This window comes from Clostridium neonatale, assembly GCF_900465025.1.
Classification (GTDB): domain Bacteria; phylum Bacillota; class Clostridia; order Clostridiales; family Clostridiaceae; genus Clostridium; species Clostridium neonatale.
Map to the genome: position 1 here is coordinate 1,499,457 of NZ_UICR01000002.1, position 51,166 is coordinate 1,550,622.

General features: G+C 27.9%; 43 protein-coding genes and 1 other annotated feature (1 of these 44 running past the window's edge). Of the genes, 6 read left to right on the plus strand and 37 right to left on the minus strand.

Going from position 1 to position 51,166, the window contains the following annotated elements; all coding sequences use genetic code 11:
• The 7 genes from CNEONATNEC86_RS18320 to CNEONATNEC86_RS18350 all read right to left on the minus strand — a co-directional run.
• Positions 1–440, minus strand: partial view of an MBL fold metallo-hydrolase gene (locus CNEONATNEC86_RS18320; RefSeq protein ID WP_159116880.1) — the 5' portion only. 181 nt of this gene lie to the left of the window's left edge; only the first 440 of its 621 coding nucleotides appear in the window; it begins with the start codon at positions 438–440; the stop codon falls past the left edge of the window.
• 157 nt (positions 441–597) lie between these two features.
• Positions 598–1,512, minus strand: coding sequence for an AEC family transporter (locus tag CNEONATNEC86_RS18325; protein WP_058296592.1), 915 nt, complete (start codon positions 1,510–1,512; stop codon positions 598–600).
• Between the two features lie 112 nt (positions 1,513–1,624).
• A complete protein-coding gene (locus tag CNEONATNEC86_RS18330) occupies positions 1,625–2,089 on the minus strand; it encodes a methylated-DNA--[protein]-cysteine S-methyltransferase (protein WP_058296593.1) in 465 nt (154 codons plus the stop codon).
• A gap of 283 nt (positions 2,090–2,372) precedes the next feature.
• Positions 2,373–3,419: a DUF4179 domain-containing protein gene (locus CNEONATNEC86_RS18335; protein WP_159136554.1), complete on the minus strand. Its 1,047-nt coding sequence runs from the start codon at positions 3,417–3,419 to the stop codon at positions 2,373–2,375.
• A gap of 3 nt (positions 3,420–3,422) precedes the next feature.
• Positions 3,423–3,977 carry a sigma-70 family RNA polymerase sigma factor gene (locus tag CNEONATNEC86_RS18340; RefSeq protein WP_058296595.1) on the minus strand — a complete coding sequence of 185 codons (555 nt, stop codon included), beginning with the start codon at positions 3,975–3,977 and terminating at the stop codon, positions 3,423–3,425.
• 226 nt (positions 3,978–4,203) lie between these two features.
• Positions 4,204–4,962: a LytR/AlgR family response regulator transcription factor gene (locus CNEONATNEC86_RS18345; RefSeq protein WP_159136555.1), complete on the minus strand. Its 759-nt coding sequence runs from the start codon at positions 4,960–4,962 to the stop codon at positions 4,204–4,206.
• 42 nt (positions 4,963–5,004) lie between these two features.
• Positions 5,005–6,204, minus strand: a complete 1,200-nt coding sequence (locus CNEONATNEC86_RS18350; protein ID WP_058296965.1) for a LytS/YhcK type 5TM receptor domain-containing protein — start codon at positions 6,202–6,204, stop codon at positions 5,005–5,007.
• A gap of 229 nt (positions 6,205–6,433) precedes the next feature.
• On the opposite strand from CNEONATNEC86_RS18350, the gene CNEONATNEC86_RS18355 reads away from it, so the two are divergent.
• On the plus strand, positions 6,434–8,230 hold the full coding sequence (locus tag CNEONATNEC86_RS18355; protein ID WP_097919251.1) for a carbon starvation CstA family protein: 1,797 nt from the start codon (positions 6,434–6,436) through the stop codon (positions 8,228–8,230).
• A 64-nt stretch (positions 8,231–8,294) separates the two neighbouring features.
• Here CNEONATNEC86_RS18355 and CNEONATNEC86_RS18360 read toward each other — a convergent pair whose 3' ends face one another.
• The 7 genes from CNEONATNEC86_RS18360 to CNEONATNEC86_RS18390 all read right to left on the minus strand — a co-directional run bounded on the left by CNEONATNEC86_RS18360 (position 8,295) and on the right by CNEONATNEC86_RS18390 (position 19,074).
• On the minus strand, positions 8,295–9,875 hold the full coding sequence (locus CNEONATNEC86_RS18360; RefSeq protein ID WP_230132371.1) for an ABC transporter permease/substrate-binding protein: 1,581 nt from the start codon (positions 9,873–9,875) through the stop codon (positions 8,295–8,297).
• Complete coding sequence (locus tag CNEONATNEC86_RS18365; RefSeq protein WP_159116945.1) at positions 9,868–11,013, minus strand: ABC transporter ATP-binding protein; 1,146 nt, start codon at positions 11,011–11,013, stop codon at positions 9,868–9,870. Before CNEONATNEC86_RS18365 ends, CNEONATNEC86_RS18360 begins: the two co-directional genes overlap by 8 nt.
• 172 nt (positions 11,014–11,185) lie before the next feature.
• Entirely contained in the window at positions 11,186–13,240 is a 2,055-nt protein-coding gene (locus tag CNEONATNEC86_RS18370) for a YcdB/YcdC domain-containing protein (RefSeq protein WP_159136556.1), read from the minus strand.
• A gap of 208 nt (positions 13,241–13,448) precedes the next feature.
• Entirely contained in the window at positions 13,449–14,786 is a 1,338-nt protein-coding gene (locus CNEONATNEC86_RS18375) for an MATE family efflux transporter (protein ID WP_159136557.1), read from the minus strand.
• A gap of 164 nt (positions 14,787–14,950) precedes the next feature.
• On the minus strand, positions 14,951–16,729 hold the full coding sequence (locus CNEONATNEC86_RS18380; RefSeq protein ID WP_159116889.1) for a methyl-accepting chemotaxis protein: 1,779 nt from the start codon (positions 16,727–16,729) through the stop codon (positions 14,951–14,953).
• A gap of 339 nt (positions 16,730–17,068) precedes the next feature.
• Positions 17,069–17,806 (minus strand): chitin disaccharide deacetylase, encoded by a 738-nt coding sequence (gene chbG / locus CNEONATNEC86_RS18385; protein ID WP_159136558.1) that lies wholly within the window; start codon positions 17,804–17,806, stop codon positions 17,069–17,071.
• A gap of 173 nt (positions 17,807–17,979) precedes the next feature.
• Positions 17,980–19,074 carry a glycerol dehydrogenase gene (locus CNEONATNEC86_RS18390; protein ID WP_159116890.1) on the minus strand — a complete coding sequence of 365 codons (1,095 nt, stop codon included), beginning with the start codon at positions 19,072–19,074 and terminating at the stop codon, positions 17,980–17,982.
• 617 nt (positions 19,075–19,691) lie between these two features.
• Between CNEONATNEC86_RS18390 and CNEONATNEC86_RS18395 the strand changes: the two genes are divergently transcribed.
• Both CNEONATNEC86_RS18395 and leuS read left to right on the plus strand, forming a co-directional pair.
• The gene (locus CNEONATNEC86_RS18395) at positions 19,692–20,351 is read left to right on the plus strand and encodes a hypothetical protein (RefSeq protein ID WP_159136559.1); all 660 of its coding nucleotides are present in this window, start codon (positions 19,692–19,694) and stop codon (positions 20,349–20,351) included.
• A 122-nt stretch (positions 20,352–20,473) separates the two neighbouring features.
• Positions 20,474–20,687 (plus strand) — a binding site (T-box leader).
• Positions 20,688–20,946: 259 nt separating this feature from the next.
• Entirely contained in the window at positions 20,947–23,397 is a 2,451-nt protein-coding gene (gene leuS, locus CNEONATNEC86_RS18400; RefSeq protein ID WP_159136560.1) for a leucine--tRNA ligase, read from the plus strand.
• A 20-nt stretch (positions 23,398–23,417) separates the two neighbouring features.
• On the opposite strand, the gene dcd is transcribed toward leuS, so the two are convergent.
• Together dcd and CNEONATNEC86_RS18410 are read right to left on the minus strand one after the other, a co-directional pair.
• Entirely contained in the window at positions 23,418–23,939 is a 522-nt protein-coding gene (gene dcd, locus CNEONATNEC86_RS18405; protein WP_058296606.1) for a dCTP deaminase, read from the minus strand.
• 56 nt (positions 23,940–23,995) lie between these two features.
• Entirely contained in the window at positions 23,996–24,742 is a 747-nt protein-coding gene (locus tag CNEONATNEC86_RS18410; RefSeq protein WP_058296607.1) for a polyamine aminopropyltransferase, read from the minus strand.
• 126 nt (positions 24,743–24,868) lie between these two features.
• Between CNEONATNEC86_RS18410 and CNEONATNEC86_RS18415 the strand changes: the two genes are divergently transcribed.
• Positions 24,869–25,198, plus strand: a complete 330-nt coding sequence (locus CNEONATNEC86_RS18415) for a HesB-like protein (RefSeq protein ID WP_058296608.1) — start codon at positions 24,869–24,871, stop codon at positions 25,196–25,198.
• Between the two features lie 114 nt (positions 25,199–25,312).
• Here CNEONATNEC86_RS18415 and CNEONATNEC86_RS18420 read toward each other — a convergent pair whose 3' ends face one another.
• The 10 genes from CNEONATNEC86_RS18420 to yjbM all read right to left on the minus strand — a co-directional run bounded on the left by CNEONATNEC86_RS18420 (position 25,313) and on the right by yjbM (position 36,080).
• Complete coding sequence (locus CNEONATNEC86_RS18420) at positions 25,313–25,987, minus strand: hypothetical protein (protein ID WP_058296609.1); 675 nt, start codon at positions 25,985–25,987, stop codon at positions 25,313–25,315.
• 131 nt (positions 25,988–26,118) lie between these two features.
• Positions 26,119–27,450 carry a vWA domain-containing protein gene (locus CNEONATNEC86_RS18425; protein ID WP_159136561.1) on the minus strand — a complete coding sequence of 444 codons (1,332 nt, stop codon included), beginning with the start codon at positions 27,448–27,450 and terminating at the stop codon, positions 26,119–26,121.
• 10 nt (positions 27,451–27,460) lie between these two features.
• A complete protein-coding gene (locus CNEONATNEC86_RS18430) occupies positions 27,461–28,546 on the minus strand; it encodes an AAA family ATPase (RefSeq protein ID WP_159136562.1) in 1,086 nt (361 codons plus the stop codon).
• A 17-nt stretch (positions 28,547–28,563) separates the two neighbouring features.
• Positions 28,564–29,343: a DUF4116 domain-containing protein gene (locus CNEONATNEC86_RS18435; RefSeq protein ID WP_159136563.1), complete on the minus strand. Its 780-nt coding sequence runs from the start codon at positions 29,341–29,343 to the stop codon at positions 28,564–28,566.
• Positions 29,344–29,514: 171 nt separating this feature from the next.
• A complete protein-coding gene (locus CNEONATNEC86_RS18440; protein ID WP_159136564.1) occupies positions 29,515–31,239 on the minus strand; it encodes an amylo-alpha-1,6-glucosidase in 1,725 nt (574 codons plus the stop codon).
• A complete protein-coding gene (locus CNEONATNEC86_RS18445) occupies positions 31,239–32,531 on the minus strand; it encodes a PTS sugar transporter subunit IIC (protein WP_159116895.1) in 1,293 nt (430 codons plus the stop codon). Before CNEONATNEC86_RS18445 ends, CNEONATNEC86_RS18440 begins: the two co-directional genes overlap by 1 nt.
• A 24-nt stretch (positions 32,532–32,555) precedes the next feature.
• Positions 32,556–32,867, minus strand: a complete 312-nt coding sequence (locus tag CNEONATNEC86_RS18450) for a PTS sugar transporter subunit IIB (protein WP_125147598.1) — start codon at positions 32,865–32,867, stop codon at positions 32,556–32,558.
• A 1-nt stretch (position 32,868) separates the two neighbouring features.
• Entirely contained in the window at positions 32,869–33,201 is a 333-nt protein-coding gene (locus tag CNEONATNEC86_RS18455; RefSeq protein ID WP_125147599.1) for a PTS sugar transporter subunit IIA, read from the minus strand.
• Entirely contained in the window at positions 33,201–35,114 is a 1,914-nt protein-coding gene (locus CNEONATNEC86_RS18460; protein WP_159136565.1) for a BglG family transcription antiterminator, read from the minus strand. The genes CNEONATNEC86_RS18455 and CNEONATNEC86_RS18460 overlap by 1 nt, the downstream gene beginning before the upstream one ends.
• A 174-nt stretch (positions 35,115–35,288) precedes the next feature.
• Entirely contained in the window at positions 35,289–36,080 is a 792-nt protein-coding gene (gene yjbM, locus CNEONATNEC86_RS18465) for a GTP diphosphokinase (RefSeq protein WP_058296613.1), read from the minus strand.
• A gap of 196 nt (positions 36,081–36,276) precedes the next feature.
• Here yjbM and CNEONATNEC86_RS18470 point away from each other — a divergent pair, with 196 nt between their 5' ends.
• Positions 36,277–36,954 carry a DUF2225 domain-containing protein gene (locus CNEONATNEC86_RS18470; protein WP_058296614.1) on the plus strand — a complete coding sequence of 226 codons (678 nt, stop codon included), beginning with the start codon at positions 36,277–36,279 and terminating at the stop codon, positions 36,952–36,954.
• A gap of 24 nt (positions 36,955–36,978) precedes the next feature.
• Entirely contained in the window at positions 36,979–37,911 is a 933-nt protein-coding gene (locus tag CNEONATNEC86_RS18475) for a methyl-accepting chemotaxis protein (protein ID WP_058296615.1), read from the plus strand.
• A gap of 865 nt (positions 37,912–38,776) precedes the next feature.
• On the opposite strand, the gene CNEONATNEC86_RS18480 is transcribed toward CNEONATNEC86_RS18475, so the two are convergent.
• From CNEONATNEC86_RS18480 to galU, 11 genes are all read right to left on the minus strand, one after another.
• Complete coding sequence (locus CNEONATNEC86_RS18480; protein WP_058296616.1) at positions 38,777–39,466, minus strand: metallophosphoesterase; 690 nt, start codon at positions 39,464–39,466, stop codon at positions 38,777–38,779.
• A 48-nt stretch (positions 39,467–39,514) separates the two neighbouring features.
• Positions 39,515–39,772 carry an EscU/YscU/HrcU family type III secretion system export apparatus switch protein gene (locus CNEONATNEC86_RS18485; RefSeq protein WP_058296967.1) on the minus strand — a complete coding sequence of 86 codons (258 nt, stop codon included), beginning with the start codon at positions 39,770–39,772 and terminating at the stop codon, positions 39,515–39,517.
• Positions 39,773–39,880: 108 nt separating this feature from the next.
• Positions 39,881–41,743, minus strand: a complete 1,863-nt coding sequence (locus tag CNEONATNEC86_RS18490; protein ID WP_125147601.1) for a flagellar hook-length control protein FliK — start codon at positions 41,741–41,743, stop codon at positions 39,881–39,883.
• Between the two features lie 176 nt (positions 41,744–41,919).
• Complete coding sequence (locus CNEONATNEC86_RS18495) at positions 41,920–43,656, minus strand: N-acetylmuramoyl-L-alanine amidase family protein (protein ID WP_159136566.1); 1,737 nt, start codon at positions 43,654–43,656, stop codon at positions 41,920–41,922.
• A 208-nt stretch (positions 43,657–43,864) separates the two neighbouring features.
• Positions 43,865–45,085, minus strand: a complete 1,221-nt coding sequence (tyrS, locus tag CNEONATNEC86_RS18500; protein ID WP_058296619.1) for a tyrosine--tRNA ligase — start codon at positions 45,083–45,085, stop codon at positions 43,865–43,867.
• 209 nt (positions 45,086–45,294) lie between these two features.
• Positions 45,295–46,434: an AlbA family DNA-binding domain-containing protein gene (locus tag CNEONATNEC86_RS18505; protein WP_058296620.1), complete on the minus strand. Its 1,140-nt coding sequence runs from the start codon at positions 46,432–46,434 to the stop codon at positions 45,295–45,297.
• Positions 46,435–46,574: 140 nt separating this feature from the next.
• Positions 46,575–47,672: a sensor domain-containing diguanylate cyclase gene (locus CNEONATNEC86_RS18510; protein ID WP_058296621.1), complete on the minus strand. Its 1,098-nt coding sequence runs from the start codon at positions 47,670–47,672 to the stop codon at positions 46,575–46,577.
• Between the two features lie 196 nt (positions 47,673–47,868).
• Positions 47,869–48,420 carry an ECF transporter S component gene (locus tag CNEONATNEC86_RS18515; RefSeq protein WP_159136567.1) on the minus strand — a complete coding sequence of 184 codons (552 nt, stop codon included), beginning with the start codon at positions 48,418–48,420 and terminating at the stop codon, positions 47,869–47,871.
• Between the two features lie 145 nt (positions 48,421–48,565).
• Positions 48,566–48,709 carry a lysophospholipase gene (locus tag CNEONATNEC86_RS18520; protein ID WP_148097338.1) on the minus strand — a complete coding sequence of 48 codons (144 nt, stop codon included), beginning with the start codon at positions 48,707–48,709 and terminating at the stop codon, positions 48,566–48,568.
• A gap of 2 nt (positions 48,710–48,711) precedes the next feature.
• A complete protein-coding gene (locus CNEONATNEC86_RS18525) occupies positions 48,712–49,785 on the minus strand; it encodes a glycosyltransferase family 4 protein (RefSeq protein ID WP_125147604.1) in 1,074 nt (357 codons plus the stop codon).
• Between the two features lie 325 nt (positions 49,786–50,110).
• Positions 50,111–50,980, minus strand: a complete 870-nt coding sequence (gene galU / locus CNEONATNEC86_RS18530) for a UTP--glucose-1-phosphate uridylyltransferase GalU (protein ID WP_058296624.1) — start codon at positions 50,978–50,980, stop codon at positions 50,111–50,113.
• Between the last annotated feature and the right edge of the window lie 186 nt (positions 50,981–51,166).

Genomic DNA, 51,166 nt, shown 5'->3' on the forward strand with positions numbered 1-51,166 from the left:
ACTCTTCCCTTAAATAAAGTATCACCTGTATATAAATCATGGCCAAATTTATAGCATACTCCCCCTATAGTGTGACCTGGAGTATATATTACTTGTATATTTTTGTCTCCAATAGGAAAAATTTTTGATTCATTAATTTTTACAATATTAATATCTTTTAAATCATATGTTTTTTCTTTAAAAACATTTTTATAATTTTCTTCTAAAACACCATACTCTTTCTCATGTATATATACAGGCACTTTAAAAGCATCTATTGCTCCTATATGATCCCTGTGTCCATGTGTTAAAAGAATCCCCATTACTTCCCAATTGTTATCCTTAACATATTTAATAACTTTTTCTTTTTCATATCCTGGATCAATAATATAGCATTTCCCTTGATTTTCAATAAAATAGCAGTTTACATCCATTTCCCCTGATAACAATAATTTTTTCATATTTTTTATAATTCACCTCCCACCGAATAAAATTTTTTGTATTCACATTATAACATTTTTCTTTAAATCTAAATATTCATTTAAAATTTAATTTTCTTCTTGTCTTAAATTCTTCTTTACAACTCTTATTTTTAATCTTTATTAATATTTTAAATTCCTAAACATTCATTATTAGTAACATTGATGTCATCACTATAATACTAAAAATTATTGAAGATGAATTTATTGCACTAGCTAGTCCGACATCTCCATTACATTTTTCAGTAAAAGCGATTGATACTGCAGAAACAGGTGCAAATACAATTATGGCTAATACCTGACGCACTTCTAATGAAAACGGCAAGAATATAAAAAATATAAATGCCATTATAATTGATATTCCATACCTTATAGAAAGGGTTTGTACAATTTTCCCTATCTGACTTCTTTTTAGATTTAATTCTAATCCGACTCCAACCATAAGCATGGCTAAAAATCCATTTCCAGCTCCAACTGTATCAGTAAACATTATAATTGGTTTTGGAATTTGGAAATTAAAATATGACACTATTAACATAATTATATATGTATTTAATGGTATTGACGAAAATACCTTCTTAATAAAACTGCTTAAAGTTGTCTTTCCATCAGTTTTGGCAACAGCACTGGCTATACTATATGTTCCACCTGTACAGAGAAGTGAATTTCCTGCATCAAATAAGCAAGTAGCTACAACCCCAATTGGTCCCAAAAAGTTTTGAACATATGGCATGGCAAAACATCCTATATTATATCCAGAAAAGTTTATCATATTAAATGCTTTTTCATCATCACTCTTTTTCAATGCAACAAGATATCCTGCACCTACAGTAACAAGATTACATATAATCCCAATAAAAATCAAAAATAGCAGTGACATATCAATTTTTAGATTATTAAAATTACTTATAACTGCACAAGGCAATGTTATATTTAATACAATCTTTGATATAATTCTGAAATCACTTGCTTTAAAAAATCCCTTTCTTTTTAATAAATATCCCATAACAATAATTGCTATAAAGACAGTAGCTTTTGTTAATACTTCAATCACTTTATAACACGTCCTTTATTTTATATTTGCCCTATAATATAAAATATCAATCTATACATCGTGAAAAATTAAATGATCCATTTCTAGTTTTCCATAATCAAAAAACTTAATTTTAGCCATTATATTTTTCCATTTCTAATAATTTTTCTTTTATATCTAATCCACCAGCATAGCCAACTAGTTTTCCATTTGCTCCAATAACCCTGTGACATGGTACAAATATAGCTATTGGATTTCTATTATTAGCCATTCCAACTGCCCTAGATGCCTTCTCATTTCCAACCTTTATTGCTATGTCTTTATAGCTACAAGTTTCACCATATGGTATTTCTCTTAATGCACTCCAAACCTTAAGCTGAAATTCTGTGCCCTGTGGTGATAAAGGCAGCTCAAATTGTTCTCTTTCTTTATTAAAATATTCGTTCAACTGATTATAAGCCTCTTTGATTAATTTTGTTTCTACTATATTTGAATCTTCTAAATGAACTTCTCCAAAATTCAAGTTTGTTATATGAGTCCCATTATCAGAAATTGTTATTTTTCCAATCAGTGTTTCATAATAAAATGTATTTTTCAAATCTATCACCTCTCTATATAAGAATCTGCTATTTTAATAATATCAAAAATATAACACAATTTATATTATTTTAATGTGTATTTACACTTTTTATTTAAAAAATAATATAATTGAAACGTTAATTTTTATTGATTTAAATAATCTCCAATACTTAAATATTATAATCAATAGGCTTTTAAAGATTATAAATTTTTAAGCCTTCCCCTTAAATACAACAAATACAGGAATGCATATATATCAAAATATGTATTCCTGTATTCTTATATTTCTAAATTCTTTGACATTAATCCATTAAAGAAATTTTAAATTCTTCCCCAACCTTTTTAAAATCATGGCTCAACTGCCCACTCTCTTCTGGAAACTTTACTGCATATGGTGTTAAAGTTAATTCTTTAGCATTTTCATCTAAGTTTCTATCAATATTGTTATATCTAAGTATCATAGAATCCTTTGAACCTCTTGTTAAACAAAATTCCACATTATTTCCTAAATCATCAGTTCCTTTTAACATAACATCATAGCTTTCATTTTTGTTAGAGTTTTCAACTTTACACATAATATTGTGTCCTAATGCATTTGATGTATATTTTTCTAATATTATTTTTTCTCCATTTTCTAGCGTAAATGAATTATTTAATTTTATTTCTTTTGTATCTATTTTTAGTGCATCTCCATTAGCCTTAAATTCAAATACCCATTTTCCTCTTTGAGGATTTTCATAATTTACTGTAACTTTTGAATATACTATTTTAATATCAAGCTCTCCCGTCAAATCAACATCTTTCAATGCAGTCAAATCATATTCAATTACTGATTGTGATGAATAATCATCCAGATTTCCACTTGATCCAATTGCACCTTCAAATTTTACCTTCTTATTATTAATGTAAACTGTTTTATCAGCATCATATGATTCATATTCTTTTAAGGCTTTTTGTGAACTTATAGTATCTGATATTATTAATTGCTTTTGTGATTCATCTAGTATAACTTCATTAAGCTGAATTGTTATTCCATTGTCAGTTATACACTTATTTACAACTGTATTATAACTGTCAAGATTTTTCTCTACTCCAATTGAACTTGCAATACTTTCACTTACCTTTGCTAAAACTTGTGCTCCTGCATCAGTTCCAAATAACCCTACACTTACTACACATGCTACTGCTACAGCAGCTGCTATACTTCCTTTATTTAATCTTTTCTTATTTATAGACTTTCTGACCTTGTTTTTTAATCTTTTCTTTTCTAACTCATCAAAATCTTCTTTCTTATAATCTTCTATATTTATATCAGCTTCATTAAGCATCTTATATATATCTCTTTCCATATCCTAATATCCTCTGCTTTCTTTTACTTTGAAAATATCCCTTATTTTCTTTTTAGCTCTAGACACTCTGTTATAAATAGCATCTCTTTTCATTCCTGTTTCTTCACTGATTTTATTTACTTCTACTTCTTCAACATATAATTTATAAAATAAATCTCTATCCTTTCTATTTAAGCAATTCAACATTTCTTCTACTTCTAAGCTTAATTCATTTTTTAAGATTTCATATGTTGAATCTGATACAGATATATTTAAATCATCTATATTTTCATACTCTAACCCTTTCAAATATTTTCTTTTATAATCTATAGATTTAAATTTAGCTATTCCAGCTACCCAGTTTTTAAAATCACTTTTGTTTTCATCAAATGTATCAATGTTATTCCATATCCCCATGAGTACATCATTAATACATTCATCTTGAACACTTTGTAAATTATAAAGATGTTTTTTTACAATAGATTTAATAATCCATCCGTAATTATCTATAACATAATCTAATGCTTTTTCATTTTTTCTTCGTAGCTGAATAATAAAATTTTCCTCATTAATCTTCATTTTTAACCTCTTTCTAAGCAAGCTTGCATAATTAATTATCCCTTACAACTTATACTTCGTAACCATTTATATGATATCTATCAAAATTCTAAAATAAAATTTCTGTTTACGTCTTCATATACTTAAATTTCAAAATTATAACCCAAATATTAGTTTAAACTAAATAAAGGATATAATAAAAATTCACACCTTTGAATCTTATTATATCCTAATAAATTTAACTATTTTAAATCCCCAAAATTTGCTTGATTTCTTTTACATGTAATCTGCTCACAGGCACTTCAGTATTTTCTTTATCATCAATTATTAATTTATAAGTCCCATTAAACCACGAATATACTTCTTTTATTCTATTAAGATTAACTATATAGCTTCTATGACATCTAAAAAATTGTGTTTTCTCTAATAATTCATATAATGTCTTTGAAGTATAATATGTATCTTTATCTGTTTTTACATAATTTTTTTCATCCTCTGAATAACAAAAATAAATTTTATCTATATCTATCAAAATTATTCTCCCGTTATTTTCACATGGAATCTTATTTACAATACTCTTTATATTTTTTATATCTATCTTATTAATATCATTATTATTAATCCTATCGCAAAGAGTAGATGCTGCACAGTTTAAAGAATCTTTTATTCTATTTTCATCATATGGTTTTAAAATATAATCATAAACCTTAAGCTCAAATGCTTTGATTGCATACTTATCGTATGCTGTTGAAAAAATTAAAATAGTATCTGGTAACATCTTTTTTATTTCTTCAGCTAATTCTAATCCATCTTTTCCTGGTATATTAATATCAATAAATACAATTTCAGGCTCTTCATCTTCTATTATTTTTAATGCGTTTACTCCATCATATGCCTGTGCTACTACATTAAATCTCTCATCTTTAGATACTATGTATTTAAGTTCATCATTTGATATGGTTTCATCTTCTACTATTACTATTTTGAATTTATCAATTACTTTCATACTGCTTCCCCCATGCATATAAAAATAAATATATGGTTATAATTAAATGTTTTTAGGAATATAAAAGCTCACACTGCTTCCTTTATTTGAACTAATTATATTAATATCATACTTTTCTCCATACAGTAACTTTAATCTGTTTCTTACATTTTTTAATCCTAATCCTGTCGATACTGAATTATTTGCATTTTCGAATCCAATTCCATCATCACATATTTCAACATATACATCATTTTCTTTATTACTAACTATAACTTTCACTGTTCCCCCCTCTATCTTTTTTAATATTCCATGCTTTATTGCGTTTTCTACAATTGGTTGAATTATAAGTATAGGAAATTTTATATCTAATAAAGTATTATCTATAAAAAATTCGACCTTCAATCTATTTGAAAATCTAGCCTCCTCTATTGACACATATGCTTTGACCAATGACAATTCTTTTTGAAGAGTTGAGAAATCTCCTTCTATTTCTAATGTTCCTCTAAAATAATCAGATAGGTTAAGTATAAGATTTCTCGCCTTCTCACCATCAGTTCTACAATATGCACCTATAACATTAAGTGAGTTAAATAAAAAGTGCGGTTCTATCTGTGCTTTCAAAGCTTTCAATTCAGCAATTTTGTTTTCCTCTTTCAATTTAACAAGCTTTACTTGTCCATCAACTAATTTTTTTGATCTGTCAACTACCATTACTATTAAAAACACTCCAACTGAATTGATAATAATCATTGATGCCGCTATTTTCTCTTCAAGGAGTATTGCTGTTTCTAAATCACCTGAAAAAATCAAAATAATAATCATTTGTGTTATTTCAGAAACAACTGCTGATAATCCTGCTATAATAGGGCTTAACCCCTTATCTTTAAATATTCTTCTAAAGCCTGCCCCAATAGCTCCTTCAACCACTGTTGAGATAGAACATGCAAGTGCTGTAAATCCACCTAATGTATATCTATGTAGTCCACTTATTATTCCAACTGTTACCCCAACAACAGGGCCACCTAAATATCCAGCTACAATGGTACCTATTGGCCTGCTATTAGCTAGAGAGTTATCTGTTATATATATACCAAAGTACGTTCCTGTAATAGATAAAATCGTAAATAAAACAATCATTATTATTTTATCCTTTTTATCATACTCATCCTTAACAAGATGTTTAATAATATCAGTTTGGAATATTATATATGTAAATATTGTTATAAGTGACATTCTTTCTAACATATCCAGCATTAACATACTATCACCATCCATAACTTTCCTAATATTCTTCTATTTGATTATACTCCTTTAAAAAGCTTTCTTAAATTATAAATTTCTCTTATAAAAGTCAGTGTTAGTCACCTGATTTTTTTGTATGTTTACCCTAAAAATATTGTATTTCACCTGTAAAATATGTTTTTTTATTGCTTGTACTGATAAATTATAGATACAGTAAACATTTACATACTAAAAAGGGGATGTTAATATGAATTCGATTGTTTTAGTAATAGTAGGAGCTTTAGTACTTATACTTGGATACAGACTCTATGGCTGTTTCATTGCTGCAAAAGTACTTGCATTAGATGAAACAAGAAAAGTTCCTTCAGAAGTATTTGAAGATGGTAAGGACTATGTTCCTACTAACAAATGGGTCCTACTTGGTCACCACTTTGCAGCTATAGCTGGTGCAGGCCCTCTTATAGGTCCTGTATTGGCAGCTCAATTCGGCTATCTTCCTGGTACATTATGGATCTTAATTGGTTCAGTTGCAGCAGGTGCAGTTCATGACATGATAATGCTATTCGCATCAGTTAGATTTAATGGTGAATCTATAGCTGAAATTGCAAAACACACTCTTGGTAAAAAAATTGGTTTTATAACTTCTATTTCTGTTATTTTTATTCTTATTATTACTATGGCAGGACTTGGCTTACCAGTTGTTAACTCACTTTATAATAGTCCTTGGGGTACATTTACAGTAGGTGCAACTATTCCAATTGCAATATTTGTAGGTATTTATTTAAGATATATTAGACCTGGTAAAATAGGTGAAGCAACTATTATAGGTATGGTATTAATATTACTAGCAGTCATATTCGGGCCACAAGTTCAAGGCACAGCACTTGGAAATTTCTTAACTCTTAATACAAAGCAATTATCAGTAATTTTAGTTATATATGGCTTCTGTGCTGCTGCATTACCAGTATGGTTATTACTATTACCTCGTGATTATCTAAGTACTTATATGAAACTTGGTGTAATTGGTATTTTAGTTGTAGGTATATTAATAGTAAGACCTCAATTACAAATGCCAGCTTTAACACAATATATACACGGTGGTGGTCCTGTAGTTTCAGGTAAGGTATTTCCATTCTTATTTATTACAATTGCCTGTGGAGCATTATCTGGCTTCCACTCACTTATAAGCACAGGTACTACTCCTAAATTGATAAAAAATGAAAAAGATATTCTTCCAATAGGTTATGGTTCCATGCTTCTTGAAGCTTTTATCTCATTAATGGCTTTAATAGCAGCAACTGCATTACCAACTTCTGATTACTTTGCAATTAACTCTTTACCAGAAGTATTTAATAAATTGAATCTAATTCCAAAAGACTTACCAATGCTTCAGACACTTGTTGGCGAACAATTAACTGGAAGGCCTGGTGGATCTGTATCATTAGCTGTTGGTATGACATACGTATTTCACAATATTCCTGGATTATCTTCAATAATGTCTTACTGGTATCATTTCTGTATAATGTTTGAAGCTTTGTTTATCCTTACAACAATAGATTCAGGTACAAGAATAGGAAGATATTTATTACAAGATCTTTTTGGAAAAATGTATAAACCTTTAGCAAATAAAGACTCAAAGTTTAATCTTATATTCTTTAGTGCTTTAATGTCAGTTACTTGGGGTGCATTGTTATACAGTGGAAATATCTCAACAATATGGCCATTATTTGGGGTAGCCAACCAAACACTTGCTGCTATTGCTTTTGCTATTGGTACATCCGTTCTTATAGAGATTGGTAAAAAGAAATATACACCTATAACAATACTTCCTATGATCTTTATAGCTATAACAACAATGACTGCCTCAATTGAAAATATCTTTGGTAATTATATTCCAAATGGAAAAACAACACTAACTATATTATCATTCATAATAATGATAATGCTTGTAGTCATCGTTGTTGAATGTGTAAAATCTTGGAGGAAGAATTGGAATAAAAATTTTGATTCTGAACTTTTAAATACTAGTAATTCCATAATTTAATCCATAAATTATTTTAAAAGGCATAGTATAATTTTCATTCAAATTATACTATGCCTTTTTCTTATTATTTGAGTAATCCTTTTTCTAAAAGAAAGTCATGCGCTACATCTTTAGCATCCATACCATCAATATCCACTTTACCATTTAAAGTAGCCATTGTTTCTTCATCAAGAAGTCCATCCATCTTAGCTAAAACTGATTCTAATTCTGGATGCTTATCTAATACTTCTTGGCTTACGAAATTTACTGCATAATATGGTGGGAAAAATTTAACATCATCTTCTAATGGTACAAGACCTAGCTTTGGTAAAAGTGCATCTGTTGAGAATGCATCTACAACATCTACTTCACCAGAATCTATTGCTTCGTAACGAATTGCTGCATCCAATCCACTTACACTTTTAAACTTACTATTAAAAGTCTTTTCAAGTAATGGAAGACAGTCTTCTCTTTGTACAAATTCAACTGTACATCCAAGTTTAAGCTGATCTGAAACTTTCATAAGGTCAGATAATGTTTTTAAATTATATTTTTCGGCAAGCTCCGGCTTTACACTCATTACATAAGTATTGTTAAATCCTAATGGTTCAGATACATGTATGTTATGTCTTTCCATCATTAAATCTTTAACCTTATTATAAACTGTATCTGGATCATTTTCTATTGGTTCATGAAGCATATCTGAAAGTGCTGTACCAGTATACTCAACAAACATATCAATACTGTCATTATTTAATGCATCAAAACAGAAACTTCCACCATTTAAATTAAATTTTTGATCGACTTTAAGGTCTGTATTGCTTTCAATTAAATCTGTATACATATATCCAAGAATAATAACTTCAGTAAAATTACTTGTGCCAATAACTATTTTATCATCATTTGAGCTAGCAAAAGTTGCACTTAAACTAGAGAATCCAGGAACTAATATAAGCACTGCACATAAAGCAAATACAACTGCTCTTTCTCTTAATTTAGCTTTTTTAGAAACGTTCTTTATTTTTTCAGCTGGTTGTAATCCTTCTGAAGTAATAGCATGTTCTAATCTTGCAAGTATGAAATCAATAGCTAAAGCAAGAATTGATGCAGGTATAGCACCTAATAAAACAAGTCCAGGATTTCTTGAATTTAATCCTAAGTTTATAAACCATCCAAGACCACCAGCCCCTGCAAAAGCTGCAATAGTCATTGTTCCAACTGCTGCTACTGCTGATATACGAATACCTGCCATAATAAATGGCATAGCAATTGGCATTTCTATCTTAAATAATCTCTGCCATTTAGTTAATCCAAGCCCCTTTGCAACTTCAACAGTTTTTGAATCTATGCTTACTATACCTGTATATGTATTCTTTATTATAGGCAATAGTGCATATACAATAACCATTAAAATGGCTGGTTTACTTCCAATTCCTACAAAAGGAACAGCAAATGCTAAAAGTGCTATACAAGGAATAGACTGCATTACATTAGCGATTCCTATAACAATTTGTGATGCTAGTTTGTTTCTTGTAATTAATATAGCAACTGGCACTCCTATAAGAAGTGATATAAAAACTGCTATTGTTGTCATATTCAAATGTTGAATGAATAATTGTAAAAGCTCACTTTTCTTATCCATAAAAAGATTTATAAAATTAAGCAATTATACCACTCTCCTCTACTCTAGAACCATATGGTGCAAATTGTCTGCTTAGTGATGCCAATAGAGCACCTTTTGTTAAATAACCTTGTACATAATTTGAATGGTCAATTACAGGAATAATTCCAGACATATTATAATCAAATGTTGTTATTATCTTTCTTAAATTTGTATCTGTAAATGCATATGGGTATTCTTTCGAAATATATTCTTCAATTGCTCCTGTGTAGTTTTCTTTATCAATTATATCCTCAAGATATAAAACTCCAAGTAATTTACTTTCTTCTGTTACAAGAATACTTTCAATATTATGGTTACCCATAATCTGAATAGCTTGTACCACAGTTCTTTCTTTTGAAATTTCATATGGTTTTTTAAGCATTATATCTTCAGCTTTAACAAACTCTGGATTACTCCATAATTTATTTTTTCCTACAAAGTCTTCAACATAACTGTTAGCTGGATGTTTTAAAATATTTTCAGGTGTATCACATTGAATTACAGTTCCCTCTTGAATTATGCATATTCTATTAGCAAGCTTTATAGCTTCATCCATATCGTGTGTAACAAATATTATTGTTTTATTGAAACGTTTCTGTAACTTAAACACTTCATCTTGAAGTTCATTTCTTGTTACAGGATCTAAAGCTGAGAAAGGTTCATCCATTAATATAATATCTGGATCTGCTGCAAATGCACGTGCAACTCCAACTCTTTGCCTTTGTCCACCACTCAATTGAGATGGATACAAGTTGCCATAAACCTCTGGCTCTAGATCTACCATTTGTAACATTTCATCAACTCTTTTGGATATTTTACCCTCAGATTCATTAATTATATTTAATGTAAGCGCAATATTATCTGCAATTGTAAGATGCGGGAATAAACCACCTTCTTGAACAACATATCCAATTTTCTTTGGCAAATCAGAAGGATTTAAATTAGCAACAGATTCCCCATTAATTATAATATCTCCACTATCTATATTATGTAATTTGTTTATACTTTTTAATAATGTAGTTTTCCCACATCCACTTGAACCAATAACAACAAAAAATTCTCCAGTTTGTATTTCAAGACTTATATTTTCTAGTACTTTTTTATTTTTAAAGGATTTTGATACATTCTTTAACTCTATCATCTCTTTCATTCCCTTCTAGAAAACTTATATTTTAATTTTAACTTATCCTTTTAAATTAGGTTCATTTTTTGAACACCTTTATATTATCAGTGTTCATTGTTCATTACAATATGTTCAGATAAAATTTTTTAAAAAAGAAAGATCAATATATGTTATTGATCTTTCTCCATTATTACTTTTCAATTTTTAACAAATTATAAATAACTTGTGCTGTTTGCCCATTAGTCATATTACCTTTTTCATTAAAGTTTCCATTGCTATCACCTTTTATAATATCTAATCCATAACATATTGCTGCATATCCCTTGTAATCATTACTTACATTATCTTTGAAAGGATTTACAAATATCTGTGAGTTTTTAGCTATTGGCTCATAATTTAAGTATCTTACAACGTATTTTGCAACTTCACCATTAGTCAAAATATGATCAGGTGATTTTTCTTCAGATTTAATTATTTTATTTCCTATAAGCATCTCATACAATTCATCTTCATCATAATAACTCATATCTGGTGTATATAAATATTTAAAGAAGTTTGCTTGAGTAATATAACTGTCTGGATTGAATTTATCACCTTCAAGATAATATCCATTATTCGACAGTTCTTTTATTACATTTTCATAAGCATGTCCTGTTATATCTGTATATGTTGGCAGATTATTTTCTTTATACTTCTTTCCATCATAACCTATACGTACTCCTGTCGTTGGATCTAAAAGATATTGTTCTTGTAAATTGCTAAAATTATAGATTAATGATACTTTATCTTTATCAATTTTTTCATATTGAAGGTCAAATCCAATATCATCACTTATCTTATCAAACACTATATCTTTTGATATTACATTATTAAGACTTGGAAAAGTTATATTTGTAAACCATTGATTTTCATAATTTATTATTTTTCCTGTAGTTTTATCTATTGATATAGATAGATAATTATTTGTATATTCATATCCATTCACCATACGAACATATTTAAATGTATAATAATTACCTTCAGCATTTTCTTCTTCTGGAATATATTTTACTTTTTTATACTTTTCAGCAGCTACCTTCTTCAAAAAACTATCACATTTATTTTTAGCCTCTGAATAAGAGATGTTATTTTTTACTTCTTCATTGTTATCATAAAAATAAAAGGAAAGTAATTCTCCTGTCTTAGCATCCACGCTTCCATTTCCATTTTCAAAAGAAATATTCCAGATATATTTATTATCAACGTAATCACTCTTTTCCAATGATGCGTTGTTTACTTTATCATTGGTTTTTAATGAATCAAAATTGTCTTTAATAACTTTCTCAGCGTTTTCTTTAGATATTAATTGTGCTGTCTTTTGAATTTCATTGATTTCCTCTTTAGTTAAAGTACTTTCCTTACCATCTGAAACTGCAGCATCTTCTGTCATTAATTTAGATGAATTATTTAAGCCTCTATTTAAAATATTATCTGAATAAATATTTACTACTTCTGATGTCTTGGCATCAATCCCTTGAAGTTTATCTTGTTTTATTGAGTAAGCTGGAAAAACATTCAACTTTTTATTTTTATAATCATATCTAGAATAATACTTTAAATCTATTCCTATTTTCTCTAAATAAGCTTTCTTAGCTGCTTCTTTATTTATTATTGAATCTTTAGATGAAAATATATAATCTTTAACATCGTTGTTATTTCTTATAAGCGATGTTACTTCCCCATTATATTTATTTATACTTAAATCAATAGTATTAAATGAAACTGGAATATTATTTACAAATTGACCAAATTTAAACTCATAATCACTACTTTGAGACAAATTTGATCTATCATCAATAATTTTTATTGAACCTTCTTTAAACTTTACTGACTTTTGCATGAATTTTTCCGCAATAGCTTTTGCGTCTTCTTTTGATATCTTAGCTAGTCCACTTGAATCATTATTAGAATCAAATTTATGATATTCAAGTATATTCCCATTATCATCAACTTGTATCGATATACTTTCTCCATCTTTGTTAGACCAATCTAAAGTATAAGCTCCACTAGACTCATTTTCTTCTGTATTTTCATTATAATAATAAGAAAAATCTGAATATTCCTCTGGAATAGTTATAATGTTTTTTGCACTAACAATTGCTTTTTCGAGATTACTTCCATCATTTTCTGATGCAAATGCGACTACAGAAGTAGATATTGTTATACACATTGCTAATATAAGACTTAATAATTGTTTTCTTTTCAATATAAAAACCGCCTTTCAAAAATTGATAGATATGATCTAATAAAAAAATAACCATGGTAATATTTATTATTTAAGAATATATTACCATGATATTGTATAAAAGGCACATCTTATATATTTCTTTAAGATTAATTTAATATTAGATCAATAGAAATAAAATAATTTGTTGCTATTGACATCAATCTAATTTCTATTCATGTTCTAAATATTATAATAATTTTTCATATTTTCTAAAAAGTATTAATGATACTATTGATGCAGCTATCTCAGAAATAGGGAATGAAACCCACACCCCATTTACACCTAAAACTCTTGATAATATTAGCGCTAATGGAATAATAATTATAAATTGACGTACTAAAGATATTATAAGAGATAATTTCCCATCACCTAATGCTTCAAAAGTTCCAGATAATATAACACTACCTGAGGAAATAATAAATCCTATACTAATAATTCTTAGAGCTGTACTCCCCATACTCATCATATTATCATGTGCATTGAACATCATTAAAACTTTTTCTGGGAAAAATACTGATATACATGTACCAATTATCATAATTATTGATGTTAGCATAATACTTATTTTTATAGTATTTAGTACTCTATCCCTTTGTTTCGCACCATAATTATAGCTTATAATTGGGCGCATTCCTTGTATTAGTCCATTTGTAGGCATATATACGAAAGTTTGAAGCTTATAATATATCCCAAGTACTGCAACTGATACATCTGATATGCTTGCAAGAATCCCATTTAAAACGCTAATTAATATTGATGGCATTGAAAGCATGATGGATGAAGGTAATCCTACAGCATAAAGCTTTCTCACAGTACTTTTATCAAATCTAAAATTTTTAAAGTTCATTTTTATATCATAATTCTTCTTTCTAAATATAAAGATATATATTATAAATACAGTTATTTGCCCAGTTATGGTAGAAATAGCTGATCCTAAAACTCCAAGTGATGGAAAACCAAATTTTCCGAAAATCATTATCGGACAAAGAATTATATTTATAATGCATCCTAGTGCCTGCATCATCATTGGAATTATCATATTGCCTACTGCTTGAAACATTTTTTCCATAGAAAGCTGAAATAATAATCCAAATGAAAAACATATTACAACTGTTGCATATTGGTGGCCATATCTTAGTATTTCTTCATCATTAGTAAATATTCTTAAAAATGGATCTACCAAAAATAACCCTGCTACAACAAAAATCAATACATGAATCAATGTAAGTACCATTCCATGTGTTGCTGCTTTATTTACATCTTCATTGTTCATAGCCCCAAGGCTTCTAGCCATGCATGAATTTATTCCAACTCCAAAACCAATAGCTACAGCTGAAACTATATTCTGAAGTGGAAACACAAGTGAGACAGCTGTTAGTGCATTTTCACTTATTTGGGATACAAATATACTATCAACAATATTATACATAGACTGAATTAGCATAGATATCATAGTTGGTACAGACATAGAAATTAGTAGTGGAAATATAGGCTTTACTTTCATTGGATTTTCAATTTTATTCATTATAAGTCTCCTCTCCAAACTGCTATTATATTTCTGAACAAACAAAAAAAGCTATAAATTCTTCTGTTTATATCAGAAACAGAAAAATTTATAGCCTTAGGCAGTCATTATTATTTTTTTATAGTATATCAAAACTATTTAAATTAATCAACTTTTTAGAAAATCTAAATTATGAACTTATCCATCTCATTTTTTATTATATTTGAGTATTCTATTGATTCTCTTACATTAGATAATACTAATTCTGACTTATCATGAATATCTGTTGATTTTTGTGCAATATCTGTTGTGCCTTGTGCACCTTCACTTGCTGTTTTAGCGACTTCATCAATTGCAGACAAAACATTATCTAGCGATGCAGTTAACTCTTCTGCAGTAGCGCTAAAATCAGTAATTAGACTCTCTACAAAAGTTGCATCATTTTCATATTCATTTGCTATTATTATAAATTTGTCATAATCTTTAGTTACATCTTCTTTAACAAAATTTAATAGCATATTAGAATTATCTGATAGTGAAGTTACAGCATCTGTAACTTCTTTAGTTACTATTTGAATATTTTCAACTGCCTCCTTAGATTGCTCTGCTAATTTTCTAATTTCTTCTGCTACAACCGAAAATCCCTTTCCTGCCTCTCCTGCTCTAGCGGCTTCTATAGCTGCATTTAATGCTAATAAATTTGTTTGCTCTGTTATACTTAAAATCACATCTGCTAATACTTTAATCTTATCCACTACTTTTGCACTCTTAAGAGCTTCTTCTAATTTATACTGTATTTCATTACCTAATTTATCAGCTCTTGATTTAGATTCAGTTGCTTTTTTCTTTGTAGTCTTTGCACGTTTTGTTATCTCAATAGCCTGTGTTGCTCCTTCTTCTGATTTCTTTGCTATAGAAGCTGATGCTGCATTTATTTCATGTGTTGATGCAGACATCTCTTCTGATGATGCTGCACATTCTTCCATTCCTGCCGCTAGTTCTTCTGTTACTGCTGAGACACTTTCTATATCTTCATTTAATACACTAATATTTTCACCTATCTTTTCTGCCATTGCATTATTTCCATTTGCAGCATTTTTAGCTTCATATATCAAATTTCTAATTGCACTATGCATATTTTCAAGGGATTTAGCTATTATTCCAAAATCATCTTTTCTATTTAAAAGCTTCTCTGGTATTTCTTCTTTAAAATTTCCAGTAGCCATGATTTCCAAGCTTTTAATTATAGATTTAAATCCATTTAAAATCTCTTTACTTATTATGATGGTAAGCACAATTGATGCTAAAATAGCTACAACTACTATAATGAAAAATTTACCAATATTATCTGTTACTATGTCATTTAGTTCTTTTTTATTTTCATTCACACTTTTGTCTATATCATCTGTATAATTTCCTGTTCCTATAACCCATTTAAATGGTTCAAATGCTTGGCTATAAGATCTTTTAGGTGATGCTTTTGTTTCACCTTCCTTTGGAAAATAATAATCTGTATACCCTCCTCCATTCTTTCCATTTTTTATTATATCTGCAACCATCTTATATCCGTTAGCATCTTCAGTGTTAATTCTATTGGTTCCTTCTGTATCACTCCCTAAAAGAACAACGTTATCTCCCTCATATGTATCAATCCAAAAGTATCCATTTTCACCATATCTCATTTCTCTAACTAAATCAGCCGCTAAAAGTTTTGCTTCATCTTCTGTGTATTCCCCATTTTGATAGTCCTTATAAATTTCATTTATAACGCTAATAGCAGCACCGACTTGATTTTTAATTTCATCATCATAATCACTTCTCATAGCTTTTTCTAATGAATTCAAAGAGTCAGTACTTAATTTTCTTTCTTGATATATACCTACAATGGATGTTATAAGTATACCTACTACTAATAATGATGCCATTCCTATAATCTTTGTTTTGATTTTAAAATTTTGTAGCATATAATCTCCCCCTTAAAAAGCAATTTTGATAACGTTTTCTCGATTTTATTATATACTTTTTTATTATATATTTCAAATTTATTAAATTTTGGTAAAATAACAATATAGGACCAATGCTTCATATTTACTTAATTCTACTTATTTTAATAATATTTTACAATATATTCTTTTAAAAAATATATTGGTTATATAATACCCCCAATTCCATACAAGATATTATTCTAAAATAAAAGATTGAGATTTACTGAATTTCTATATTCTTAGCAAACCTCAATCTTATATTAATTTTAATATTCTATTTTAACAAATTTCCTTCTATTATTAAGCTAAATGATGTATTTATATATTAGCATAATTTATTAATTTTATTTTATTATCTTTTATATATTCTTTTATTTCTCCACTTGTTAATGTTGATAACTCTTTAGTTCTTTCTAGCAAATAAGAGCTTGAATTTAATATTTTTTCATCTAAATATGCTGGATGACACATTATCTCTAAAAATTCTGTATCTTTGTTCTTAATTAATAAATTTATAAAATTTTTAGATTCTATATTTTCTTTACCATAAAACTCTTCTGTAAATATCATTCCTTTATTTAATTTTTTTAATTTCTCTATACTCTTATCATTTACTTTTCTTATTGGCAAGTTATATTTTTTTGAAAACTCCATAACTACTTCAAATACCATAGGTTCCTTGTGTACATGATGATGGCTATCAATATGGGTTGGTTTTATTCCAAATGAAAGAAATTTTTCAAATTGAGCATTAAACTCTTTTCTTATATCCTCAATTTTAGCTGTCTTCATTATTAAACTATTACTTTTGAAATTCCCATTCTCATCTACTAAGGATTGTACATCTTTTGATAATGGCTTTCCTGCAGTTAATACAAAATGTATGCCTACTCCAAGATCATTATAATTCTTGGATAAGTTTGCAGCATATTCTGCATCTTCCATGTTACACATAAGAGTAGTTGATTTAACAATACCATTTTTGTGTGCTTCTAATATTCCAAGTGTTACAGCTTTTGATATTCCGAAATCATCTGCATTTACTATTAATTTCATTATACTATCCTCCATATGTCATACATCTAAAATAGACTTTTCATTAATAAATTAAAGCAACATCTTACTATATTGTAAAACAACTGTAACGTTACACATTAATTTGCATAACGTTACTATACTTGTTCATAATGATATAATTATTATTTTCTTTAATAATTATTTAATATAGACTATTCTACATAATCCTTTCCAATAGAATTAGCTGTTAAAATTGCTGCATATACATCCTTTGCAGATACATGAAATGGCATATTATGAATTGACTCTCCTTCTGCAGTAGCAGCTTTAGCAACTTCCATAATTTCTTCTTCTTTTATTTCTGTAATTCCAAGTTGTTTTAATGTTACTGGAAGTCCCACTCTACAACAGAAATCTATAACCTCTGCAATTTCTTCTTCAGGTGCATCTTCTAGTACAAGTTGTACTAATGTACCAAATGCAACTTTTTCTCCATGATACATATGGTGACACTGTGGAAGAACTGTAAATCCATTATGAATTGCATGTGCTCCTGCAAGTCCACCACTTTCAAATCCAATTCCACTTAATAATGTATTAGCTTCTATTACTTTTTCTACTGCCTTTGTGCATACATTATTTTCTACAGCTTTAATAGCCAGCTCACCTTCTGTTATTAAAGTATCATAGCAAAGTTCTGCTAGTGCCATAGCTGCAAGAGTTGGTGTTCCAAATGCACAAGTTTGAGAACCTGATGCATTGCAAGCTCTTGCTTCAAAATATGTTGCAAGTGCATCTCCCATACCAGATGCCAAAAGTCTTGTTGGTGCTTGTGCAATAATATCAGTATCTACTAATACTAGATTTGGATTTTGCTTTAAGAATAAATATTTTTCAAACACACCATCCTCTGTATAAATAACTGATAAAGCACTACAAGGAGCATCAGTTGATGCTATTGTCGGAACTATAACAACCGGCATATTCTTACAATAACCTACACTTTTTGTAGTGTCTAGAATCTTTCCACCTCCAACACCAATTATAACGTCTATATTATTATTGTTGCATACCTCCATTATACGGTTAATCTCTGTAGTACAACATTCACCGTTAAACTTTTCATATATTATACTGCATTCGTTTTCAGAAAAGCTTTTATCAATTGTATCTTTTACTCTCTTGAATCCTCCTTCTGTTAAAAGACATAATGCGTTCTTTCCTAATTCTGAAACATACTTTGATAAATTTGCAAGCTCTCCACTTGCTTGTACATATTTATTTGGTGCAATAATTATTTTAGCCATACCTATTCCTCCTTAATAAATATTTTATCTCTCAACTTTATTGTAACTAATACAAATTTAATATCAAGTTAAAATTTGAATTTTCTGAATATTTTATTTAAATGCATTCTTTAACGGTATTTTGGCTGAATTTCTACAATATGATCCTTATATTTCTCAATTCATTTGAAACATAAATATACTTTTGTTTTGAAATTCACATTGCAGTATATCTTGCTCTTCTTATTATATAAAATAACTTTAATGAATAATCCACAATATTTTTATTAAAATCCCAATTGCAGCATAGCTGCTCTTTGGCATATAATGCTTGGTGAGGCACGAGCCTAGCCGTATAGCCCATCTTCATCTACTGATGAAGATGTTTCCTTAAGCAGAGAGCCCAAATCTTGCATTTGGTACGAATCAATTACACCTACAAATGCATATGAGCAGGCGTTCCATTTAAAATAATCTATTATAAATACATATAAAATTAAGCATAAGATCCGAATTGCAGCATAGCTGCTCTTTTTATAGGTGTATATCTTTTCCCTCCACAATTTGTTATAATTAGTAGCGAATTAATTTATTTTTGATAAAATTGGCAATAATTAAAATAAAAACGAGGTGTTCTTATGAAAACTAATTATAAAAATACAGAAAACAAGTTTGAGGTTAAAGATAACATTACATTAATGACAGTATTAAAAAAGAATGGTTCTGAGATTACAGCTAAAATAGATACTACAGATTTAGATAAAGTTAAAAATGCTGGCGTTTGGTTTGCAGAATGGAATAAAGATTCTAACAGCTATACAATTCAAAATATCAGTACAACTGCTATGAACAAAAAATCTAAGCCATTAAAACAAAGCTTACAAAACTTTGTTATGGATGCAAATTCCAATACCCCAATAATACATATCAATAAAGATACATTAGATAACAGAAAATCTAATTTAACTTTGTTTGATAGAAAAGAAAAGAATGAAATTGAAAAATTAGATAATAATACAATAGCTATTCTTTTAAAAGATAGGAATGGTAATGTAACTTCAAAAGCTTTAATTTCTGCTGAAGATTTAAATAATGTTGTAACAAACGAATATACTTGGGTTAATCACAAAGTAAAAGGCGAACCTTGTGTTATCGCAAATACTCCAAATGGAAGAATTCATTTAGACACAGTAATTATGGGTACTTCAGAAGGTGAAAAAATACATCATATAAATTTAAATCCATTAGATAATAGACGAGAAAATTTAGAAATTAAAAGTGATCCTATTGAGTTTTAAAATACATCTAAATTAAAATTTTAGATATATTTTTATAAAATCAATATTCCTTTACGATTTTAATGGTTTTTAAAGATATATTGATTTTTTACAAATTTTAATATATAATAGTTCTAAAATTGTATATGGCGTTGATTAGAAGTAGTAATAATTATTATATCTTAAGAGAACTATTGGATGGTGTAAAATAGTGTTATATGATTATGAACTTGTCTATGAGCTTACTTGTTAGAAGCAGGTACGGGTAATCCCGTTATAATGTCGAGTGAAAAGATTTAGTTTATCTATTTCTTTTAATAAGAGTGGTACCACGGAAATTACGCTTTCGTCTCTTAAATTTAAGAGATGAAAGCTTTTTTATTATATTTAAGAATAAATTCATTACAATTGACAATTAACAATGACGGATTAAATAGCTAAAACTATTTATGGATTCTATATATTGCATATAACTTTCCTTAGGAAAGTTAATCACTTATAGTAATTTTCATAAAAAATCACTATATAAAATTCAAAAGAAATTACGAAGTAATTTCCTCCTCAATTGTGAATTGTGAATTGTGAATTATAAATTGATAAAATTTGGAGGTTTAAAATGTCAAATTACAGTACTAAAATCGATGAAAAATGGCAAAAGATTTGGGAAGAAAACGAAACATATAAATTTGATGATACAAAGCTAGATAAAAAGCTTTATACTCTTGAAATGTTCTCTTATCCATCTGGAGCTCAATTACATGCTGGTCACTGGTTTAACTATGGACCAACAGATACTTGGGCAAGACTTAAAAGAATGCAAGGATATAATGTATTCCAACCAATGGGATTTGATGCCTTTGGTTTACCAGCAGAAAACTATGCTATAAAAACCGGTATACATCCTGAAGATTCTACTTTAAAGAACATTGAAACAATGGAAAAGCAATTAAAATCAATGGGTGCTATGTTTAACTGGGAAAATGAAGTTGTTACTTGTCTTCCTGATTATTACAAATGGACTCAATGGTTATTCTTAAAATTATATGAAAAAGGTTTAGCTTACAGAAAGAAAGCACCCGTTAATTGGTGTCCATCTTGTAACACAGTTTTAGCTAATGAACAAGTTGTTGAAGGTGAATGCGAAAGATGTGGAACTGAAGTTACAAAGAAAGATTTAACTCAATGGTTCTTCAAAATCACTGATTATGCTGATGAATTATTGGATAAATTAGGTAGCTTAGACTGGCCTGAAAAGACTAAATCAATGCAAAAACACTGGATTGGAAGATCTTACGGTGCACAAGTTACATTTAAGGTTAAAGATTCTGACTTACAATTTGATGTATTTACAACAAGAGTTGATACATTAAATGGTGTAACTTATGTTGTTTTAGCTCCAGAAAACAAATTAGTTGATGAACTTACAACTCCGGAAAACAAAGCTGCAGTTGAAGAATATAAAGAAGCAGCAGCTAAACAATCTGATATAGAAAGACAATCATCATCTAAAGAAAAGAGCGGTGTATTCACTGGTTCATACGCTATTAATCCTATAAATGGAAAAGTAGTTCCAATATGGATTGCTGACTATGTATTAGCTACATATGGTACTGGATGTGTTATGGCAGTTCCAGCTCATGATGAAAGAGACTTTGCATTTGCTACAAAGTTCAATTTACCTATAGAAAGAGTTATTACTGATAAAGTAGGAAATGAACCTGAACTTCCATTCTGTGAACATGGTATACTTGTTAACTCTGGAAAATTTGATGGTTTAACTACTGATGAAGCTAAAAAATCTATAGTTGCTGAGCTTGAAAAAGATAAACTTGGTGAAATGAAGGTTAACTTCAGATTAAGAGACTGGCTTGTATCAAGACAAAGATACTGGGGTGCCCCAATTCCAATCATCTACTGTGACGATTGTGGTATAGTTCCAGTTCCAGAAAAAGATTTACCAGTAAAACTTCCATATGATGTTGAATTTACTCCAGATGGTAAATCACCACTTAGTAAATGTGAAAGTTTCATAAACACTACTTGCCCATGTTGTGGTAAGCCAGCTAAAAGAGAAGCTGATACTTTAGATACATTTGTATGTTCATCTTGGTATTACTTAAGATATGCAGATAATAAAAATGAAGATGCACCTTTTGATCCAGAAAAAATCAATAAGATTTTACCAGTAGATAAATACGTTGGTGGTCCAGAACATGCATGCATGCACTTATTATATGCAAGATTCATAACTAAAGCATTAAGAGATATGGGATACTTAAACTTTGATGAACCATTCTTAAGCTTAACTCACCAAGGTTTAATATTAGGACCAGATGGACTTAAAATGAGTAAGTCAAAAGGAAATACTATTTCTCCTGATGATTACATTAAACAATATGGTGCTGATGTATTCAGAATGTACCTAATGTTTGGTTTTGGATATACTGAAGGCGGAGCTTGGAGTGATGATGGAATCAAATCTGTTGGTAAGTTTGTAGATAGAATTGAACGAACTTTAGAACTTTCTAGAGAAGTTATAAATTCATCTGAAAATACTAAGACTACAATAGATGCACCTGAAAAAGAATTAAACTTCTGGAGACATACTGCAATCAAAGGTGTAACTGAAGATGGTAACAAGATGCAATTTAATACTGCAATTGCAAGACTTATGGAACTTACAAATGCGCTTAACAAGTACCTTCAAGAAGGTGTTAAAAATCCAGCCTTCTTAAAAGAAACTGTTGTTGATTTCATCAAACTATTAGCATCATTTGCACCTCACTTTAGTGAAGAACAATGGAGCTTACTTGGATACAATACTACTGTATTTAATGAGAGATTACCAGAGTTCGATCCAAATGCATTAGTTAAAGATGAAGTTGAAATAGCTATTCAAATTAATGGTAAGATTAAAGCTAAAATAATGGTAGCTTCTAATTTAGATGAAGAAGGTATTAAAGCTGCTGCATTAGATAATGAAATAATAAGAGAAAATACTAATGGTAAAAACATTGTAAAAGTTATTGTTATTAAGGGAAGACTTGTTAATATAGTTGTAAAATAAAAAAGGGCATATGCCCTTTTTTATTTTTCAAAATCCTTATACATCAAGCTTGGCTGAACACCTGTATTATTTTGATATTTCCCACTATTATAAAGATCATATTCTCCATGAATATCATGATAATAAATCTGACATATATCAACATTAGGATATACTTTTATTGGCTGAACACAGAATATTTCAAGTGTCCAATATCCTGCAAATCCTATATCACCAAAACCTGCAGTTACATGTATAAATAACCCTAGCCTTCCTGTAGAAGATCTTCCTTCAAGCATAGGCACGAATTTCTCTGTTTTGGTAAACTCATTAGTTCTTCCTAAATATAATTTTCCTGGCTCTAATATCAATCCATCTTCTGGTATTATTATTTTTTTAGTTTCATTAGGTTTTTTCATATCTAATAAATTATCTTCATACACTAATAATTCATTATGTAGAGATAAATTATAACTATTAGGATTGATTTTCTTCTCATTAAATGGCTCTATTATTATATCTTTTCCAATGTTTTTTAATATTTCTTTTCCTGAAAGTATCACTATTTTTCCTCCTTTAAAATTGAAAAATTAATATTACTGTTACTAACTATATTAAATTATAATTCATTTAATATAGGTTTAAATTCCATAAGTATACTAGTGGCTAACTCATCATCTAATGGCTTATAACTTTTCATTAGTCCACACATATCCATTGACTCATATGCCTTTTTACTCATCTCAACCCATATCTCTGGGATAAAAATCCATAGCAAATCATCATATTTACAGCTTAATAAAAAATGTTCAACTCCCCAAAATGTGTATTCTTCAATCTCATGCAGAGCATTAAATTTTTTATAATCTTCAACTACTTTACTTGTTATCTCATATCCATATATATCTACAAAGAAAAAATCAAACTTTTCTCTTTCTGCTTTATATGCATCTTTATTAATTATTCTTATTTTAGGATTATCCTTAAAGTGTCTATTATATACGTCTATTATTTCCTCACTGATTTCATATACTATAATTTCATCTACTCTACTATTCTTAGCTATCTCTTGAACTGCATATCCAAGTCCGAGCCCAACTACACCAACTTTTCCTTTGGCAAATTTAATAGAATGATATGAACCTTGTATCTCTCTTGGGGATATCTCCATTATAAATTCGTTATCTTTAAAAAGCTTTATTCTAGTAAAAATTTCTTCTTGATTAATTTTGCACATATAGCCATCAGCTTCCTTAAAGCTGATTTCATCTTTGCATACAGAACATCCTTCTAATTTCAACTCATCTATTATGCTATTATATTTCTTCATCTCTTCTTGTATAAATTCATAATTATATGGCTTCATGTGTTTATTTCCCCTTTTTTAAATAGTTATTCCTCTAAGCTTACCTAACTGCTTTTTATTTTAAATCATATGTGTTATACTCTTAGTACGACAATAGTCAAATTTTTGAATAAAGTAGGTGTTAATATGAAAAATGTAACAATTAGTGAAGAAGCTTATAACGAATTCAAAGGTTTCTTAGAAGAAAATAGCATATCTGATTTCAACATTAGAATAAATTTTGCTGGTTTCGCTTGTAGCGGCCCTATCTTCAATATCTCTGTATCAAAAGCTACAGATGAAGATGATGTTGAAACAATAAATGATATATCATTCATATATGAGAAAAGCTTAATTGACCAATTTGGTGGATTTATCATCCTTTCAAGTGAAGAAAACGAAGGTAATGGCTTAAGCTTAAAACCTGTAATAGAACCAGAAGGTGGATGTGGCGGATCTTGTAGTGGATGTCACTAATTAAAAGAAAAAGAAGAAGAAGAAATTCTCTAATGAATTTCTTCTTCTTTATTTATATCCTTAAGAATAAATTCATATATTTAATAATGTTTTATTTATACAAAAATGTATTTCTTAAGTATTCAAATCATCCTCAACCATTTGAATCTTCCACTCTACATCAACATAATCATCACTTATTCCATATATACCTTCAAGTATATCTATCCAATAATGCTTTTTTATAACTTTTTTCTCTTTTTCAACTCCTGTACTTCCTTTAAGTATATCCTCATTAAATGTATTAAAATAATTATTTATTTTTTCGGCCATATTATACATAGCTTCAAAACAAGACTTATCTTCATTTACCAATATCAAATTACTTTGTTCATTTTTCATTTCATTATTCAATGTACATATAATATACTCTTTAATTTGTCCATGTATATCATTTTCAATAATTCTATTTGTATCAATTATTTTTGTAAAAATATTTAACTCATTTTGTGAATATGATGCGTATCTCTGCCATAATCCTATTATATCTCCAGCAATCACATCATAATTCTTATATAATTTTAATAGTTCTTCATTTTTTATCTTTCCATTCTTCAACGATTTAGAAAGTATCTCTAGATTTCCTTCATTTCTCTGCCTAATCTCTTCTATGTAATTATACGCCTGTTGTCCTAGCTTGTATTTATAAGAACTAACCTTATATGCTGAATAAACATTTAAAATTATACTTATTATAAGAATTGAGACTATGGCTACTGTATGATCTTTTTTATTAAACTTATTTTTCATAACAATAGTCCTCCTCTTTATTGTTTATTTTAACATACAACATTATTTTAAACTACTTAAAATTATTCACTTTATTCTACTTAATTAAAATAATAATGACATTTATATTAGTAAATATTCAATATAACGACTTATCTCGCCCAATCATGTATAGCTTCATTTACCATTTGTAATCCTAGATTTCCTTCTGTAGCTTCAATTTTATCAGAATTTATTCTTTTAATATCCCCATAAGGATTCTTTAATGATAATTCTTTATCCCCTGAAATTATCCATAATGTCTTTTTGTTTATGGGCTTTACTTCTAATTCTTCTTCTCCAACTCCATCAGTAAAATAGATTAATATCACATTTCTTAAATTGTTATCGCTTATATATTTAAATACTGGGGAAAATTTAGTTGAGCCATTATCCTTGCTTCTTTTTCTAATATCATTTTTATTTTTTAATTTATAAACTGCTCTTATTTCATTATCACACTCAATAATAGTTACCTCATTCTTAGTAGTATTCGTTATTGCAAGTATCTCTATCAATATTTTTTCTATATCTTCATCACTCATACTGGCACTAATATCTATAGCTACTATTACGTTGGTATCATTCTTAGGCAGTCTTCCTCGTATATCTAATCTCTCTGGTTGCCTTCTATCTCTTCTTGTAATAGTCCTTTTATAACCATATTTAACGCTCGGAAGCATATTCTTCAATACAATCTGCCACGGTATTTCTGGAGCTTTATTATATGATAATATAATATTTTTTAATGCATCTGGCGTTTTATCATTATATGCGCTGATTGCAGTCTTTTCTGTTAAACTTTTAATATCTTCTTCTGATATGTTTATATCATCCCAAAGTTCATGAGATTCTTCCATATTTATTTTGTGTTTATCTTTATCTGAAGTTATTTTCTCTTCTTTCAATCTAGATTTAATTGATTTATCAATTATTTCTGCATATTCTTCAATACTTCTATTTTCTTCAAGTTCAATATTGTATTCCATATTAACACTGTGAAGTCTCTTACTAAAGCCTGGTAAATTTTTTATATACTGATTTATGGAAATGTCCAAAGCTGTAGTTATAGCTTCATTACAAAAAACATTTTTCATAGTCTTCGCTCTTTGATAATGTAAATTTATAATATGATAAATCTCATGCTTTAATAAAGCTGCCATTTCCTTCTTATCAATCATTAAAAAAAGATATGGATTAAAATACATATTAAATCCATCTAGTTTAGGTATAGTACCAACTGGATAATCTATATCTATTCTTATATTTCTTTTTACTTTAAGTAAAAATTGACCAAAGAATGAATCTTCACTTTGCAAAAGAAATAAGATTACATCTTCAATAAAATCGAAAAATCTACGTTCATAGTCGCCTTTAAAATCTTCTATCTTTTCAAATTTATAACACTCATTTAAAAGTAATTCACGTTTTTCATCAAAGTTCATTTTTTACACCTCACTTAAAGATATTAAAAAATGCTTCTAAAAATTCATCATTATCTAGGAGTTCTTCATATAACTTATCTTTGTAGTCTCTTTTTATCTCTTTCATTATTCCAAGTCTTAAATCTCTTGGATACAGATTTAAAAATTCAGAGAATAATATCATATTTCTTTTACTATTATTTTCTTCAATGTAACTTAAACACTTTTTACATAGTATATATAGTCTAGAATGATTTTCCTTTGATATTTTTTCTTTTAATTCACTACTTAATATCTCATATTCAAATATTTCTTCTACCTTAATTAGTGGATCACCAATATTCATAATAAAATTTCCAAAATCATTTGCTATATTAATACCAACATTACCCTTTACAGCATTTAAAAATATATTTAAAGGATACTTATCTTTATTTTTTAAATACACATTATATGCTTTTGATACTCTTTCCCAGCTTCTTGGCGTTGCTTTTATAGTAGACGTAGAGTCTGGTGTATGTAAATATTGAGGAAAATTTGATAAAAATTCTATAATATGAGTATGTATTTTACCTTCATTGCTCATTCCCCAATTAATCCATTCTTTTATATCTGAATCTAGATTAATCCATACAAAACGATCTTCTTGAGCTGGATCCATATCAACAACTTCATATTGACTATTGTAATATCCATCATTTTTATTTGATGGATTCATTGCTGCTATAACTTTTACTCTTTTATCTAACACATATCCATTTATTTCTCTGTTTAAAATAAGATTCATAAGTTCCTGTGCAACTGTATGATCACATCTATTTAATTCATCAATAAACAAAATTACATTCTTACATTTCTCTTCCTTAAGTACATTATTAATCTCAATTAATTTATAATGTGTTGCATATATAGTTATATCATTTTTAACTACTGGTAATCCACCTATTTCTCCTTCTTTTAATAAGTTAGCATCTATATTAACCAAATAATAATTATTTTTTTTAGCAATAGATTTGACTAAAGATGTTTTTCCAATACCACTTTCTCCAATAATTAATGGCACATCATTAGTTTCTAAAATTAACTCTACTGTACTTATACATTCTGAATAATTCATTACGTCACCTCTTCCCACTACATTGATAATTTATAATCAACTAATATTTTTTTAGCTTTTTTACATCCATACTGTCTAATAAAATTGATTTTATCCATTTCTAATATTTCTAAATCTATAAAATTTTTAATATATTTTTCATCTATATTTTCATCTTTAACTTTGTTAACTAAAACTTCCACCACAGATTCTACATCTATACTATCATATATATATTTAACTACATTTATATTTTCACTTATAAATATTTTAAGTTCATCTAAATCGTAACTTGAAATATAATTTATTGCCTCTTCATTCGCTTTAATTGCTTCTATTTTTGCTTTTAATGTAGGATTTTTTATAAATTTAATTGCTGAATAGTAACTATTTATAGCTTCAATTTGTATATCCTCAGATGGATTTTCCATATATTTTATTGCATCATAGTCATTTTTTACAGCTAATCTTTTAAGTTCTTCGCTTGGATTTTTTACAAATTGTATCGCCCATCCTTTTGATTTTATTGCCTCTCTAATTGTTAATTCACTTGGATTTTTTATAAATTCCAATGAATTCCACAACCCTTTTACTGATAATATAGCAGCTTCTTCACAAGGTTCTTTTATATATTTAATACTTAATGGCGTATTTTTTATTGCTTCAATCTGTATTTCCTTATCTGGATTTTCTAAATACTTAATGTTATTTCCATTATTTTTAACCATATATAAAAACATTTCTTTTGTAGGATTTTCTACTTTATCTATATATGAAGGATCATTTTTTAATTTTAAAATTATATCTTCTTTTATCATAAATCTATTCTCCTATTCTTCTATTTAATTATATATATATTATAATTAAAATTTTACATTATAGTAACAGTTTTATAAATAATTATTATTAATAAATATTTATTGCCATATATAAAAAACAGCTTTTCTATAGTAAATTTTTTAATACTTTACTATAGAAAAGCTTATTTTTTAATATTTATTCATTTTTTCACATAAGTGTATAAAGCTACTTGCTGTCCATGTATAAGCTTTATCACATAGCGGATCTCCTGTTATTGCATTAAAATTTTCTGCACATCCACTTTTCTTTACAAGTTTACAGAATTTTTCTGTAAGCTCTTTGGCAAATTCTACTTCGCCACATTCTTCAAGTCCTTCAATAAAAAGTACCATTGTTGGTCCCCATATAGGGCCCCTCCAATATCCATCCGGATTATAATATGGGCTATCTGTAGCTTCAGTAGCAAGTCCATATTCTGTCATAAATTTATTCTTTAAGTCATTAACTATTCTATTTTTCAAGTCTTTAGGTAATCTGTCCCCTAATATTACTAATGTATAAGGAAGAATAGATTGTGATTCAACTATGTTTTTCTCTAACCCTGAATAAGTAATTATTTTTTCTTCCCGTACAAATCTTTCTAAAGTTAATTTCGTTAAATCATCTGAACGCTCATACCATACCCTTTCTTCCATATCACGTCCAAGTTTTTCTGCTATAATAGCTAATGTCTCCATTGCTTTTATAAGAAAAGCTGATAAGTCTGGAGACTCTGCTACAAAATCATCCATAAATACCGTACTATTATCATATCCAGAGTCATTTCCATGATGATATTCACAAATTCCATCTTGATCAAAGTCTTTAAAGTTCAACCAAAAATTCACTTGCTTCTCAATACAATCAAATGCTTCTAATAATTGTTCCTTACTTAATTCAGTCTTTTTCATCATTTTTTCAATAAACAATCCATGAATTGGTGGCTTTGCGAAATTCCATCTTACTGTTGAATCACTAATCGAACCAGGTATTTGTCCGTTTTCATCTTGATGATCAAATAATACCATCATCTGATCCCAAGCTAGTTCATTATGAACATTCGCAAGAGCAAGAGCATTAAAGCAGTGATCCCAACTCCAAATTCCTTGAAATAAGTTATTTGACATATACATACCATCACGTTTTAATGATCCAAATTTTTTAACAGTACAAGACCAATCAACATATACTGCATTTTTATAAGCTTCTTCATATTCTGGAAGTACCTTAGGAAATGCTTCATAAAAAGCTTCAAACTTCTTAGTTGTTTCTTCAAGACTTGCTTCATAAGAATATTCTTTTTCTGTAGGTTTTATCATATGTGTAGGAATTTCTTCTATGACACATATAAAAGAATCATTATTTAATGAATTCACATCAATATAACTATTTATACTTCCTAATAATGATTTACTATTTTCTTGATTAAGAATCGCTTGTCCATTTACACTTTTAACAATATATTTTGTTAAGGTTTTATAGCTATTAATAATGTGATATGGCTTATCTTTTGTTCCTAGTGTGAAATTATACTCGTATTCACTAGATGGCATAAAATCTAATCTAAGTCCTGATTTCTCGCCTTCAACTTTAAATATTATTCTTGAATCACCATCAAAACAAATTTTTATACACCCTCCAGCAAAATTAATTTCAATGTGAAATAAATCTGCTTCATAAGTAAAATCCGCTTCTTGTCCATCAATCAAAGGTAGTATTTTACATACTGCTGGAGTGCTTCTTGACTTTCCTCTTAAAGATTTTAAATAAAGAGCTTCATCTTTTACTCCTCTAAAATTACATTTGTCATCTTTATAATATGCTAACGCCATGTACGAACCATATACACTTAATGGCACATTTCTTATATCCATTATACTGCCTCCCCTTCCATGCTCTCTTCCTTTAGTTTTTGTCTATCATACATTTTTACAAATGGAATTGCTAAAAGTACATAAAGAACTCCTAAAATAATTTGCCATACGAATCCTGAAATATGTCCACCTGTTGCTAAGAATCCATATATTCCTGGAGGTGTTGTCCATGTTACTCCGATTCCTGTTAATCTAGAAATAAGACCAGCAGCTGTAACAAAATAAGTAAGTACTGCACCAACAACATGTTCTAAAATATATGCTGTCCCTAAAAATGGATTAAATATAATTGGAAGACCAAATATAAGTGGTTCATGTATTCCGAATATTGCTGGTAATAATCCTATTTTAGCAATTTCTCTTATTTGTTTACTTTTTCCAACAATTAAACATGCAATACATATATATAAACCTACGCCTCCAATAAAAGAAAAATATTCATAAGTTAATATATTGGGTAGAGGTTGTCCATTCAAAGCTGCTTGACGATTAGCATCACTCATCATCATTAAAACTGGTGCTAATACACCAAACATTACAATAGAAGAACCATGAATGCCAAATACCCATAATAAGAATGTAATAAATATAGCAAAAGCATATCCGTAAATATTGCCTCCCATACCAGTTAAAGGCTTTCCAATAATGTCATTTATAATTACATGAATGTTTCCAAAAGAAGTATGTAATAGTGCAATTTTTAATACCCAAGCTCCTATAAAAATAATCGCCATAGGAATTAAGTTAGCAAATGACCCTGCTACTGCTGGAGGTACAGAACTCGGTAATTTGATTTGTAACTTTCGTGACATTAACAATCTATATAATTCTGGGATTACAAGTGCAATTACAATTGCAACTATCAAGCTTGTCGCACCTAATTTGGCAAACTCAAGCATCACAGTATCGTTTACATTAACTAGTGGTGTTAACAAGAAATACACACATAAGCTCATAACAATAGAATATATTGGATCTATAATATCCTTATATTCTAATGATAAGTTGTAAGAAATAAATAATAAACATATAATTGCTGCCAGATTCATAGTACCATCCATGAAAAATGTTACTTGATTCTGCCAAACTGATGCATCTGATACACCTAGTAAATTAGTAACAAAATTAATATAACCTTCTGATGGAAAATTTGCAATTAATAATGCAATTGCTGCAATAATAGTGAATGGTACATATGATACCATTCCATTTTTAATTGCATTTATATGTCTCTGAGTTGTGATCTTCTCTATTCCATCAAACATGCCTTCTTTTAATTTTTCAATATTCATAGTATTAATCTCCTTCCTCTCTTCTTATACGTGAAATTTATTATATGTATCTTCAGCAAACTTAAGAACTGCTGCTCCATCACATTTACCATAGTCTAATGTTTTTATAACTGCTACCGGTACTTTTTCTTCTACTAACTTTGTAACTTTCTTTTGCAGATAGCCCACTTGTGGCCCTAAAAGCAATATGTCAAAATTTCCCAATTCTCTTTTAATAGACGCTTGATCAACAGCCCAAATCTTATAATTTTTTCCTTGCTCTTCGGCTGCTTCTTCCATACGTGCTACTATTAGACTTGTTGACATTCCTGCATTACATGCTAACATAATATTCATTTTATACCTCTCCTTTTATTAATTTATTTATTATTTCATACAATTTTATAAATTCATCCGCTTGATCTTTCATAAGTATTGCTCCTGAAAGATGATCTTGAGCATGTACCAATATGATGTTTACATCTACTTTATTTCCTCTTGCCTCATTTTGAATTAGGCTTGATTGAATCTTATGAGCTTCTGACAATTTTTCTGTTGCAATCTCTAAGTGTGAATTCGCTTCTTCAAAATTGAATTCTCTTGCTGCCTCAATTGCCATTAATGATTCTGATTTAGAATCACCTGCATTAGCAATTAATTCAAATGCTATATCATAACTACTCTCGTTCATTAAAATTTCATCTCACTTTCTACTTTGTTTAGTAATTTGATTAATGTTTCAAATTTTTTCTTTTTTCTAAGTTCAGAGATATATTGCTTATTTATTAATAATTTTGAAGTTATTTTATAAAATTTTTGTATTTCCTTGCTTGGATTATTTTCAATAGAAACTAAAACTACAACTTGAACTTCTTGTTTTTCCCATATTATTGGATTTTTCAAAATAGCCACACATGCAAATGTTCGCTTACTTAATGTTCTACAGGGATGAGGTATTGCAACATAATTACCAAATTCAGTCTGTGCAATATTTTGTCTTTCAAAAACAGCTTTTTCAAAATCATCAGGTACATCCTCATTTTCTTTTATTATTTTGCACATATGATGTAGTACTTCCTCTTTAGTTGAACAATCTAGATCTTTTATAAATAGCTTTTCACTATAATAATTACCTATAGTTCCACCTGAACTTTTTGTTAATACGTTCATCACATTTTTTACATCTTCATCCTCTAAGAAATACTGTACTTCCAATATTGGTGCTGATACTTTTTCATTTATTGGAACTGTAGTGAAAATATAATCAATATATTTCATATTAACTTTATTGATACTATGAACATCACATTTCTGAATGTCATTAATATATTTTCCAAACCTCTCTAAATATTTATATTTCATAAATTGAGAACTTCCTTTTCCAGATGAACATACAATTAATATATTTTTTTTACGTACATCATATTTATCCCTTTCAAGAGCTAGAGCAAAATTTATTGCGAAATATCCAATTTCATCTTCTTTTAATTGCTTCTTATAGTTTTGTCCCAATATTCCACAAGCAAAAGTAGCTATAGAATATGCTAATAAGAATCTTTCTTTAATCTCTTTTATCATAGGATTTCTAAGTGTCATATCAAACTTCAATCTCACCTCTAGTGGTACTATATGCTGACTCAATGACATTTTTAATTCTAGATTATCACGAAAATCTACTTTAAAAGACTCATAAATTTTGTCTAACATTTTTGTTACTAAGTCATATATTTCTTGCGTCACAACTAGATTCTTTTCTTTTTGACTATCATAAATTTTTTTACCTGCTAAATGAATTGCAATATATTTAATTTCTGATTTAGGATATGATATTTTGAATTTCTTTTCTATATTTTCAGCAATTTTACTTGCTAAAATAAGTTCTGATTCTAATGAGAACTGTTCTAGCTGTTCTTCTTGAAAAATGATATTATGCTCTTCTTGAATCCTTTGAACTGCCACAAAAATATGAACTAATAGATTCTGAAGCGATACATCTGAAATATTAAAATCACATTTACAAAGACATTCCTGCAAAACATGTGCAATATCATCCATCTTTTGCTTATCTTCTTTTGATATTTTTTTTGAGCCACACTTTATAGCTAAGCAGCTTGCAGTACACAGTCTTAAATCAAATTCTTCACCCTCAATTTTTATTCCATAATTAGGCTTTCTAATCAACTGCAAGTTATAATTGTTTAACTCCTTTTCTATTTTTTTTAATTCATTTGTTATTGTTTTTCTTGATATGTAGAGAATATCACTTAATTCATCTAATTTAATATAATCATCATTTTTCAATAAATATTCTTTAATATACTCTATTCTCTCTTCTGAAGTATTAGGAATTTCTATAGCCTGCTCTTTAAATTCCTTTTTCAAGTAATCTTTAAATAATTCTTCATCTTCTATAGCTAATCTATATCCATATCTATGTTTAACTTCAATGTGTGCACCACTATATTTTATAATGTCATCAAGTTGTTTTATTAATTTTCTTACGGTTTTATCACTAATGTCTAAAGCCTCAGCCAAATATACTGCGCTTTGATATTTTTGTATACTTAATTTTTTATATAAATCAATTAATCGTTTATCAATCAAGAATTTGGCTCCTCTCTAAATATATTTAATCAGAAGCTTTTGTACATTCTTATATTATCATCCATACTAATAAAACTCCATGAACAAATATTCCATTAATATAACGGAATATAATTCCTATTATTTATCTAAATAAAAAAGAATGCAGATAGAACTTATACTACCTGCATCCTTTTATTCTTTATATTTTTCTATATCACGATTTATTGAAAACAATAAGCTATTAAGCTCCCAAACTTCACCTTCATCAATTAATTTATTTAATATCTTTTGATATCTTGCGGCTTCTGCATTTTTTCCTAAAGAGATAAGTGTTAATAATGAATTCATAATGCTTGAAATTAAATGCGATTTTACTTCAAATAATTTTTGTGCATCTTTAATTTCATCTTTTATTTCCAACATTTCCTCATCTAATCTAAATGCGGCATCAGCAGAGCTTTTAAGCTTTTTCTTTAATTTATCTGGTATATTTTGCTTATATTTGTAATTTAACGAATGTTCTATTGTTGCCCAAAAATTCATAGCTAATGTCCTTATTTGAAATTCCGCTAATATTTCCACTTGTCCTTCAGCCATATTAACTGGATATTTTATTATCATATGATAACTTCTATATCCACTTTCCTTAACATTTCTCACATAATCTTTTTCATAAAGTATCTTCATATCCATACGTTTTCTTAAAATTTCTACTACTGTATCTATATCATCAACAAATTGGCACATAATTCTTATGCCAGCTATGTCTTCTAATTCATATCCAATTCTATCTATGGGAATCTCAAACTTATTTGCTTTTTCAAGCATACTTGATATTTCTTTTACTCTCCCTGTTACAAATTCTATTGGAGAGTATTCATTTTTCTTTCTATATTCTTTTCTAATTGATTTTAATTTAACCTTTAGTTCATCTACCGCTTGCTCATAAGGCATTAAAAAAGTTTTCCAATTATTTATTGCCATATAAATATTCTCCTTTAATTAAATCATCTTTATTATTATATCAGAAACTTAGAATTATGTATAAGACCACACACTAAATTTATAAAAATAATTCCACATATATATCATATGTAATTAATTTCTGTGATATAATGAATTAGAAATATGTATATTTTTACATTGGATAATTTTTTATTATAATACGAGGTGCATAATAATGTATGAAAATATGAAAGATCATATCTTCGATAAAAGTGTAGTTTGTCCTGTTTGTGACAACCACTTCAAAACAAAAGCAGTAAAAACTAAATCCCCGAGAATCCAATCAAAAGATTCTGATTTTTTTATAAGATATACAGTAGCAAATCCTTATTTTTATGATGTTTGGATATGCAATTCTTGTGGTTATGCTGCAATGAAATCTGATTTTGAAAATCTTAGATCATATAGACAAGAACTTGTTCGTAGTAATGTTACTCCTAAATGGAAACCACGTGAATATCCTACAATATTAGATGAAAATATTGCTATTGAAAGATATAAATTAGCATTACTAAATGCAGTTTTAATAAAAATGCCTTCTAGTACTAAAGCTATGATTTCTTTGAAGATTTCATGGATGTATAGAATGCTTGATGATTCAGAACATGAAAAAGTTTTCCTGGGACAAGCATTGGAAGGTCTTAACGATGCCTATATTAGTGAACCTTTTCCCATCTATGGCCTTCAAAGAGATTCCTTAATGTATCTTATAGGAGATCTTAATAGAAGAGTAGGAAATGACGAGGAAGCACTTCGCTGGTATTCTAGAACCATAATAAGTACAAATGCTACTTATAGAGTCAAAGAATTAGCACGTAATGGAAAAGAGCTTATAAAATCAAAAAATAATTAGATTTTCTTATTGGGAGGTATAAATATGAACTTATTTAAAAACAAAAATATTGATCCTATTAATAATGAAGTAACTAAACCTTCTTTGATTGGTGATAGTTTAAATAACACAAAAAATGATTTTAGAGAATTAAAAGCTATAGGTAAGAATATAAATAACGATATTAATAATATTGATTCTTCTGTTAATTCTTTACTTTCATCTAGTACCACTCAAACTAGTGAAGTAAATACATCTAAAAATATACTATCTGATTTCAGCTCTAATATGGAAGATTTAGCACTTAATATTACAAATGTTCATATAAAAGTTTTAGATACAGATAAATTAGCTGACACAGGTCTTAACACACTTAATAATTTAAATACATCACTAAGTGATCTTGAAAATGCTTTTGGAATCTCAACTACAACAGTAAATGCATTAGTTTCTAAATTAGAATCAGTAAATAGTATAACTGATTCAATTAGTCAAATAGCAGCTCAAACAAACTTATTATCTTTAAATGCTGCAATTGAAGCTGCTAGAGCTGGTGAAGCTGGTAAGGGTTTCTCAGTTGTTGCAGGAGAAGTAAGAAAATTAGCTGAAAACTCCAAAGAAGCTGTTCAAAGCATAACTAAAATTTTAGAAGAAATCAAAATTGATATATTGAATGCTTCAAATGCAATGAATTCTGGTAATTCCGCTATATCAACTCAACATAACTCAATAGAAGATGCTAAAAGTAATTTTTCTGAAATAAAAACCTCTATAGAAGAAGCCACTGACGAAATTTTGACTTGTATAGATAATCTTACAACTGCATCATCTAAGAAAGATGATGTAATAACATCTGTTAATAATTTAAGTTCTTCATTTCAGGAAAATGAGACTATAGCTTCATCATTATCATCTGAAGTTAAGTCAACTATTCATGATATTGATTCACTTAATAAATGCATATCAAAATTAGATTAATAATACCTAAAATAAATAATGGACGTAGAATCAGAGTTTAGTGGGAAATAACCGAAATTCAATATATGATATGCTCGATTGTAGGGAAATTTCAGCTTTTAAATTCTAATGGCAGAGGCTGTTCCAAAGAATTTAAAAGCTGAAATTTCCAATACAATACTACGCATATTCATATATTGAATTTCTTTGTTTTTCTCTAAACTTATTATTTAATGCATATAAGTTTCAATAAAGTTACTTCATATTGAGCCATATATTTTTTGGGGTTTAGGTCAGATTTTAATACGGATTCTTAATTAGAACATATATAATTTATATTTTGATAAATATCCAATACTTAAAAATATAATTTTCTATCAATATATAGGAAAAGTTCCGAATTACAGCATAGCTGCCCTTTGGCATATAATGCTTGGTGAGGTACGAACTTAGCAGTATAGCCCCTATTCATCTAATGATGAATAGGTTTACTTATAAGTGCACATTCATAAGGATTTATATTTTGATATTTATAAATCTATATCTTTTTAAAAATGGTAAAATATTAACTTTTTAAATCTTTAATATCTATAAATAACTATTCCTTAATTTAAAAATTTATTTATGTATAGTAACAATAATACCACTACTCTGAATTTAGATGAAACAAAGAAATAAAGCTCTTATGTTGACGGTGTCTTGCATTCAAAAATGACGCTTTAGAATTCTTCATGTAGACTTGTTCCACAATTGTTTGTCCAATTTTACATTGGAGCAAACATTTGTGGGTACAATGTCTGCATGTTTGAATTCTTAGCGTCATTTTTGTAGCAAGCGAGCCACACATAAGAGCTTTATTTCGGTTATTATCCTCAAAACTCGGATTTTACAGTATTTTTATAGGATTAAAATCTAAATAATCAGCAGACGTCAAAATGTATTCAACTCCATCTATATTACCTTCAAATAATTTTCCATATAAAACCGGGCCATGTAAATGTCCATATATGACTTTCTCAACATTAAATTCTTTGATTACTTTAATAAATTCTGATTCTTCAAATTTTTCATTTGTAGGAGGATAGTGCAACATAACTATTATGCTATTATAATTATCTTTTTTAGCAGCCTCCAATGAAAGTCTAAGCCTTATTAATTCTCTTTTATAGATTTTTTCATCCTTTGAAGTGAAACTATTAGCCCCTGGACATATCCAACCTCTTGTTCCACATATAGCATATTCTTTATAGGTATAATAATTATTTTGAAGAAATTTTGTTTTCTCATACATTGAATTTAATTTAGATATACTAGTCCACCAATAATCATGATTTCCTTTGCTAATGATTTTATTACCTGGCAGTTCATTAATCCAATCTAAATCATATACACTATCTTCTGCTTTTAACGACCAAGATATATCTCCTGCAATAAGAATTGTATCTTCATCAGTTATTTTTTCAAGCCAATTATTTTTTATTTTATCACAATGATTTTTCCATTTATCTCCAAATATATCCATTGGCTTTTCAACATTAAATCCTAAATGTAAATCTGAAATGGTATAAAGAGCCATTTTTTTCACCTTTCTATATTATAACTATCTTTTGTATATAAAATCTTATTATAACTTTTTATCTAAGTCAGTAACAAACGCTATTACATGTGCTACTGCTTCATATAGTTCTGTGGGAATCTCATCCCCTACATCAACATTACAAAGTAAATCTGTTAATTCTTTATTATACACAATTGGCACATTATTTTCTTCTGCTCTTTCGAGTATTTTATCAGCAATATGCCCCATACCAGATGCTGCAACTATTGGGGCGTCACTATTATATTCATATTTTAATGCCGCTGCTTTTTTTCTTTGATTCATATGTTCTGCTACACTCCTTGCATATCTATATATTCTCATTCCCTCTATTACAGCAATCTATAACTTTTCTTTTAATTGTACAATGTACTTTTAAAGTTGTAAATTATTTTATACTCTAATATCAATATTAGAAATACTCATATCATTAAAAAATTCTCTACAAGTTACTATATTAGCTGGATTTTCTTTAGATGATACAGTAACAGTAACATAATTACCAGATGCTGATAAACCTTCTATTAATTTATCCTTATTTTTATTTAAAATACGTGTAAATTCATCTTCACATTTCAATTTTATATTTATTTTGTTAGGAATCATAGTTATATACCCATCAATTTCACCTAAATTTATAGTTTTTACACTAACAACCATCTTAGCATTTGTACTATCAATTTTCTTTCCATCTTTTCTATTGTCCTTAATAATTAACTGACATGGATACTCCTGAAAATTGCTTTGTATTGGAAAATTCACATAATAATACTCATTATTTATAGTATTAAATACTTTTATATCATTTATATTTTCTCTTATTAAATTTGTTATTTTATCATACACATTTTCATTTAGTTCTGTATGTGATAGTAGATTTTTCACAATATCTGCTACATTATTTATTCTTTCCTTTATTTGAATTTTTATATCATTCTTATCATTTAATAATAGTTTATCCAATTTATCAATTTCAAAATTTTTTATTTCATTAATTTCCTTACCTGTCTGGATATCTTTTGGCATAGAATCTGTTTTTACTACTTCATTTTCATTAAATTTTCTATTGATGAATTCGGTTAATTGTTTAAATTCATCATTTGTTAATGTAACTTTTCTACCTTCCTGATTCGATAAAAGTTGTTCTACCTTAGCCTTTGCAGAACCATCATTATTTTTTTCTGCTTCATTATTAACCATTTCCTTTATAAACTTATCTTCATCAATTATATTTTTTATTGTCCTAACTATATCCTTATTAGACTCTAGATTTTCTAATAGTTCTTTAGATAAATTTACGTTTTCTTTTTTATTAAAATCGATTTCCTTAGGTAAAACTGTCTCATTTTCTTTATTCTCTTGCCCGGCTAATGTTCTTAGTATATCTAATACATCCACTTTCTTACTTGATGGATCATTTTCATTATATATTTTAGTAGCCAGTGTACTTACATTATCTGATGAACTAGATGTTAATGTAGCCTGTGTACTATTTTCTATATTATTGGATAAATTATTCCCAGCACTAACATCCTTAGGAGATAATTCATTTTGTTTTAGATTTTCATTTAGCTTAATCAAAAGCTTTTCTATTGTAAAATCTTCCTTAAAAAGCCTATTAAAGCTTTTTATATTCTCTTCAGATAACTCAAGATTATTTTCAATGAATGCTAGTATATCATCTGCTGTCATGTTTTTAAATTCATTGAAAAATTTTGTTAGAAGTTCCTTTGCATTCTGTCCTTCACGACTATTTATATCTATATTATTACTTTCTAAATAATTTTTTATAAAGTTATTTATTTCTTCTGTATCAGAATTCATTAATTGACTTAGTTGAATTAGACCTTTCATCTGATTTATATTTTCTCTTGTTAATGGTATATTATGCTTCACCATATTTTTAAGTATACTTATATCTTCCTTTGAGAGTCCTTCTTTTTCTATAATCTCTTGGAAGTTTTCATCTTCAGTTGTGACTTCTTGTGAATTTCCCTTTAAAATTTTTAATTTCAGTTTTCCATTTTCAAAGCCTTCTACTTCAAATTTTAAAAGTTTTAATTGTTCTATATCAACCTTATCATCAGTTTCTGCAATAAACTGCCATCCATCAGATAATCTAATAGTTATATCTTTTCCCTCACCTTTATCAACTACTCTTCCTGTAAATTTTTCTCCTACTTCAAAAGTTAATTTACTAGAAATCTTTTTATTATTATTTGCATATCCGTTATTAATATTATAAATTCCAGGCATAGCTTTTCAACTCCTAAGTATTACTCTTATATACTTATCGGATATGAAAACAATAAATTAATATTTATAAATTTTAAAATATATATTTATAAATTTAATAAAATACTGTTAAAGAGGTTTATCATTGTTATTTAAACAATGATAAACCTCTTTAAAATTTAATTAATACACTATTATTATATCATTGCGCCATCCGCTCCAACTCTATAACCATTAATAGTTGTGTTATATACCATAGAACCATTGCTATTTAAATAATACCATTTATCTTTAACATAAACCCATCCTGTAGCCATTGCTCCATTTTCTTTTAGGTAATACCAATCATTTGATTCTTTTATCCACCCAGTTGCCATAGAACCATTACTATTTAAATAATACCATTTATCTTTATCATTAATCCATCCAGTTTTCATAACTCCATTTTCATCCAAATAATACCAATTCGAATTATCATTTAACCATCCTTTTATAAGGCTTGAATCTGAATTAACAAATGACCAAGTTCCACTTTCATTCTTAATCCATCCTGTAATTACATTTCCATCTATTAAATTTTCAACCTTTTCAATATTCTCACTTAAAGCTTGGCTATTGTCTTTAGGCGCTTTATTTATTATTGAATATCTTTCTGCCTCTTCATCCCAAACTAACATATTATTTTCATCATACACAGATAATCTAGTCATTGACCCATCAACTTTATATACCTTTATCCAATCTGTTGCTCCATTATATCTGTAGATGTATCCACCATCAAGTCTCCATAAAACACCATTTACATCTATAGCATGGTCACTATATTCTTCTGCATCAGCTTTTTTTATTCCAACAGTATTGACTCCAGCTTCACTCTTTAATGATATTCCTTGTGCTGATATTGTTCCATTTTCGTTAATCTTACAGGCAATTATCTTTCCTTTACTTATACTATATGTTGTATCATCACTTACATCAAATTTTACTTTAGTACCATTTGATTTAGAAAGCATATAAGTTGTTACATTTTTAGCATATTTAGCCCCATCTATAGTTTCTGATGATTGTTCTTTTGATATTTTTTGGATAACATCAAAACTTATTATATTATTCTCTTCATTCATAATAAATACGGATTGATCTGTAGATGTTTTTGGAATATCTATCCCATTAATTTTATTTATTGTTTCATCACTTTTAACTGTCATAGTTGCTTTTCTATAAATATAGCTGTTATCATGAGTAATTACTTTTGCATTAGAAACACTTACACTTATATTTTTTTCTGTATCATCGGTATTATTTAAAGTAGCTATCTTATTATCAGTAACCACTTTTATTTTTCCAACATTATAATCTGCATCTATGTATTTACCTTCTTTATTTGTATAAACAGTTAACTCATCTGCATCTCCATTTGTTATTTGTTCTGGAGCAAATGTTGTTTCATACCATTCTTCTCCAAAGTTATAATTTTTAAGCTTAGTTAAGCTCTCTCTTGAAATATCATGATCTGAATATCTATCATCAGCTTTATTTCTAATATTTTTTCTTAAATTTACCTTAGTATCATCTATATCATCTTGTTCTAGATCTTCATCTACTGATTCACCACTAGACAAGTCTAAATAAATATCTCCTGAATCTATATTTAAATATTTGGCTCCATATGGCTCTACTTCTGATCCTGTATCTAAATCTGTAAGTTTAGTATATTTTCCATCACTTAGATAATAAACGCCTTCGTTATCAAGTTCTTCAAGTTGTCCATCAATATAAAATTTACCATCTTTATAAGTAACAGCCTCATACACACTTCCTTCTTTATAATCTATTCTCTCATATTCAGCTGCATTTACTCCTGTCATTGAAAGTGAAGTTATGGAAGTCATTGCTACCATTAGTGATGTAAATTTACTTAATCTTTTTATCATATATACCCCCTATTGATAATTATTTTCAATTAAATTTCATTATCTATAATATCATTAAGATTAAGTTTTGTGAATACAATTTATAAATAAACTATCATTATATTTTTTCAATATTATCAGAAGCTGTTTTAAAATAAAATAAAAGATGAAATAAAAGCCTAATATGAGCTTCTATTCCATCCTTTCTATTAATTAATTAATTATTTATTTAATTAATTTCAATTTTATTATAATTCTTTTTACCTCTTTTAATTAAAGCAACATTATCTTCAAAGTCTTCTTCACCTAATAATCTATTGACATCTTCAACTTTAACTCCATTAATAGATAATCCACCTTGTTCTATTAATCTTCTACCTTCTTTCTTAGATGGTACAATCTTAGTAGTCGCAAGTACATCTAATAATGTCTTACCAAGATCTTCTTTAGTTATTGCAACTGTAGGAACATTAGACATATCTGCTCCACCTGCAAATAAAGCTTTAGCTGCATCTTCTGCTTTCTTTGCTTCTTCTTCACCATGAACAAGTTTAGTCACTTCATATGCAAGTACTTCTTTAGCTTTATTTATTTCAGAACCTTCAAGTGATCCAAGTCTTCTTACTTCATCCATTGGTACAAAAGTTAATAATGCCAAACATTTTTCTACATCTGCATCATCAACATTTCTCCAATATTGGTAAAAATCAAAAGGTGATGTTTTATTTGGATCAAGCCATAAAGCTCCTCCAACTGTTTTACCCATCTTTTGTCCTTGACTATTAGTTAATAGTGTGCATGTCATAGCCATTGCTTGACCTTGAGCTTTTCTTCTTACAAGTTCAACACCTGCAATCATGTTTGACCATTGGTCATCTCCGCCTAATTGCATTTTACAATTATATTTTTGATTTAATTCATAGAAATCGTATCCTTGCATTAACATATAGTTAAATTCTAAGAACGATAATCCTTTTTCCAATCTTTGCTTAAAACATTCAGCTGTTAACATTCTATTTACTGAGAAATGTACTCCAACTTCTCTTAAGAAATCAACATAATTAAGGTTTAATAACCAGTCTGCATTATTTACTAATATAGCTTTATCATCTGAGAAATCTATAAATCTAGACATTTGCTTCTTTATACTGTCAACATTATGTTGTATATCTTCCTTAGTAAGCATTTTTCTCATATCTGTCTTACCACTTGGGTCACCTACCATAGCAGTTCCACCACCAATTAATGCAATTGGTCTATGTCCTGCTCTTTGCATATGTGCCATAAACATCATTGCAATAAAGTGTCCTACATGTAAACTATCTGCTGTCGGGTCAAACCCTATATAAAAAGTCACCTTTTCTTCTTCTAATAACTTTCTAGTTTCTTCTTCATGAGTAAATTGTTTTATGTATCCTCTTTCTAATAGCTCATCTAATACACTTGCCATTATAAAACCTCCTAAGTTTTCTTATATAAATAAGTTTTATTTGTACTTAAATTTAGTATCTTAATATATAAAAATCATTGTGATTCAGCACAAAATCTCACAATTATAGTATATCCTTTAGTTAACTCTTAGTCAATTTCTATAAATTCACATCTCATAATATGAAATATGCATAAATTAAATATCTCATAATTGTTATTATTAACTTCCTAAACACCTGGAAGTATAACTTTAAAACTATGCTCTACCCTTGAATTAACAAATCTAACTTTTCCTTTACCTTTAAATCCATTTTTTATTCTATAAAAGCCTCTTCCATTATTTAAAAATCTATCTTTCTCATCTATTGTCATCAATTTTTCATATAACCAAATGTTTCTCTTATTATAATTTGTAGTTTGACCTTTTATATTATAATCTATAAACTCACCAGGACTACATACAACTATATTATTTTTACTTATACTTATTTCAATTATTCTATTTAAATCAAAATATTCTCTATATAACACTGCATTTTTTACAGCTTCAATAATAGACTCAATATAATATCCTTTTGGCATTATTTTTTCTATTATTTCTTCTGTCTTATCTATCATAGATAGGAGACTTCCTTGAACAATATGAACCTCACCATATTCACTATTTAACTTATCAACTATCTTAATCATATTATTAGGTATGCATAAGAAATTCTTATCTGAAAATACTAATAGTCCCCCATAAGTACATCTTAGCTTTGATTTTTCTTTATCTTCAAATAATATTCCTGTAGTTAATAATAAGAATTTTTTATTTTCTTCATTTATTTGTATTCCCTTTTTTTTAAAATAAGTATTTACAAGCTCCATATTTAACATACTATCATCACTTCTCATAACTGGGCATGTTTCTATAGTTAAATTTAGATTTTCTTCAAATGCTGCAATAAGCTCCTGTTTTCTCATAACATCGGTTGTAGAACCTCTTCTTATATAAAATGCTCCATTTTCTCTAACTTGATATGGCTTTTGCTCACCATCATAAATGCATATAACACAAATCTCTTTATTTTCTATTTCTACAAAGTTTATTTCTATCGGGATTGGAGGTTCACATCTACTTGTTATTATCTGCTGTATTTGTTCCTCCTTAAATTTATCTGAATCTTCTATTCCAATAATTCTTTTTGTTTTATCTTCAATTCCAACAATTATATATCCTCTTCCACCATTTGAATTTGCTATAGCACATACATCTTTAGCAAGTTCTTTTTTCCCTGTCTCATTCCATAGTTCAAGCTTTAATTTAAAATCTAATTTAGTTCCTTCTTCTCTTTTTAATATTGATCTCAGTTTCTTTATATCCATAGATATCCCCCATTAGAAATCATTTACTATAATATATTATCATGAATATATTATTATATACTATTAAAAATATAATAAAATTCAAATCACTTAATTAAAATAAATATAGAAGCTATCTCTATTTAGATAGCTTCTATATTTTAACATAATAATGTTTTAAACTTTTCATCATGAGCACTTATCACTCTATTTTTCCCTAAATTTTTCGATTTGTACAGTAAGTCATCTGCAATTTTTATTAATTCATTAATGTCTCGCGAATTCATCGGAAAATATGCAATTCCAAAGCTAGCAGTTACTGATTTCTCTTTTCCTTGAAAACTTACTACGGACCCCTCTATAGCTCTTCTTACTATATTCATCTTATTATATACGCTCAATTCATCATCAAAATCAGTAATATATAATATTATTTCTTCCCCGCCATATCTGGCCATCAAATCATTATCACCAAGCCAGCTTTTAATTATTTTTCCTGTATTAATAAGAACCTTATCTCCAAATTGATGTCCAAAATTATCATTTATTACTTTAAAATTATCAATATCAATCATTACAATTGCACATTTATCATAATTTTCTTGTTGAATTACTTTTTCCATATAATCAAAAAAATATTTTCTATTATATATATTCATAAGTGGATCTGTCTGGGAAAGCCTTTCTAGTTGTTTATATAAAAAGGAATTTTCTATAGAAATTGCTATTTGATTTGCAATAGATTTTAAAAATAATTTTAATTCTACCGTCATGAAATTGTAAACCTTGTGTTCTACAATTATATACCCCATAAACTTATCCCTTAAAAATATAGGGACTCCCATAACCGAATGAATATCTGAGCAATTTGATCCCACCTGTTTTATTGGATCTTTAGAATTAATCAAAAATTCCTGTTCACTATAAACATATTTTATTTCCTCTGAAGTCAGATTTATTTTAGAATCTTCTATATTTGTTGCCTTAATTATAAGTTCATCATTTTCCATTAAAAAAATGGTTGAATTTGCTACACCTAGTATTCCTATTATCATATCATTAATCATTGAAATCAAATTATCATCACTAAAGAATGTATTTATATATTTACTAATCTCTACAATATTAAATAAAGAATTATTTGAATTTTCTAATTTAACATTCACTTCACATAGTTCCTGTATATGCTTTTCAGAGAACCTTTGGTATGCTTCATATTCACATTTCAAACTATCATAAAGTTTTTTATAATCTTGCATATTATATCACCACTTTCAACTAAGTCATCAAGTGTTACGTCATTTCATATAAAAATAAACTAATACTATAATTATACTATATTATTAATAGAATTATAATATATATTTTTCCATATACCAATAAACATATATTATTACTAATACTACCTTATTATGAAAATGATGATAATATTTAATTGGGTAGATTTACTGCATACTAGTTATTAAACGAATAATGTTTTGCTTTTAATAAAACTGCTGTAAGCGGCAATGCTATTACTGTTCCAGTTGTAACTTGAATTATATTTCCTACTATATCTTTAGCCGAATAAGCTATCCCTTGAATTAATCCAATCTTATCAGTTAAAAATCCGGCTATAATTATGCCAGCAAAGAAATAACCAATGATCATGAATATTCCACTTATTATAAATGCAGTAAGATATCTAACAGTGTCATTAGCCTTATCTTCCATAATATCTAATATATATCCGGCAATATAAGCCATTGTTCCTTTAATTATGAATGTAAATGGTGCCCATAAATAATATCCACCAAGCACATCAACTAAAAGCATACCAAAAGAGCTTGCCACTGCACCTTTTTTCTTTCCTAAAACAACAACTGATAAGAACACCATACAATCGCCTATATGAACAAATCCTCCTACTGACGGTACCCTAATTATGCTACCTGCTAAGTATACTAGAGCTATCATAAGTCCAACCAAAACTAATTCTCGTGTAGTTAAATTTTTATTTTCATTCATTAGCCTTTCCTCCTATATTAATAACATTAATATAATTATACATAGACTTTAGCATCATTCAAAATGTACCCATTCAATTTTCTATTATAAAACAAAAGATGCATCAAACCATTATACAAATTTGATACATCCTAATTGTACTATTCTATATTTTTTTATAAAAATCCAATATATTTTCTACTGAACCAGTGTTAATTTCAAGCATTGGTGCTGATAATACTGCTGCATCAAAATACTCAGGGTATTCTTCTAAAATATTTACTCCTATAACTCTTCTTATGTTATACATTTTTACATATGCAAATAAATCTTATTGATATATTCAAAATTTTTCTCTAAAGAATAATTATCTTCAACAAACTTTCTTGCTGCTTTTCCCATTTTTATTCTTAAATCTTTATCTCTTACTAAGATATTTAGCTTTTCTGCTAAATCTTCAACTGATTTCTTTTCAATAACAAGACTTGTTTCATTTGGTTTAGTTGATTCCATAAGTCCACCTACATTACTAACTATAACTGGTGTTCCACAAGCTTCTGACTCTACAGCTGCAACACCAAAGCTTTCACTATCTAAAGTAGATGGAAATACTGATATATCAAATCTTTGAAACTCCTTTATAACATCATCTGGTTTTACAAATCCCAAGAATGTAACATCATTTTCTATATGTAATTCCCTACAAAGATTCTTTAAGTAATCTTCTTGACTTCCTTTTCCGCCAATTCTCAACTTAATATCTAAATCTTTATTTTCTTCCTTTACTTGTTTAAATGCCTTCACAAGGTATTGAACTCCATACTTTTCTTCTAATGTTTTAATTGTTCCTATAATAATTTCATCACTTTCAACTTTATTAGGATAAAATTTATTTATATCAACACCAAATGGAGTTACCTTTATCTCTTTATTAGTATACTTTTCTGTCTCTTTTTTCATTACATTGCTTGTTGATAAAATATAATCTGCCTTCTTTAAATTATATTTTATAATCATTTTATGTATTGGGGATTTTATTGGAAAATCATAGACATCACTTCCCCATACCGAAATTATGTATGGATGATAATTAGCTAAAGCCCCTAATAATCCATAACTACTGGCATAATGTGCATGAAGTATATCCGGTTTTATTTCATTAATTAATTCCTTTACTTTTTTTATCTTTTTTAAATATCCAACTTTACCTTTTTCTGATTTTCCTTTCATCACATTATCTTCTATATCCAAAGAATGTACTTTAACACCATTATATTCGCCTTTTCCAAGAGAAATAACATGAATATCATATCCTTTTTTAACAAAATAATTTAAAAATTTATGAGTATGAGCACTGTTTATATCTGCTAAATAGCATATTTTCATAATTATTAGCCTCCAAGCTTAAAATAATAAGTTTTTAAAATTCTCTTATGTTATTCTACCATAAAAGTATAGAGATGTATCAAAATTATTATGCAATATTAACATCATGTATATCTGTATTTTTATCTAGGCTTTTAACTCAACAGTAAATTTCCCCCTATTCATAATAACATTAATCTCATTAACTATTTTGCTAGATTCCTCAATATTACTAATTAGATTATTAATATTTTCATTTTATCAATAGTAAGACTTATTAATAAAATAAAGGTTATATCAAAATTAATTATTTTAATATAACCTTTATTTTTTCAATTACTTTATATTAATTTTCCCATGGTTTAGATTCTAAGTACTTTATAAAATCTTCTCTTAATTCATCTTTTTTAAGAGCAAATTCTATAGTTGCTTGTAAAAATCCAAGCTTATCTCCAACATCATACCTTTTACCTTCAAAATTATATGCATACATTGCTTCTTTATTTATTAAAGTTTTTAATGCATCTGTTAATTGAATTTCTCCACCTTTTCCTGGCGCAGTATTTTCTAAAATATCAAATATCTGTGGTGTAATTATATATCTTCCTAAAATTGCAACATTACTTGGTGCTTCTTCTAATGATGGTTTTTCAACTAAGTCCTTAACTTTATAAACCCTATCTTCAATATGAATTCCATTAACTATACCATATTTAGATACATTTTCTTCTGGTACAGTCTGAACTCCTAAAATAGTTGTGTTATATTCATTAAAACAATCTATTAGCTGCTTAAGACAAGGAGTTTTACTATCAACCACATCATCACCTAATAAAACTGCAAAAGGTTCATTTCCTACAAACGTTTTAGCACAATGAATCGCATGACCTAATCCCTTTGGTTCCTTTTGTCTTATGTAATGTATATCAACCATTTCAGATATATCTCTCACTAATTCAAGTAAATCCGATTTTCCACTCTTCTCTAACTCTAATTCTAATTCTATAGATTTATCAAAATGATCTTCTATACATTTTTTATTTCTTCCTGTTATAATAAGGATTTCTTCAATTCCTGAGGCAATTGCTTCTTCAATTATGTACTGAATAGTTGGCTTATCTACTATTGGTAACATTTCTTTTGGTTGAGCCTTAGTTGCTGGTAAAAATCTTGTTCCTAGACCTGCAGCAGGTATAATAGCCTTTTTAACTTTCATAACTATATCGTCCTCTCATTAAATATTTAATTACCTATATAAAATTTTAACATTTCTAATAATTTAAATCAATTTAGCTTAAAGAAATTATCTCTTTATGTGCAGGTGACATTATTTAATTTTTTATTATAAATATCTAACTTTTTAATAATTTTTTAGATTTACTTTTCATAATAAGTAGAATAT

What these genes read in the sequence shown, in the direction of transcription:
- CNEONATNEC86_RS18425 (WP_159136561.1), bottom strand. Translation starts at nt 27,450, where the DNA reads ATGAACTTTGATGAAAAACGTGAATTACTTTTAAATGAGTGTTATAAA.
- CNEONATNEC86_RS18345 (WP_159136555.1), bottom strand. Translation starts at nt 4,962, where the DNA reads ATGAAAGTAATTGATAAATTCAAAATAGTAATAGTAGAAGATGAAACC.
- CNEONATNEC86_RS18390 (WP_159116890.1), bottom strand. Translation starts at nt 19,074, where the DNA reads ATGGCTAAAATAATTATTGCACCAAATAAATATGTACAAGCAAGTGGA.
- CNEONATNEC86_RS18445 (WP_159116895.1), bottom strand. Translation starts at nt 32,531, where the DNA reads ATGAATATTGAAAAATTAAAAGAAGGCATGTTTGATGGAATAGAGAAG.
- tyrS (WP_058296619.1), bottom strand. Translation starts at nt 45,085, where the DNA reads ATGGCAAGTGTATTAGATGAGCTATTAGAAAGAGGATACATAAAACAA.
- CNEONATNEC86_RS18335 (WP_159136554.1), bottom strand. Translation starts at nt 3,419, where the DNA reads ATGGAAAGAGATATATATAAGATGCTTAATGAAGCTGATATAAATATA.
- CNEONATNEC86_RS18450 (WP_125147598.1), bottom strand. Translation starts at nt 32,867, where the DNA reads ATGAATATTATGTTAGCATGTAATGCAGGAATGTCAACAAGTCTAATA.
- CNEONATNEC86_RS18365 (WP_159116945.1), bottom strand. Translation starts at nt 11,013, where the DNA reads ATGATAGAGTTAAAGAATGTATCAAAATCCTTTAAAAATAAAAAAGTA.
- CNEONATNEC86_RS18485 (WP_058296967.1), bottom strand. Translation starts at nt 39,772, where the DNA reads ATGAATCAAAGAAAAAAAGCAGCGGCATTAAAATATGAATATAATAGT.
- CNEONATNEC86_RS18490 (WP_125147601.1), bottom strand. Translation starts at nt 41,743, where the DNA reads ATGCCTGGAATTTATAATATTAATAACGGATATGCAAATAATAATAAA.
- chbG (WP_159136558.1), bottom strand. Translation starts at nt 17,806, where the DNA reads ATGAAATTAATAGTAAATGCAGATGATTTCGGAATATCAAAAGCTGTA.
- CNEONATNEC86_RS18430 (WP_159136562.1), bottom strand. Translation starts at nt 28,546, where the DNA reads ATGAATTATTCAGAATGTATAAGTACAGTAGAGTTAATTTTAGAAACT.
- CNEONATNEC86_RS18440 (WP_159136564.1), bottom strand. Translation starts at nt 31,239, where the DNA reads ATGGATATAAGAAATGTGCCATTAAGTGTATATGGTTCGTACATGGCG.
- CNEONATNEC86_RS18470 (WP_058296614.1), top strand. Translation starts at nt 36,277, where the DNA reads ATGTATGAAAATATGAAAGATCATATCTTCGATAAAAGTGTAGTTTGT.
- CNEONATNEC86_RS18505 (WP_058296620.1), bottom strand. Translation starts at nt 46,434, where the DNA reads ATGGATATAAAGAAACTGAGATCAATATTAAAAAGAGAAGAAGGAACT.
- CNEONATNEC86_RS18435 (WP_159136563.1), bottom strand. Translation starts at nt 29,343, where the DNA reads ATGATAAAAGAAGATATAATTTTAAAATTAAAAAATGATCCTTCATAT.
- galU (WP_058296624.1), bottom strand. Translation starts at nt 50,980, where the DNA reads ATGAAAGTTAAAAAGGCTATTATACCTGCTGCAGGTCTAGGAACAAGA.
- CNEONATNEC86_RS18525 (WP_125147604.1), bottom strand. Translation starts at nt 49,785, where the DNA reads ATGAAAATATGCTATTTAGCAGATATAAACAGTGCTCATACTCATAAA.
- CNEONATNEC86_RS18340 (WP_058296595.1), bottom strand. Translation starts at nt 3,977, where the DNA reads ATGAAGATTAATGAGGAAAATTTTATTATTCAGCTACGAAGAAAAAAT.
- CNEONATNEC86_RS18355 (WP_097919251.1), top strand. Translation starts at nt 6,434, where the DNA reads ATGAATTCGATTGTTTTAGTAATAGTAGGAGCTTTAGTACTTATACTT.
- CNEONATNEC86_RS18480 (WP_058296616.1), bottom strand. Translation starts at nt 39,466, where the DNA reads ATGGCTCTTTATACCATTTCAGATTTACATTTAGGATTTAATGTTGAA.
- CNEONATNEC86_RS18455 (WP_125147599.1), bottom strand. Translation starts at nt 33,201, where the DNA reads ATGAACGAGAGTAGTTATGATATAGCATTTGAATTAATTGCTAATGCA.
- CNEONATNEC86_RS18350 (WP_058296965.1), bottom strand. Translation starts at nt 6,204, where the DNA reads ATGTTAATGCTGGATATGTTAGAAAGAATGTCACTTATAACAATATTT.
- CNEONATNEC86_RS18410 (WP_058296607.1), bottom strand. Translation starts at nt 24,742, where the DNA reads ATGAAGCCATATAATTATGAATTTATACAAGAAGAGATGAAGAAATAT.
- CNEONATNEC86_RS18475 (WP_058296615.1), top strand. Translation starts at nt 36,979, where the DNA reads ATGAACTTATTTAAAAACAAAAATATTGATCCTATTAATAATGAAGTA.
- leuS (WP_159136560.1), top strand. Translation starts at nt 20,947, where the DNA reads ATGTCAAATTACAGTACTAAAATCGATGAAAAATGGCAAAAGATTTGG.
- CNEONATNEC86_RS18495 (WP_159136566.1), bottom strand. Translation starts at nt 43,656, where the DNA reads ATGATAAAAAGATTAAGTAAATTTACATCACTAATGGTAGCAATGACT.
- yjbM (WP_058296613.1), bottom strand. Translation starts at nt 36,080, where the DNA reads ATGGCAATAAATAATTGGAAAACTTTTTTAATGCCTTATGAGCAAGCG.
- CNEONATNEC86_RS18380 (WP_159116889.1), bottom strand. Translation starts at nt 16,729, where the DNA reads ATGCTACAAAATTTTAAAATCAAAACAAAGATTATAGGAATGGCATCA.
- CNEONATNEC86_RS18395 (WP_159136559.1), top strand. Translation starts at nt 19,692, where the DNA reads ATGAAAACTAATTATAAAAATACAGAAAACAAGTTTGAGGTTAAAGAT.
- CNEONATNEC86_RS18420 (WP_058296609.1), bottom strand. Translation starts at nt 25,987, where the DNA reads ATGAAAAATAAGTTTAATAAAAAAGATCATACAGTAGCCATAGTCTCA.
- CNEONATNEC86_RS18415 (WP_058296608.1), top strand. Translation starts at nt 24,869, where the DNA reads ATGAAAAATGTAACAATTAGTGAAGAAGCTTATAACGAATTCAAAGGT.
- CNEONATNEC86_RS18520 (WP_148097338.1), bottom strand. Translation starts at nt 48,709, where the DNA reads ATGTATAACATAAGAAGAGTTATAGGAGTAAATATTTTAGAAGAATAC.
- CNEONATNEC86_RS18375 (WP_159136557.1), bottom strand. Translation starts at nt 14,786, where the DNA reads ATGAATAAAATTGAAAATCCAATGAAAGTAAAGCCTATATTTCCACTA.
- CNEONATNEC86_RS18515 (WP_159136567.1), bottom strand. Translation starts at nt 48,420, where the DNA reads ATGAATGAAAATAAAAATTTAACTACACGAGAATTAGTTTTGGTTGGA.
- CNEONATNEC86_RS18510 (WP_058296621.1), bottom strand. Translation starts at nt 47,672, where the DNA reads ATGCAAGATTATAAAAAACTTTATGATAGTTTGAAATGTGAATATGAA.